Annotated in this window: 43 protein-coding genes and 1 pseudogene; 13 read left to right on the forward strand and 31 right to left on the reverse strand. The window is 41.5% G+C overall.

Going from position 1 to position 57,202, the window contains the following annotated elements; genetic code table 11:
- Positions 1–401: 401 nt before the first annotated feature.
- Entirely contained in the window at positions 402–1,208 is an 807-nt protein-coding gene (locus QZY95_RS03945) for an EFR1 family ferrodoxin (protein ID WP_290919578.1), read from the reverse strand.
- A 228-nt stretch (positions 1,209–1,436) separates the two neighbouring features.
- Between QZY95_RS03945 and QZY95_RS03950 the strand changes: the two genes are divergently transcribed.
- The 4 genes from QZY95_RS03950 to QZY95_RS03965 all read left to right on the forward strand — a co-directional run bounded on the left by QZY95_RS03950 (position 1,437) and on the right by QZY95_RS03965 (position 7,001).
- Positions 1,437–2,975 (forward strand): ATP-binding cassette domain-containing protein, encoded by a 1,539-nt coding sequence (locus tag QZY95_RS03950; protein WP_290919580.1) that lies wholly within the window; start codon positions 1,437–1,439, stop codon positions 2,973–2,975.
- 22 nt (positions 2,976–2,997) lie between these two features.
- The gene (locus tag QZY95_RS03955) at positions 2,998–3,813 is read left to right on the forward strand and encodes a competence/damage-inducible protein A (RefSeq protein ID WP_290919582.1); all 816 of its coding nucleotides are present in this window, start codon (positions 2,998–3,000) and stop codon (positions 3,811–3,813) included.
- A 319-nt stretch (positions 3,814–4,132) separates the two neighbouring features.
- On the forward strand, positions 4,133–6,457 hold the full coding sequence (locus QZY95_RS03960; RefSeq protein WP_290919584.1) for a mechanosensitive ion channel domain-containing protein: 2,325 nt from the start codon (positions 4,133–4,135) through the stop codon (positions 6,455–6,457).
- Between the two features lie 34 nt (positions 6,458–6,491).
- The gene (locus QZY95_RS03965) at positions 6,492–7,001 is read left to right on the forward strand and encodes a YgjV family protein (RefSeq protein WP_290919586.1); all 510 of its coding nucleotides are present in this window, start codon (positions 6,492–6,494) and stop codon (positions 6,999–7,001) included.
- Positions 7,002–7,070: 69 nt separating this feature from the next.
- Here QZY95_RS03965 and QZY95_RS03970 read toward each other — a convergent pair whose 3' ends face one another.
- The 18 genes and pseudogenes from QZY95_RS03970 to QZY95_RS04055 form a co-directional block, all read right to left on the reverse strand.
- Positions 7,071–7,580 (reverse strand): A24 family peptidase, encoded by a 510-nt coding sequence (locus QZY95_RS03970; protein ID WP_290919588.1) that lies wholly within the window; start codon positions 7,578–7,580, stop codon positions 7,071–7,073.
- Between the two features lie 39 nt (positions 7,581–7,619).
- Positions 7,620–7,823, reverse strand: a pseudogene (locus QZY95_RS03975) (prepilin peptidase); the annotation flags it as partial.
- An 82-nt stretch (positions 7,824–7,905) separates the two neighbouring features.
- Entirely contained in the window at positions 7,906–11,628 is a 3,723-nt protein-coding gene (locus QZY95_RS03980) for a CFI-box-CTERM domain-containing protein (protein ID WP_290919592.1), read from the reverse strand.
- A gap of 24 nt (positions 11,629–11,652) precedes the next feature.
- Entirely contained in the window at positions 11,653–12,144 is a 492-nt protein-coding gene (locus QZY95_RS03985) for a prepilin-type N-terminal cleavage/methylation domain-containing protein (RefSeq protein ID WP_290919594.1), read from the reverse strand.
- A gap of 9 nt (positions 12,145–12,153) precedes the next feature.
- Positions 12,154–12,588 carry a type II secretion system protein gene (locus QZY95_RS03990; protein ID WP_290919596.1) on the reverse strand — a complete coding sequence of 145 codons (435 nt, stop codon included), beginning with the start codon at positions 12,586–12,588 and terminating at the stop codon, positions 12,154–12,156.
- A gap of 75 nt (positions 12,589–12,663) precedes the next feature.
- Entirely contained in the window at positions 12,664–13,140 is a 477-nt protein-coding gene (locus QZY95_RS03995) for a type II secretion system protein (protein WP_290919598.1), read from the reverse strand.
- Between the two features lie 13 nt (positions 13,141–13,153).
- A complete protein-coding gene (locus QZY95_RS04000; RefSeq protein WP_290919600.1) occupies positions 13,154–13,600 on the reverse strand; it encodes a type II secretion system protein in 447 nt (148 codons plus the stop codon).
- 26 nt (positions 13,601–13,626) lie between these two features.
- Complete coding sequence (locus QZY95_RS04005; RefSeq protein WP_290919602.1) at positions 13,627–14,847, reverse strand: type II secretion system F family protein; 1,221 nt, start codon at positions 14,845–14,847, stop codon at positions 13,627–13,629.
- 11 nt (positions 14,848–14,858) lie between these two features.
- Complete coding sequence (locus QZY95_RS04010; protein WP_290919604.1) at positions 14,859–16,559, reverse strand: type II/IV secretion system protein; 1,701 nt, start codon at positions 16,557–16,559, stop codon at positions 14,859–14,861.
- Positions 16,560–16,796: 237 nt separating this feature from the next.
- On the reverse strand, positions 16,797–18,434 hold the full coding sequence (locus QZY95_RS04015; protein ID WP_290919606.1) for an AAA family ATPase: 1,638 nt from the start codon (positions 18,432–18,434) through the stop codon (positions 16,797–16,799).
- Between the two features lie 115 nt (positions 18,435–18,549).
- Complete coding sequence (locus tag QZY95_RS04020; protein WP_290919608.1) at positions 18,550–20,214, reverse strand: secretin N-terminal domain-containing protein; 1,665 nt, start codon at positions 20,212–20,214, stop codon at positions 18,550–18,552.
- Entirely contained in the window at positions 20,214–20,756 is a 543-nt protein-coding gene (locus QZY95_RS04025; RefSeq protein ID WP_290919610.1) for a hypothetical protein, read from the reverse strand. Before QZY95_RS04025 ends, QZY95_RS04020 begins: the two co-directional genes overlap by 1 nt.
- Positions 20,753–21,304 (reverse strand): hypothetical protein, encoded by a 552-nt coding sequence (locus tag QZY95_RS04030; RefSeq protein WP_290919612.1) that lies wholly within the window; start codon positions 21,302–21,304, stop codon positions 20,753–20,755. Before QZY95_RS04030 ends, QZY95_RS04025 begins: the two co-directional genes overlap by 4 nt.
- A 3-nt stretch (positions 21,305–21,307) precedes the next feature.
- Positions 21,308–23,083, reverse strand: a complete 1,776-nt coding sequence (locus QZY95_RS04035) for a hypothetical protein (RefSeq protein ID WP_290919614.1) — start codon at positions 23,081–23,083, stop codon at positions 21,308–21,310.
- Between the two features lie 402 nt (positions 23,084–23,485).
- Positions 23,486–24,595 (reverse strand): alkene reductase, encoded by a 1,110-nt coding sequence (locus QZY95_RS04040; protein ID WP_290919616.1) that lies wholly within the window; start codon positions 24,593–24,595, stop codon positions 23,486–23,488.
- 9 nt (positions 24,596–24,604) lie between these two features.
- Positions 24,605–25,267: an NAD(P)H-dependent oxidoreductase gene (locus tag QZY95_RS04045; protein WP_290919618.1), complete on the reverse strand. Its 663-nt coding sequence runs from the start codon at positions 25,265–25,267 to the stop codon at positions 24,605–24,607.
- Between the two features lie 13 nt (positions 25,268–25,280).
- Positions 25,281–25,568 (reverse strand): putative quinol monooxygenase, encoded by a 288-nt coding sequence (locus QZY95_RS04050; protein ID WP_290919620.1) that lies wholly within the window; start codon positions 25,566–25,568, stop codon positions 25,281–25,283.
- 55 nt (positions 25,569–25,623) lie between these two features.
- Positions 25,624–26,244 carry a GntR family transcriptional regulator gene (locus tag QZY95_RS04055; protein WP_290919622.1) on the reverse strand — a complete coding sequence of 207 codons (621 nt, stop codon included), beginning with the start codon at positions 26,242–26,244 and terminating at the stop codon, positions 25,624–25,626.
- A 200-nt stretch (positions 26,245–26,444) separates the two neighbouring features.
- Here QZY95_RS04055 and QZY95_RS04060 point away from each other — a divergent pair, with 200 nt between their 5' ends.
- Together QZY95_RS04060 and QZY95_RS04065 are read left to right on the forward strand one after the other, a co-directional pair.
- Complete coding sequence (locus tag QZY95_RS04060; RefSeq protein WP_290919624.1) at positions 26,445–26,903, forward strand: hypothetical protein; 459 nt, start codon at positions 26,445–26,447, stop codon at positions 26,901–26,903.
- Between the two features lie 34 nt (positions 26,904–26,937).
- On the forward strand, positions 26,938–27,468 hold the full coding sequence (locus QZY95_RS04065; RefSeq protein ID WP_290919626.1) for a MerR family transcriptional regulator: 531 nt from the start codon (positions 26,938–26,940) through the stop codon (positions 27,466–27,468).
- 82 nt (positions 27,469–27,550) lie between these two features.
- Here QZY95_RS04065 and QZY95_RS04070 read toward each other — a convergent pair whose 3' ends face one another.
- Positions 27,551–28,516, reverse strand: coding sequence for a calcium/sodium antiporter (locus QZY95_RS04070; protein WP_290919628.1), 966 nt, complete (start codon positions 28,514–28,516; stop codon positions 27,551–27,553).
- Positions 28,517–28,887: 371 nt separating this feature from the next.
- Between QZY95_RS04070 and QZY95_RS04075 the strand changes: the two genes are divergently transcribed.
- Positions 28,888–29,151 carry a hypothetical protein gene (locus QZY95_RS04075; protein WP_290919630.1) on the forward strand — a complete coding sequence of 88 codons (264 nt, stop codon included), beginning with the start codon at positions 28,888–28,890 and terminating at the stop codon, positions 29,149–29,151.
- 60 nt (positions 29,152–29,211) lie between these two features.
- Here the strand turns inward: QZY95_RS04075 and QZY95_RS04080 are convergent, their stop codons facing one another.
- From QZY95_RS04080 to QZY95_RS04090, 3 genes are read right to left on the reverse strand one after another with little or no spacing between them, the layout of a single operon-like run.
- Positions 29,212–29,709, reverse strand: a complete 498-nt coding sequence (locus tag QZY95_RS04080; protein WP_290919632.1) for a phage holin family protein — start codon at positions 29,707–29,709, stop codon at positions 29,212–29,214.
- 9 nt (positions 29,710–29,718) lie between these two features.
- A complete protein-coding gene (locus QZY95_RS04085; RefSeq protein WP_290919634.1) occupies positions 29,719–30,018 on the reverse strand; it encodes a hypothetical protein in 300 nt (99 codons plus the stop codon).
- Positions 30,019–30,040: 22 nt separating this feature from the next.
- A complete protein-coding gene (locus QZY95_RS04090) occupies positions 30,041–31,102 on the reverse strand; it encodes an AI-2E family transporter (RefSeq protein ID WP_290919636.1) in 1,062 nt (353 codons plus the stop codon).
- Between the two features lie 427 nt (positions 31,103–31,529).
- Here QZY95_RS04090 and QZY95_RS04095 point away from each other — a divergent pair, with 427 nt between their 5' ends.
- Both QZY95_RS04095 and QZY95_RS04100 read left to right on the forward strand, forming a co-directional pair.
- The gene (locus tag QZY95_RS04095) at positions 31,530–31,979 is read left to right on the forward strand and encodes a methylglyoxal synthase (RefSeq protein ID WP_290919638.1); all 450 of its coding nucleotides are present in this window, start codon (positions 31,530–31,532) and stop codon (positions 31,977–31,979) included.
- Positions 31,980–32,521: 542 nt separating this feature from the next.
- Entirely contained in the window at positions 32,522–34,339 is a 1,818-nt protein-coding gene (locus QZY95_RS04100; RefSeq protein WP_290919640.1) for a methyl-accepting chemotaxis protein, read from the forward strand.
- A gap of 119 nt (positions 34,340–34,458) precedes the next feature.
- Here the strand turns inward: QZY95_RS04100 and QZY95_RS04105 are convergent, their stop codons facing one another.
- Complete coding sequence (locus tag QZY95_RS04105) at positions 34,459–36,063, reverse strand: cation:proton antiporter family protein (RefSeq protein WP_290919642.1); 1,605 nt, start codon at positions 36,061–36,063, stop codon at positions 34,459–34,461.
- A gap of 255 nt (positions 36,064–36,318) precedes the next feature.
- On the opposite strand from QZY95_RS04105, the gene QZY95_RS04110 reads away from it, so the two are divergent.
- Complete coding sequence (locus QZY95_RS04110; RefSeq protein WP_290919644.1) at positions 36,319–37,407, forward strand: efflux RND transporter periplasmic adaptor subunit; 1,089 nt, start codon at positions 36,319–36,321, stop codon at positions 37,405–37,407.
- Between the two features lie 11 nt (positions 37,408–37,418).
- Positions 37,419–40,496 carry an efflux RND transporter permease subunit gene (locus QZY95_RS04115; RefSeq protein ID WP_290919646.1) on the forward strand — a complete coding sequence of 1,026 codons (3,078 nt, stop codon included), beginning with the start codon at positions 37,419–37,421 and terminating at the stop codon, positions 40,494–40,496.
- Positions 40,497–40,567: 71 nt separating this feature from the next.
- On the opposite strand, the gene QZY95_RS04120 is transcribed toward QZY95_RS04115, so the two are convergent.
- From QZY95_RS04120 to QZY95_RS04145, 6 genes are all read right to left on the reverse strand, one after another.
- Complete coding sequence (locus QZY95_RS04120) at positions 40,568–41,467, reverse strand: diguanylate cyclase (RefSeq protein WP_290919648.1); 900 nt, start codon at positions 41,465–41,467, stop codon at positions 40,568–40,570.
- Positions 41,460–44,855 carry a response regulator gene (locus tag QZY95_RS04125; RefSeq protein ID WP_290919650.1) on the reverse strand — a complete coding sequence of 1,132 codons (3,396 nt, stop codon included), beginning with the start codon at positions 44,853–44,855 and terminating at the stop codon, positions 41,460–41,462. Before QZY95_RS04125 ends, QZY95_RS04120 begins: the two co-directional genes overlap by 8 nt.
- 205 nt (positions 44,856–45,060) lie before the next feature.
- On the reverse strand, positions 45,061–46,467 hold the full coding sequence (locus QZY95_RS04130) for a DASS family sodium-coupled anion symporter (protein ID WP_290919652.1): 1,407 nt from the start codon (positions 46,465–46,467) through the stop codon (positions 45,061–45,063).
- Positions 46,468–46,740: 273 nt separating this feature from the next.
- Positions 46,741–47,982 carry an outer membrane homotrimeric porin gene (locus QZY95_RS04135; RefSeq protein WP_290919654.1) on the reverse strand — a complete coding sequence of 414 codons (1,242 nt, stop codon included), beginning with the start codon at positions 47,980–47,982 and terminating at the stop codon, positions 46,741–46,743.
- A 335-nt stretch (positions 47,983–48,317) separates the two neighbouring features.
- On the reverse strand, positions 48,318–50,366 hold the full coding sequence (locus QZY95_RS04140) for a SpoIIE family protein phosphatase (RefSeq protein ID WP_290919656.1): 2,049 nt from the start codon (positions 50,364–50,366) through the stop codon (positions 48,318–48,320).
- Positions 50,367–50,596: 230 nt separating this feature from the next.
- On the reverse strand, positions 50,597–51,193 hold the full coding sequence (locus QZY95_RS04145; RefSeq protein ID WP_290919658.1) for a CatB-related O-acetyltransferase: 597 nt from the start codon (positions 51,191–51,193) through the stop codon (positions 50,597–50,599).
- Positions 51,194–51,509: 316 nt separating this feature from the next.
- Here QZY95_RS04145 and nfsB point away from each other — a divergent pair, with 316 nt between their 5' ends.
- Positions 51,510–52,166, forward strand: coding sequence for an oxygen-insensitive NAD(P)H nitroreductase (gene nfsB, locus QZY95_RS04150; RefSeq protein WP_290919660.1), 657 nt, complete (start codon positions 51,510–51,512; stop codon positions 52,164–52,166).
- 28 nt (positions 52,167–52,194) lie between these two features.
- Here the strand turns inward: nfsB and QZY95_RS04155 are convergent, their stop codons facing one another.
- Positions 52,195–53,064 carry a LysR family transcriptional regulator gene (locus QZY95_RS04155; protein WP_290919662.1) on the reverse strand — a complete coding sequence of 290 codons (870 nt, stop codon included), beginning with the start codon at positions 53,062–53,064 and terminating at the stop codon, positions 52,195–52,197.
- Between the two features lie 411 nt (positions 53,065–53,475).
- On the opposite strand from QZY95_RS04155, the gene QZY95_RS04160 reads away from it, so the two are divergent.
- The coding region (locus QZY95_RS04160; protein WP_290919664.1) for a tandem-95 repeat protein at positions 53,476–57,202 on the forward strand (3,727 nt) is incomplete at its 3' end.

The raw sequence follows: 57,202 nt of genomic DNA on the forward strand, positions 1-57,202 counted from the left end.
CAGCATCATATGATCTACGTTTTCGGACACTCACTTTCATCTCCTCTTTCATTCAGGATAATGGCTTAACTATGTGTCCACAAGTTTGTAGCAGGATCATAGCTTTTTCATTTACTATTGTTTAATAGCTAACTCTTACTGTTCCAAGTAGCGAGTTTCGATTCAATAAGAAAAATAATTAGCTAAATATCACATACTAATCTTCCTGAGTAGACAACTTGAAGGGGAGCTTAATCCATCGAGGTATTATGAAAGCTGTGGCGTTTGGGAATGAAGAGAAGGCGGTGCGAGGTTCGCATCGTTTAATGGCACACTTGACTGAAGCTGCTTTTCGTAAAGCTCGATAGTGTACACGATAAAAATAAAATGCCCCTTTCGGGGCATTTTATTTTGTATAAAGGCTAATTAGCAAAGAATGTTACAGGCTCTTTGCGCTCTCCGCACATTTTACTCAATTTGCGGGCAATATCCATCATTGCGCCTTCTTTCATGCTTCTCGCATGTACTGGACAGGCTTTAATGCACGCACAGCAACGAATGCACTTATCAAGATCGGTTGTAGTCGGTAGCGCTTTGCTGATCGCTCCGGTAGGGCAGACTGAAGCACATACGCCACATTCCGTACAGTTTTCTCCAATCTCAATAAAATCAAGCGGTGCACCTTTGCTACGCTCTTTATAAGGGCGGTTGCCCGGCACAGAAATTTCTGGAATTTGTGCATTTGGCTCAAAGGAATCTATAACTTTTTGAACCGCAGTGCCAAAAGCGCTTGCTCTTTCCAGATCTTGTTTATCAGGCCGTGCAACAGCGATAGGGGTTCCGTCGGCAGAAAAAGAATGCTCACCAATGAATGCTGCACAGGCAACAGGAACACCACCTTGCTTTCTCACTATATCTTGCAGCTCAAGCAAGGCATCATCATACTCCCTGTTTCCGTATACTGCGACGCAGATGGCCGGAGTTCCGGCAAGAGACATTTCTTTTAACCAGTTTTCTGCAAGCACTGGCAATCTTCCGCTGTATACAGGCATTGCAACAACAAGGAGTTCATCGTTTGCAGTCTGTAATGGCTTCTGGCGAACTTCAGGTTTCGTCATATCCACTAGTTCAAATTCATTAATGGAAAGTCCGTCGCTAATTGCTTGGACAATAGCGCGTGATGTACCGGTCGGGGAAAAGCAAGCCAGTTTTGCTGATGTAATTTTCATATAACTCCTCCTTGGAGGCGTGGAGTATAAGACTGAAGGCGAGTTGTGTTAACCAAAAAATATAAAAAAGAGTAGGTAACCTGCTTAGTCGGTTATTACTGGCAATATTGAATTGCCAATTTTGTTACGGGAAATTACTAGTAGATTCTTTACGGCAATAAAAAACAGTTCCTGCCTTCCAATCGGGGAGGAAGGTAGGAGTGACAAATATTACTATGCGGATGCGAAATGAGAAAACAACCTCCTTACTCACCAATCCTGACGCTTGAAAATGTAAGCGTTCGAAAAGACCAGACCATGGCTCTTTCTAATGTATCGTTTGAACTGGGTACTGGCCAACATTGGGCAGTTATTGGTGGAAATGGTGCGGGGAAAAGTACGTTTCTTTCCCTTGTCAGGGGAGATATCTGGCCGACTCAAAATATGGGACGCCGGCTCTACATAGACACTAATGGTAAGACTTCTTTATCACCAATCGGGTTTCGTGAATTCACCACTACAGTTTCAGCAGAGTTGATTGATCACTATCTTCTTCTGGATAGAGTGTTGAATGGTAAAACACTTTTGATGACCGGTTTGCACAACACACCATTAATCTATACCCGCCCTACAGAGCAGGAATGGGAAAGAGTCTATGAATTAGCGGGCACAATGGGAGTTACTGAGTTGTTAGACAAGCCGCTTCCTGAATGTTCAAGTGGACAAATCAAACGGCTTTTTTTAGCGCGAGCCATGGCTTGCAACCCCAAAGTTCTCTTTTTAGATGAATATGTCGATGCCCTTGATCGTCCATCAAGACTTGAAGTTATGAGCCGAATTGACCAAATGGCGGATAATGGTGTTCAGATACTATGCGCAACACACAGAGCAACCGAACTTCCCGATTGTATCAACCGAATTTTATTACTTGAGAAGGGAAAAGTTCTCCATACAGGAGTACGAACCATCAAAGGGAAAGATTGCCTTAAAGGCTCATGTGATGAACCTGAAGATGTGGAGCCTCTTGATAACACCGCCCTGAATCCAGATGCCATTACGCAGACAGCTGCAATGGATTTTTCTCTTCTTCCTCCTGCCCGAAAAACAGATGAAAAGGCTCCTGTTATTGCGCTGAAAAATGCTACCGCAGGAATTGTGACTCACACCACCCTCACTATAAACAAAGGGGAGCGATGGATTTTCACCGGAGCGAATGGTGCCGGCAAATCTACACTTCTTCGAATGATTGCAGGAGAGCTTCCAGCAGCACTAGGGGGTGAAGTCCGTTGGTTCGGGCAAGAGCGAATTCCTTCTGGTGGTGAATACAAAAATTTTTGGGATATTAAACAACGCATAGGCATGGTTACTCCTCGCCTTCAAACTCTGCATCGTATGGAAATAGCGGTGCAAGACGTTATGTTATCTGGTTTTTGGCAGCATGTCGGACTATATAAAACTCCGACACAAGCTATGGAAAAAATTGCTTTAGAAACACTTTCTGCGCTGGGAATTGCAAACCTTGCTGAGCGCAATGCAAATACTCTTTCGTATGGGCAATTACGAAAAGTGATTATTGCCCGCGCTCTAGTAAATAGTCCCTCTTTATTGATTCTTGACGAGCCGTTCAGTGGATTAGACGCTCCTTCGCGTAAGGATTTACGAACTATTTTGAACGGGCTGGCCGATCAGGACTTAACGATGATTCTTGCAACGCACCATCCAGAAGAAACTGAGGACTGGGCTACCAACAAGGCTGTTATTGCTGATGGTATTGTTACCGTTGAGTAGAACCAGTTGTGTGATGTGTATTATGAAACGAACTGCAAATGTTGAAATGTTGATTGTCGGTAATGAAATTTTAACTGGCGACATCCAGGACACAAATTCAAATTGGCTATGCAAACTGATGCATGAGAAGGGCGGTAGCGTTAACCGCGTAACAGTTATTCCCGATGTGCTTGATACAATTGCTCAAGAAGTACGCGCTGCCGTTGAACGTGGCGTGGATATTCTTTTTACATCCGGCGGGCTTGGGCCTACATCTGATGACCTTACTTTAGAAGGAGTTGCCATTGCCGCTGGATGTGGAGTAGAAATCCATCCTGATGCCTTGGAAATGTTGAAAAAACAGTTTCAGCATTTTTTTGACAAGGGCATCATTAAACAAACCGAGCTTACCCCAGCTCGCAAGAAAATGGCGTGTATTCCCCAAAATTCAGAACCGTTATTCAATACGGTTGGCATTGCACCGGGAGTACACATGAAAATAGGGCAAACATCCGTCGTCTGTGCTCCCGGAATCCCTTCCGAACACAAAGCTGTTGTGAATCAGGCTCTAGAGCAATTTTTTGGAGACCTTTTCGTGCAGGGAAATGCTCTTTCTCGTCGCATTACTGTTAATGACGGTGGAGAAGCATATGTTGAGCCTGTAATAACTCGTATTTCCCAAAAATACCCTGAAATTTATACAAAGTCCTTGGCTAAAGCCATTGGCAACAGCCCTGAATTGGATGTGATAATGACAATTTCCGGAGTTGGGAATAAAGAAGAAATGCTCAATCAAGCGTATGACGAACTATGTAGTGGTATTTCCGACTTGGGCTTTACGATAACGGCAAAGCCATAGCGTCAAAACATCACTAAGCTAGGATGTATCGTGTTGCTTAATGTTCGTAACATCCTGAAAAATAAAATATACTTCCTCGCATGACATGAAAACATATGCCGCTGCGGCTTTTCTTAAATGGAAAGCTTCAGCGGCATTACTTGTTGTAATAAAATAAATTTTTTAAATTGAGGCAAAGCTCCTTGTTTCGAAAGTAAATGCTATTATTTGTAATGGCGTATTGACGATTCTAACAGGTTAGATATTGTGCAAAAGGCTGTGACAAAATTGGTAGCTGTCACGTTTATCTCGAAGTTTCTAATGCGCAAAGGAATTCCTAATGAAGCGTTTGTTTTTTTTCCTATATTTCTTTTCTCTTTTGCTTGTGCCGCTGACAGTTTCCGCACAGACCGCCGAAGAACAGGCTCGTGACATCAATTCAGAACGACTGAAAGTATTGGCGGTTCTTGAAGATGAAGAGAAGGCGCTTCGAGAAGCTGGGGCAACTCAATTAAGTAAAATACGGGCAGAACTTTTTTCCAGTCACTCCACTTATCAACAAATTATTCTCAGCCAAGGCGTTGCCGGATCAACACCTATGGGGCTTCGTGAGGTGTATGCTCATCTGGCAAGTCTGAACAGCAAGCTGGTAAAAAATGTTGATATCCTCAAAGACCTACGCAGCCAGGTAGAGGCTCGAGTTGAAAGCCTTAACAGTGCAACAGGTGAAGTAAATACCAAGGCTCTCAAAAAAATGTCTCCAGAAATTGTGGGAGATGTTGATGGTTATTTAGGCCGATTGAACAAGCTTCAAGGAGCCTTAAAAAAACAACTTTCTCGAATAAAAAGAGAATTAGCCTCCGCTGAAAAGCTTCAAAAAAGAACCGCGGGGCTGCTTACAAGAATGGAAAAGGACTTGCCTGCCAAATGGAAAAATTACTTCCTTGCAGGGAAAAATCCTCCATTTTCACAAAATTTCTGGCAGCAACGCTTTTCTCCTTCTAACTGGTTCTCTTTACGGCTCCCAATCTGGCAGAGTCACTTGTCTGATGCTGTAGACGGACTAATGGGTAAAATTTTTGTCTTCACCATGATCCTCACGGTGCTTTCTACGCTTGGTTTTCTTGCGGGAAGACGTTTCCATATTGAGCAGGGTGAGAAACCTGAAGTACGAAAGCTCGGCGCTGCGTGGGGTGTCGTCTGTATCGGCATATCCATTTTATTGACCGAGCAGCATTTCTTTCCGCAAACAACAGGAGTAATCTCCATTGTAGGGGCAAGTGTTTATAGCTTTGGTACAATGTGGGTTGGAAATCTTATCCGACGAATCGTAAGCGACTATGCTAAACCATCGAGAACCCCTTTAACATGGCTCTTTGCTGGCGGCGGGCTCATTCTAGTTATCGGTATGCCAGAACAGTTAGTTATCCCGCTTTGGATTCTTTTGATTACAGCAGTTATCGCCGTAATGCGCGGGCGTTTTATCAAAATTACCGGCAGTCTTACACGACATCCTTGGTTCTGGGGATTACTGCTTTCAATTTTTATTGCTGTGCTTGGCTATGGTCGTCTTGCTGTCTTTTCTGGCATGCTTCTGTTTACCGCGTATTACACATACACCATCGGTATGGCAGGCACCTGCCTTGCTGTGTACGGTATTTCTCGTTTACCTGAAACCGGCTTGTACCCATTCATTAGAGCTCTTGTCATGGGTGTGTTGTCCCCGCTTATCTGGACAGCCTCTTTAGGACTTGCCTGTTTATGGCTATATGACTTTTTCGGGGCAGGGGTATTCAAAGCTACAGCCGGATTTACCCTTGGCTGGCAAGGATTTTCACTCCAATTATTTAACGTTGTCATGGTCGTAGCACTATTTTTCCTAACTCGCGCAGCCGTTGCTGTAATTCATACCTACATCAAAAGAACAGGGCAGGGGTGGCCGAGAGCTAAAAGAGGAACCATGCATTCTTTGCAGACCATTACATCGTACTCTTTATGGGCCTTATTCGGTGTACTGGCAATGAGCGTTCTCGGGGTTAACCTGACAAGCCTTACGGTTATCGCTGGTGGTCTTTCCGTTGGTATCGGTTTCGGAATGCAAACGATCTTTAACAACTTTATCAGTGGATTAATTTTACTGTTCGGCCGTTCCATTCAGCAGGAAGACATTATTCAGGTCGGTGAACTTTGGTGTACAGTTAAAAAGATCAACATCAGAACAACAGTGGTCGATACATTTGAAAATGCTACCATAATTATTCCTAACTCAGATCTGATCTCAAACCAGGTAACAAACTGGACAAAAGACAGCCCTACATTACGTCGTGATGTACTTATTGGTGTGGCATACGGGTCTGACACTGAACTGGTAAGAGAATCCTTGATGGAAATTGCCCGAGCGCATCCGCATGTATTAAAGCATCCAGAACCTTGGGTGCTATTTAGTGATTTTGGTGCCAGCAGCCTTGATTTCGTACTACGCGTCTGGATTGATGATATTGACTACTCACTAAAAACAATTTCTGAATTACGTTTCGAAATTGATAAAGAATTCCGTAAACATAATATCGAAATCGCGTTTCCACAAATGGACTTACATATTCGCTCTGCAGAAGGTCTTATCCAGCGGCCAACGTACGAAAGTACGATTAAAGAAACAGCGTAGTTAAAGCCGAAGTACAATATTCACAGGAGCCATATTGTCTTTCTATATTCTTTCTCAAGTCCTCGTGGGTATAGCTATTATGTTCGATATTCTTTCGTTCCAATTTAAGGAACGAAAGCGGATAGTGCAGTGCCTTTTTGTTTCTGGTGTGTTGATTTCAAGCCATTTTTTCTTACTAGGACACTACACAGCAGGTTTTTTAATGCTTGTGGCGACACTGCGTTACTTAACAAGTGTTTTTACAACCTCAAGCAAAGCTATGTGGGTATTCTTAAGTATGGCTGTTCTCGTTACAGTCTTTACATACGAAGGAGCCCTTAGCCTGCTAAGCCTTACCGGTACAATGTTTCATACAGCAGGAGCTTTTTCAAAACACGACAAGCGGCTACGATTACTTATGATTGTGGGTACTCTTTTTTGGATTCCCCATAATTACCTTGCATCTTCTCCGGTTGCAGTAGTCATGGAACTGCTATTCCTTAGCAGCAACCTTGTTGGGTTTTATCGACATTATCTCCGTAAACAAAGCCCTCTTCCCATCTAGCTATCCAGTAAAAAAGGCGTCTTTTCATATTATGAAAGGGCGCCTTTTTTTATATTTCGATAAACAAAGTTAAAGTAAAGCTTGAATTTTTGGAAGGTAGACATATGTGACACATGCTCCCAAAGCTAAAAAAGGGCCAAACGGAATAGGGGTTCGTGTGATATCATCCTTCCCTTTAAGGTAGAATAAGGCAAAGATAAGTGCGGAGATAGAGGCAATTAAAATTAGCCATGACAATCCTTGCCACCCAACAAATCCTCCTAGCATTACCATAAATTTCACGTCACCAAATCCAAGTCCGTCCATATTTTTCGCCAATTTGAACAGAGCTGCCACCGCCCAAAGAATAAAAGGACCAACGATAGCTCCTGAAAGTGAATCGGCAAAACTTGTAGAAAGGAGTCCAACATAGCTTGCTCCCAGCACAATCACAGCTCCTGAATATGTAAACACATTAGGAAGTAAAAAAGTACGAAGATCGATTGCTGAAGCAACAATACATATCCCGCCAATAAGCATAAGTATGATCCATTCTGAAAGCGTAGAAGCGCGCTGTAGAGACAGTAACGCCCAAGACATAGAGATCAACTCGAGCAAAGGATAAAAGATAGGAATTACGACGTTACAGTGCCTGCAACGTCCACGCTGGATAAGGTAACTGAATAAAGGAATATTTTCATAGATTGAAAGCTGATGACTGCACCGAGGGCAATAAGACCGTGCAGGAGAGAATATCGTTTGTGCAGTATCATATCGTCCTGCACAAACGGAGTAAAAACTGCCGAGACATAATCCTATAATTGCTGCAAATACCGCTGTCACTTCGATACCTACCTCACATTTTTCCGTAATGATCCGTATTGTTCAAATGTTTGTTTACTTGCACTACGCTGCCTTGCAGTGCCTACTCTTCCTGCTGTACCCCCGGTAAAAAGCCTTCAGGTGTGCGCTCGTAAAGTCGCAAGGCAAAGTCGTCAAAATATACATTCTCTGTTTTCCCGTCGCCAAAATCCCCAATTCCCATTGAATGAAGACCTAGTAGAAAACCATTCAGCGGGCTTGTAATTGGGGTAGGGGCGTCATTGGAGGGAATAAAAGAACCTGCCAAAGCAAAAATGTAATCATATTCACTGTCAGTCGCCGGAAAAACTATCTTTTTTGAAGAAGATATACCTGCTAGCTGAGCAACTGCTGCACCCGACTCGAGTAGCTGACTTGAGTAATTTTCAAATCGATCATTTTGTTGCCAAATGTTACTGGATGAATTCCCTTTGCGTGATTCCCAAAGTGCTAATAAGAAGGCATCACCGTCATCCGGCCAAAGAAAACTTGCTGAGCCTTGCGCAAATCGCGGATAAGCTGTCCGGCCAATAACTTTCACATCTCCTGTCGCTGTGCTGTTGCCATTAGGGGTCGCAAAGCTGGCACTTGTAACAACGACTTTATTTGCCCCTAACAAGTAAGGTAGGTCTGTTTTTATTGCGTTAAATTCTGTTACTGACGCTTGTAGCGTAGTCCAATCTTGAATCCAGAAACGATAGCTATGTTTAGCAGACAGACGCTCGGCACTTTCTACAGGAGTGACAAGAGATGGCACGGCACTAAAAAGAGTTTGTAGCCATTGAGGGAGTCCCTGAAAAAAATCACTTGGTGTAGCAGGGGATTTAAAAACATACCCTTGATGTTCTGATGAAAAATTTCCATTTGAATCTGTTGCATATGCCCCTGTATTCGGAGTACCCAGAATCCACCAATTGTTTCCAACGGCTGTACGGTTTAAGACGTTATATTTGGGAGAAAGAGCATACCCAACGTAAGGAACCGCAAATGCAGGACGATAATTCACACTCTGTGCTGTTAATAATATATTATTTGAATCACGATAACTGAGAAGAAGGTTATTCGTAGTGTTCCAGTAGATTTCAGGGTTAGAAAATTCGTAGTCTGTACTTTGAATACCGGTAACATTCCCATTAAAAATATATCCATCTTCATATGCTGCTAATGCATCTGTGGCTGTGGGGTATACATGCATGATGTATGTTGGGCCATCTAGTGGATTATCTGTAATACGTTTATAGAGAGCAAAGGCGGCGGTGGAGATACCCGCTAAAGGGTATTTTGATAGAAGTTGAGCTGTACTCAGAGTTATACCTGATGCAGAGAAGTCGCTCCCTGCAAAAGATTGCTCCCAAAAGATAAGATAAGGGACACCACTTACAATCGGAGTGTCGTTCCAAAACTGGGTATCAGAGTCAGAAATTTTATTGTTCCCATGGTTATCCTGAAGATCATCATAGATTCCATCCCAATCAGCATCTCCGCGTAATGAATTGTTATACTCACGCCCACGGTATGTATTTACAAAGCTCACTCCAAACATTGTCGTTAGCGATTCATTCTCCCTTACATGAAAACGAAATCCAAAGAGCCAGGAGCCGTACGTGTAGTCAGGTTCTGGAATAGGAATCCCGTTCAATGTCGTGTGAATCACATCATCATTTTGATCAAATTTAATCTTAACTTGCATGTCGTAAATTTGAAGAGATTCACCGCTTCCCCATGTATCATGCATTTTTAACATGTCTTTCACTGACTGGTTTTCAGAATCAAGTCCTGTAAGACTTTCAACAGATGTGCTTTGACTCCCCAGCCCTTCAAAGGCAACTGTCCCCCCAGTTGCAGCCAAAGCGTTATTGTCTGCTTCATTAGCACTTTTCTGATTTTCAATACTTTTTTCTTTTCCGGTAATCGTATTCCATCGTGAAGCAGACTCTTCCGGATTATCAAACGTTTCAGTAAAAGTTTTTCTAACCAGTCTGCTAACAACCATGAGAGGCTGGCTTTGAGTAATCGTACGCGTCATGGGTTCGTTCAACGCACCAATAGAACCTGTTGAAGTTATAATCGCATGATGTTGAAGAATGACGTCCGTTTTGAATGCTGTGATAGGAAAAGAAGCCAAAAACTGTGTCTGTCCGGGCACTTCTGACAGCCCCTCAAGAGTTCCAGAGGCATAATTGGCTTTTGCGTACATTGCATATTGCTCTTGCTTGCCGTTGTTAACAAGCACAACGCCATTTGAAGGCGGAAACAAAGAAACAGCAGAGCCAATTGAAAGATTTCCTCCGACTGAAAGTCTTGCAGCTTTTTTAGTAGCGCGTCCTGCGAACAGAATATCCTCGCCTCGCTGTACCGTAACTTCATTTGTTAAGGTGAAAATAAGCCCGTCACTACTTTGCGAAACTCCTGAAAATGGAACTATTATGCGAGAGCTTGCAAGGTAAAGATATCCTGGAGCATTTGTTCCTAAGTTGGGTGGAATTTCTCCCAACATGTTGCCGTAAAAAGAAAGCTTGGAAAATTTCCCCCCTGAAGAGGGGGCTTCAAACCAATAGGTCGCTATATCAAGGTGAATTGTTTGATCGGTGGGAGAAACACCGTCTTTTTTATCCGGCAACACAAACGTCTTGTTGTGAAGGTTACGCACAGCATTAGAAGGCTCACCATTATCATTTGCCAGCTCTTCCAGGTATACTTTCCCTGCATAACGAATTCCAGACTCCGCAAGATAGTAGGCTTTAGGCGAAAGAGAATAACTCACAGTGCCCAACACACTGGAGCCATACATATTGAGCATTGCAGTACTTAATAACGACATGAAAAGCATTGCTGCTATTATCCCCAACAAAACGCCACCTGATTCTCGTCTTTGTGTTTTAAGCACACCGTTTTTGGCAAGATTTTTTCCAAGAATGCAAAGTAGGGGGATACATAATAATCCGTACGGAAAAAACAAAGCGATGCATGCAAATCCGGCAAGAGGAAGTAGCACGATCCGACTTACGACTAAAAGAACTCTATTTTCACGAATTATTTTTGCTACAGCCGGAGAGTATTCGTAATAACATTCTATAACTTTCCTTCCACCACTCCATGTTGCTAAATACCTATCTCTGAATTGACGCAGAAGAAGAACCACTGGGCTATTGGGGCTTCCATATGTTGCAGTTGCAATAAAACAATTAGGTGAGGAGCCGAACCCTTTGTAGAGCCCATTAGAATCAAATTGTTCTGGGGCGTAAAAAACATTTCTGGGGATAAAGGTGGTTGCAAACTCGAGAGGAGTACCTGCGACATCCATTTTTAACTGAATGCGTATGAGCATTAGTTTATGAAGCCCCGACGCAGGAGGGGAGTCCTGCCAGCCTTCAGTATCAGTGCTATGATACTGGACAACAAAATCGGTAATATTTTTTTGAATAGGGTAGGTTCCTGCCGGAATTCGAAGATTATTGGAACCACTGTGCACTGTCTGAAGAATTCCAATTCCTGTTCGGGGATTTTTAACAAGAGATATTTGTTCTGAAATACTTTCATCGCTTCGCAAATACGTCACTTTGAAAGCATTTTTTCCGGTTTTAGAGATATTGGTAAGGTTACGTAGCATTTTCCCAAGACGCGCCATAGTGGCCTGACCACTTTGCGTGTTACCACTAATTTCTTTTGTAAAAAGATACCCTTTGGTCGCAGAAATAAAACCTGCCCCGCCAACTGTGGACAATATCCCCACAAGAGCAAGAGTGGTAACAAGTTCCAGCAACGTAAAACCATAGGGCTTATGCATGGTGTCCTCGAACAGACGGATTGATTAAGAACTTGGTACGGTAAATAAACTCGAAACGCTGGCGCCCTTCGTTGTTCCTGGAGAAAACAACGTTATCTCTAAAATTGAAGATTCATTAAGAGACGCACTGGAACAATTCTGACTCGTTGTTCCTGTTTCAACAAACTGACTTACACCGTCGCTACGCTCTATAGCTTTTAAAAAACGAATTCGTGCTGAATAAAGTCCATACCCCGAGGCCTCTGGATGAGAGACTTTGTCAGCCAAACGGCATAATGCTTGTGATTCACCAATAATTAGTCTGTTGTAATCAATAGTAATATTTTCCATGACCTGTTGCAGATTATATATTTCCTGAGTCTGCATAGCCGGCTCAACACTACCGATCATAATTTTAATACCAAAATTAGCCAGCATTGCTCCCATAATTGCGAGAATCAAAAGAGAAACAACGACCTCTAGTAGTGTGAACCCTTGATGAGGAAGAGAAGGATGAGGAATGTTACATGTTTTCATTCATAAAACCTATTGCTCTTCTTTTTTGAGAGGGACGGTAAGCGTTTTTGTTTCTGCACTTGTAATAATAGTACCATCTGGCTCGGTGTAATTACCGGTAATATAGATTTCTGTACCAAGTGCATCTAACGTAACAGAAAAACCATCTCCAAGGTCGAGAACACCGGAGATGCCGTCAAAATCACTACCGACCTCACGAAACAGCCGGTTAAGAACCACTGAACCGGCATTGATTTCGTTCATTTCATCGCCGTCTATCATGCAATCAGTGTAAGCATTTTTAACAAGAGAAACGCCTTCAGCTGTTGCTTGAAGCGCAGCTTTTCGCGCTCCTGAGTCTGTCGTTTTATTTAGATTAGGAATAGCGTAAGCGACAAGAATGCCGATAAGCAGTAGGACAACAATCAACTCAAACATCGTGTAGCCATTTCTTATAATCTTCACTGGCACCACCATTGAGTCCATTGCTTAGCAGTTAAAAAATGGGCAGGAGGAAATCCTCCCGCCCTGTTCTTCTAATCATTCGACGAAGCCTGTAGCTGGAATTACGGTAATCGTCTGTGTCTGTTTTTCCTTTCGAAGAGTAATGGTAAATCTTCTTGAAAGGGGAGTCACAGTGTTGTTTTCCATAAGACCGGGTACACCCCAGTTGTCGAATGCCAATGCAAAGGAGTTTCTTCCCGATGCAAACCGAATATCGTCAGCCATTCTCACTCGTGTGTCTCCATTAGGAAGTGTGACAATGTTTTTTGTGCTGACTGATTCGTAGTACATGGCATAACTATTTCCTGAACATTGGAGTATGTATGTATTTCCATACGCTAAGGCGCGAGCCTGTGTGTAGCGAATATACGAACGTAATGAATCTGCCTCTGTAATCAGCTCTGAAGAGCGTGATGAGATAGAATAAAACGCCGCACTGGAAAGAATTGCAATTATCCCAAAAACAGCAACTAATTCCAGAAGGGTAAACCCTTTTTCGCTATTACAACACATATACAGTTAACAACTATTGTCGGTTGTCATCCTGCTTTGTCGGAACGGTAAATGTTTTTGGCTCAGCGCTTGTAATAATGGTTCCGTCAGGTTCGGTGTAGTTACCGGTAATAATAATATCTGCACCATCAGCTGCAAAAGTTACTGAGAATTCATCACCAAGGTCAACGGTGTTTGATTTGGTATCATATTCGCCACCAAGATCGTCAGCCATGCGGTTAAGCAAAGTTTGACCAGCGGTTGCAGAATCGAGAGTCACGTCGTCCATCATGCAGTTTGCATAAGCGTTTTTAACAAGAGAAACGCCTTCTGCGGTTGCCTGCAAGGCTGCTTTTTTAGCTGCGGAATCGGTGGTGTCATACAATTTAGGAACTGCGTAAGCCGCTAAGATACCGATGAGCAGAAGAACGGCAATCAGTTCAACCATTGTGAAGCCATTTTCTAATTTTCTCTTAATCATAACTTTCTCCTAACAAGGTTTGTTTATCAACTCAGTGTTGCGCTCATATCCCACATTGGTAAGAATATGGCTAAAGCGAAGAAACCAATTAGACCGGCCATGCATAGGATGAGAAACGGACCTAGTAGCTGTGTCATTCGAGCAATTGCGTACTTTACTTCATAGTCATAGTGCATGGATGTTTTTGATAACATTTCACTCAATTGACCGGACTCCTCACCGATGACGATCATGTTCACCACCATCGGTGTGAAATATTTTGAATTACGGAGTGGGGCAGATATTCCTGAACCTTGTTGAAGGTTTGACTTCAAGCTTTCAAGTTCATGGGCTATCGCCTCATTTCCGATTGTTCCTGTTAAAATTTCCACACTGGTTAAAACATTAACCCCACTCTCCTGCAGTATAGCAAAAATTGAGGTAAAGCGGGACATCGCAGACTTTTGTATAACGTTCCCCACGGCAGGAATCTTCAAAATGAAAACATCTCTCCAATAACGCCCGTGCGGAGTACGCAACCAAAAGAACAAGCCTCCTACAATCGCAACAAATACGGGCAGGATAAGTGGCCACCATTTTTGTAAAAAAGCATGAAGTGTAATACATGCTTGTGTTTGCCACGGAAGATCTCCACCACTTTTTGAAAACATAGTTGCAAACTGAGGTATTACAATCGTCAGCAAAGCAAAGAAAACACCAACAAGTGATAATAATACGATTGCGGGATAGGTCATTGCCGACTGTATATCCTTTCGAACCTTATGCTCATGCGTAATAATGTCGATAAGCCTGTCCATAACCTCAGGAAGCCTGCCGCTGGATTCACCAGCCTGAATCATTGAACAGTACAATTTGTCAAAGATCTTCGGGTGCCTTTTAAAGGCTGTACTCAACGGATAGCCTGATGCAACATCATTTTCCATCCGTTCTACTGTCTGACGTAATTTCACATTTTCTGTCTGCTCACGAAGGATAGACAGTGTCTTTAAAATAGGCACACCGACACGAAACATTGTACAGAACTGTTTTGTGAACAGAATGATTTCTCTCGGCTTCACTGACGTCATTGCCATTAAAAATCGGTTAATCACGGTTATAACGTCTAAGTCAGCAGCACGAATAGAACCTGTAAGTAGAATTCCACGTTGTTCAAGAATGCGTTCGGCTTCTTCCGCTGATGAAGCTTCTATTGTTTGCTTTGTAAGTTCTCCTGAGGGGGAAACTGTTTCGTAAGAAAATTTACGCATAAGCTTCCTCCTTATCCTAAAACAATCGACATGGCTTCAGAAAGGGTCGTCAGCCCTTGGGCTGCTTTCTCAAATGCATCTACACGCATGAGTCGATGATCAAGGTTTTCAACAGCATGATTAGCTATTTCTTGTGAAGTCGCTTCCTTTAGTATGAGATGTCGTATTGAATCATCGATTTCAAGAACTTCAAAAACTGCGACACGGCCAGAATAGCCGGAATTGTGGCAATGACTGCATCCCACAGCTGACTTAAAAGTAGCTCCTTCAGGTATAGGCAGTTTCCAAAATTCCATTTCTTTGTCTGTCGGTGTATGTGGCTGAGCGCAATGTGTGCATAGCCGCCTGATAAGACGCTGCCCAATACAAACCTGAAGAACTGAAGCGGCAAGAAATGGCTCAACACCCATATCAACAAAACGTGTTGGCACGCCTGATGCGTCGTTTGTATGAACAGTAGAGAGAACAAGGTGACCAGTAAGCGCAGCCTGGGTGGCAATAGACGCTGTTTCTCCATCACGAATCTCACCAACAAGGACTGTATCAGGGTCCTGACGTAAGATTGAACGTAAGCCGCTGGCGAACGTCATGCCGGCTTTGGTATTCAGCTGTACCTGCCGAATCCCGTTAATGCGGTATTCAACAGGGTCTTCAAGTGTAATAATATTGACGTCAGGCTTATTGGTTTTACGTAAGATGGAGTAAAGGCTTGTTGATTTACCACTACCTGTTGGACCGGAAGAAATAATCAGCCCATATGGTAACTTGATAACACGTTCAATCTTATCTTGATCTTCGGCACATAAACCCAACTGATCCAGACTGATGCTTCCTGCACTGTGGTCTAACAGACGAAGAACAAGATTTTCGCCATAAATTGTAGGTAGGGCAGAGGCACGGACGTTGATATCACGATTTTCCATATGAATAGTAAATCGACCATCCTGAGGAACAAGGCTCGAGGATATATCCATTCCACTCATGATCTTAATGCGGGATATAATGTGTCCAAAAATATTTCGGGGCGGAGCGGGAAGTTCACGCAACTTACCATCAACCCTGATACGAAGTTGGATATACTCTTTTTCCGGACTGATATGGATATCACTGGCTTTCTCGCGAACGGCACGGTAGAGGATAGAGTTTACAACACGAATAATAGGTGCTTCATCAACGACTTCGCTATCAGAAATATTGATGGCGATATTGTCTTTATCCTCTGCTTCTTCAGCATCTATATCACCAACATTTTCGAATGTTTCTATTTTCTCTTCCCATTCTCCACCAAAAATAGCGTTATGCAATGCTTGCAACTCGTGTCGAGTACACATAACAGGGGCAACCTCGAGCCCTGTCGTTATCTCAAGTGTATCAATAAGGTCACAATCCCATGGATCAAGCGTTGCAACTGTTAACAGCCTATTTTTGCGGTTAAGAGGGATGACGCCGTTCTCTTTACTTTCCTGAGCATCAACCAGTCGTGCGATGTCCGTATCGTAGCTATGTTTTGCCGGGGAGTAGCGTGGAATTCTAAGCTGCTCGCTCACAAGATTAACTATATCTTCTTCACTGACTAAACCTTCGCGAACAAGATAATCGCCAAGCTTCATTTTATGCTTTGACTGAGCCGCAAGTGCTTCAGACAAAATCTCTTTTGTGATAAGTCCATTTTGAACCAAGAGCTCGCCAAGCTGAATTCTTTGCCGTTCCATAATGTTCCTTTATGCTGTCCTTACTAATCAGTGAGATACGAAACAATATCTATGCAAAAAGTAAACTGATTGAAATAAGGAAAGCTATACGTAAAGTGTGCGTCGTATAAAAAGGAAGACGAAGTATTTTCTTCACAAAGAATGGCTTAATAAAGCGGTGAAAAACATTTTGCTACAAAAATAAAGAGACATACACAACACTGTGCATGCCTCTCTATTAAGTACTGGTTATGGAGCTTATATTTTCCCGCAATAAAGTGTGTCTATCAGTGGGGATTCTACGATTGTAATTTCGTTCTGCATTGAATGCGGTAGCATTTGGAGTATTTTCTCTGCCTCTTCACGGTTTGAAAAAATTGTACGTAAGATTATTGGAAAATAAAGTCCCGATTCTGCATTCCAAACAGGAAGAATACGGAATGTGGCATAAAACTTATTTATGTTGGTTACGTTAAGAATTGCTTGAGAAAGATCTCGTTCTCTACCTATCTCAAGCCAATACTTCGGATTTTCATTACTTACAGGGTGCATGTTTAAGGCTGGAAGCAGTACTGGGGTGCTAGAAGAAATCACACTGGAATGTGAGATTTGAGGGTTCATACGCAACACTTCATGCAGAAGGTGCGTTGAATACTCTCCATACACATCCGTCAAAAGCTTATTTAAAGTATACCCTTCAGCTAATTGAACAGCACCAAGCACATTGGGAGGCACTGCCCGTTGCTGCGTACCAGATGAAATTTCATCTGAAACAATGGGTTGTGATGTTAAAGCTGATGAAGGAGTCTCACTAGTAAGAGACGCTAAAAAACTTGAAGAGTTTTCTAAAAATTCACTGAATTTTCTTTCTATCAGTTCTGTCGTGCGATTAACTGCTGCGGTTGTGCCTTTAGGTTCATAACTAATATGATCTTGTATTTCCTCAGTTAAAAGCAGTGAGCGAAGCGGTGCTAAAAAGTTCGTTCTCGGCACTGCAACAATGTAAACTGCACATGCCAGAAGGACAGCAGCTGTTGTGAGCTGTAGATACTGCAACCACTCTCTACCTGAAGAGCCGAATGAGTTCTCTTTTAAAACACTCTTTACAAGACGAGTTGTAGCATTTGTCGTTTGAGCCGTTGTCAATCGCAGTATTACATGGTGACAGAGAGTTACAATCCGTCGAGGATATCCCTTGGTTACTCTAAAAATGGTAGAAAGAGCTCGTTTTGAAAAGTGGGGGTACTCCGGTCCCGTTGCTGCTCTGCGTAAACGAAATTGAATAAACTCTGCTGTTTCTTCTTTCGTTAACGGAGTAATCACAAGTAGCTTGTTAATACGATCTTTCAAATTGGGAACACAATTGAGCGTTTCAGTCAGCTCTTTTTGCCCAAAGATAATGATTTGTAATAACTTCTCTTTATTAGTCTCGTAATTTAGCAACTCACGAAGAACTTCGAGCATTTCTTCAGAAAGCTTCTGTCCTTCATCGATCACAAGGACAAGCAATTCATTTCTGTCTACTGTTCGTTTAAAGAGTACTGACTTAAGAATCTCTTTCAAATCACGCGGGTCACGATCAGGATGAGGGTGGCGGCTTGTAAAAAGAAAATGCAGTTCCTGAAGAAAAGATTTTGCAGAAGAAAAACCCGGATCAAGAATAAGCATTGCCTTAACCGACTCATCCGGAGCTAAACCTTGCAGCAACTTTCTGCAAATAGTTGTTTTACCGGTACCAATATCTCCAATCAAAACATGAAGCCCACGCTTTAAACGGATACCTATCTCAAGCCACTGCAATGCTTGCGCGTGCTGCTTTGAAGGGAAGAATAGTTCTGGATCCGGCGAGTTTGAAAATGGCTCGATATCCAGTTTTAGTGACTTGTAATAGTTCATAATGTACCTAATGAAAGTTGACTTTCTGCTAATTACGAATGTTTTACTACATAATACACTATTGCATGAGTATAATTTTACAAGTCGCCTTAATTTTACGCACTATTTTAGACTATTAGTATAGAAGGCTCCCAGATTTTGTAAACCGCTTCCTGCTTTCTCTGAGCTCTTTTTTACGTTCTTCTTTTTTGCGTGTCTCTTCGAGCTGGTCAGCAAGTTTCTTTTCACCTCGTTCCTGAAGAATTTGTTTTTCAATGTCTTCAAGAGTGACTTGCTTTTCGTTCGGCTTCCATTGAGGAAGAATCGTAGGCTGAATAAAGATAAGATACTCTTCCATTTTATCCGTATCATCCTGACCGGCGAACATTCTGCCTATACCGGGTATATCTTGAACATACGGTATCCCTTCCCGGGATTTGGAAGATCGAGTTTTCGAAAGACCTGTGATAACAACCGTCTCACCATTCCGGACAATCAAGGTGGTCTCAGTATGTTTTTTAATAATATATGGGTTACCGGCTACATTTCGACTAGTATCCACTTCGTCTTTTTTAATCAGAATTTTTAGCCGCAATGTCTCATGATCAATTATGTGCGGAGTAATTTCCAGACGTAGCACTGCGTCCTGAAATTCAACGTTTGTCCCTGTATTTTCTGAAAAACTCTCATACGGAACACGTTCACCACTCTCTGTAAACGCAAGTTGATTATCCAGTGTGACGATTAATGGGCTAGATAGAATATTAATTTTATTATCTTCTTCTAAGGCTTTGAGCTGCAATTCAAGATAGTTTCCCGCTATTTCTCCACCAATAAGTGCCAAAGAAGTATTCGGTGCTTTACTAAAAAAGCTTGTCATGTCTGTAATAAGACCTTTTCCGCCAATCCCGGTCCCTAAGTCTGGTTTGTCAGCTGTACCACCGCCAATAGACGTAAAGTTTTTATCAGAATAAAAACCACCCCATTGAGTACCCAATTCTCGAGCAGTCTCTTTTGTTGCTTCCACGATATGCGCCATCATACGCACTTGCTTACGGGGCTTATCGAGAACCTCAACCATTTTTCTAATTTTTTTAAGATCACTGGCAATTGCAGTCACAAGAATACTGTTTGTGTAAGGGTGCGCTTCAACAGACCCTCGGGTTGTTCCATTATCTTCTTTTGTGAGCAGTGGTCGAAGATTTTCCATAAGGGCTTTTGCATCAGCATATCGAACTCGAACAATACCGGTTTGCAGCTGCTCAACGCGAAGTTTAATAATCCCTTCGTGCCTGCGTTTGTTCTTAAGCGTCTCAATAACGACATTTTTTTGAATGTCAGTAGCAGTAACAATACGCAGAATATTACCTTCCCACTCATAACTCAGCCCGTTATTGGCTAATAAACTTTTTACAACCAAATCCCAGCGCTGATTCTGTACAGAAACAGTACTACTTCCCTGTACTGTTGGACTGACCATAATTGGCTGATTAATTACACGTCCAAGAGTGGCAAGAATTACAGGTAATGGAGTGTCGTACATACGCAAAGAAATTAGAGTGCGAGGGAGCTCACGCTCTTTCTTAGGCGGGTCAATGTCAAACACCGCCTCTTGTTCGGCAAAAGTAACATCCTGTAAATCGCCAGGAGTTGATGGTGGAGTAGGAGAGTGCCCTTTAGTCTCTTCTGCGAGCCTCTGCCACTTTTCCATAAAGCGATCTACTTCTGTCTCTTCTTTAATCGGCGCACAGCCCCCCAAAAAGGAGAGCATAAGACACAAACTGACAAGAGTGCGTAGCATTAATTCGTTCCTTGTCTCTGAGGCGGAGCATTTTTCTGATCTAGCGGTTCCTGTTCGATCGGAATAACTATCAATCTAGGATCATCATCAGGGGAATCCAAATCCCGCAAGGTTACTTTATCTGTTTCTGTTTTTATAACTTTCAAATTTGTTTCTTCAAGAATTTCACCTTCAGCGTATTCGCGCTTGTTGATGATAGAGAAAATCTTATTACCAACCTTAACATACCCAGAATATATATATGCAGAATTACTTTCTATTTGCTGTTGTTCTGATGCAAAAAGCCCATCTTCTCGAATAAATTTTCTTTCTAAAAAGGGGTCATTTTTCCACGGAGAAAGAGCAATCGTCATTTGTTTATGTAGCGGCTCTGAGATACGACCTTCTTCAAGTTTTTTATTTATCGATTCAACGACAGAAGTTGCTACAGCATTTTTTGCCACTTGTTCATCGGTTGAAGGGCCAGACATAAATTCGATAATTACTATAATACCAGCAACTACAGTTAAATACAGTAATATTTTCTCTCGTGAGTATTTCATTGCTCTTTCCTTTTTTCATGAAGGGCAAAGCGCAACTGTAAAGAACAATAAACACCATCTGGATCAGCGATTGCGGCCATTTCTTCTATTGATACAAGTGTGGTCATCGCTGAAAGATTAATAATAAATTTCTGTAAATCTACATAACTTCCTCGAACATCGCACCCGACTTTGAAAGCATCACCCGACTTTGAAAATGAATCGGGGTAGGGAGTAATGTTAAAAGGCTCAACACCGGCAATAATCGCTTTCTTACCAATTATAGTAAGCAGTTCAGAAATATCAGCCGAAGGCCTTTGGCTAAATGTAATTTCCGGAGTTCCCTGAGGGAAAAGCATCGCTGTTTCCAATAAAATAGCCTTGTAAACAGGAGAGTAAAGCCGTTGCTCATCAAGAGTGGCTTCATATTCTACAAGTTCTTTTTTTAATGAAGCATGTTGTCCGGCCAGAGGGATTATACCAAGTAAAATCAACACAACACAGCTTACAGCACACGAAATAAAAATCGTTTTTCGAAGAGTAATTATCGTATCGCAAAATCTTTTCATAGCTTACTTCTCCTGCTTTGTTGTCTGTTCAACGGGAGAAATTGTGCAATGAAGCATAAAGTGAAGCACTGTTCCTAAATGTGGAATTTGTTTTTCCTCGCGCAATGTCACTGTCGGGACAGAAAAAAATTGATTCTGTCCCAATTTTGAAATGTACATGGCAAGAGAAGTATTAAACTCATGAGGTTCACCAATGACAATACCATCCAGTACGGCAGAATCAGCAGCAACCCTCTTGTTTTTTGACGTATAGGGAGTAGCACCCGCAATAAACTGTACTTCTAACAGTTTAACCTTTGAACTTTGTATAGTGTTTAATTCTGCCAATAATGCGGGAGCGATGATATTTTTCCCAATATCTTTCGCTTGTTTTCTACGCCGTTCTAACTCTGCCATTTTAGTCAACAATGTCTGTTGAGTGATAAGCGGCTTCATTTCTTCAATTTTTTCTTTTACCGATGTAATCGTGCCGGCAAGTTCACGATTAGAGGTAAATTGCCAAATGCAGCTGATAAATAAAAATAAAACTCCTGCAGCAAGAGCTCCAGTGGATACAAGATGTATCAAACGTTTTGTATTCAGCTTTCTCCGTACAGAAAAACTGTGCAGCAGGTTAATTCCATCGTTTCTTTCAATAAATAGTGTCGCATACAATAACGCGAACACAGCATCTGGGCGATTCTTGGCGTCAAGGTGTGTAAAAGGCAGGTTCACCGGTGCAGGGGTAGGTAGCGTAGCAGTCTCAATTCCTGTTTGACGGCTTATGAAATCTTTAAACTCTGTACTCCAACAGTAGTCACCAGCCAGATAAATTTTTTTAGGGGTAGATATGGATTTACTGCCAATATGCGAAATTGTTCGTTCAATCTGGCGTGCAAGCCTCAATGCAACAGGTTCTATAAGAGCAAAGATATCTTGAGAGTTATGTGGATAGGGCGAATACGAGACAGGGGAAAATTCTTCTTCACTATCTTCTTCATAGGGAGTGCCCTTTAATGGCTCAAGAAAACTGGAAATGCCTGTTCGTATGGTGCGAGTAAAAGCGAACTCATTATTTCCGAAGATAGAAATACTTGAAAACTCGTCATCAACATATAATGTGAGCAAGCTTTCTTCCACTTCAGGTAGGGCATTTACTGTAGCGTTCACCGCACATTGCTTTGCGATCATCCCCTTCAGAGAAAGACCGGCGCTTTTAAACAACTCTTTCATCCGATCAATTTCAGCATACGGTGCAACAGTCGCTTCAACTTGAAGCAGCGCCTTCTTCTTATTTAGTGATGGCTTCACCCTATAATCAATAAAGTGCGTCTTCTCATCAAGATCTCGTATTTGCGACTTTAGGAGCCAATACACTGCCTTATCCAATTGTGGTCCACGAGCAGCAGAGACTTCTATGAGAGTTTGGTGAAGCGAATCTAAAGGGAGCTGAACCCAAAGTTCAACACACTTACATCCGGCAGCACAGAACATGATTTTTTCACGTAAAAACTCAGCAAGTTTTTCGTCGTCATTACGGATTGAAGGAACAAGCGGAATAATAAAATGCTCGCACGAAGGATGGAGAGCTCTTTGTTCAACAGCAAGAATACACAAAGCTGTCTTGCGTATTTCAATAATCAACTTCGCGTACTTGAATGCCAATTGATAAAGATCAGCAGTAGAGGAGAGAGTACTTTCCATCAAAGGGGGAGTGTCTGGTTGAACACTCTTCTTTTGTTCTTTACTGCGAACAATATCTAGAAGCTGCTCAGTAGACGAAGGGCCTTGTTTGCTCATTCTGGATCCCTCCCCCCTAAAAAAAGTCCACAGTTAAAACGGCACATCTTTTACAATACGTTATAGTATGTTTATTTGATAATAACGCTTCAATTATAATCACATAATTTAGTGATGGTTAGATATTATGTGAGAAAGGAGCATTAAGATATTTTCATCCGATGTATCGGGTGAGAAGAAAATTATTTTCTTCCCATACTTGCAGTCTGCACCTAAAAAAAAATCCCTGTCATTTTGACAGGGATTTTTGGTGAAAGCATAGTGACATTCCACCACATAGTTTTATCCGATCACCTGATGAAAGGTGTCACTATACTCATCGTTATCCACAGATATACCATTCCAGCTTGCCGTTATGTAAAAGAGAGTGGTGAAAAAGCTCTTTAACCCAGCAGCAGTGGTTTAGTGGCTAAGAAAAGGGTAATCAGTATAGCCTTCGGCACCACCCCCACCAAATAGTGTGTGTGTATTTGTAATTTCATTCAAAGGAGTGCTGCGCCTTATCCTTTCAAGGTAATCTGGATTCGCAAGAATTTTGCGGCCAAAACCAATAAGATCAACAAGCCCGTTCTGGAGAAGATACTCACCTTCATCTGGTGTTTTATTCCCTGTGGCAATGATCATTCCGGCGTAAGCCGAGCGTAGCTCCTTGCGAAAATCTTCAGGAATTTCTGGTGCATCATCCCAATCAGCTTCACATAAATGAAGGTAGACGACGCCAAGTTCATTAAGTTTTTTGGCAGCAAACATAATAGTTTTCAAAATCTCTGGGTCATCCATATCTTTGAAACGGATAAATGGAGATAACCTTACGCCTACTTTTTCTTTTCCAACTTCTTTAATTACGGCTTCTGTAATTTCTTGTAGTAAACGAACTCTGTTTTCAATCGAGCCGCCGTATTGGTCTTTTCGCTTATTTGCGTTGCTGCGAAGAAATTGATCTATCAAATATCCGTTAGCAGCGTGAATTTCTACACCATCAAAGCCAGCAGCAAGTGCATTCTTCGCGCCCTGTGCAAAAGCTACAATAGTCGCATCAATATCGGCTTGTAGCATTTCCCTCGGCTCTTCTACTGGAATAAATGTAGCATCACCATTTGGTGCTCCGTCAAAAGTATACACTTGAGTATCTTTGGCTAGACAAGCACTTGGTGCGACCGGCTGCATACCATTAATTACTGAAGAGCTAACCCTGCCCACATGCCAAAGTTGAAGAAATGCTTTCCCACCATGATCATGGACTTTCTTTGTGACAAGCTTCCAGCCATCAATTTGTGGTTGAGTGAAAACGCCCGGGGTACGCGCATATCCCTGTCCCTGAAGTGAGACTTGCGTCGCTTCAGAAATGATCAGGCCAACAGAAGCACGTTGGGCATAATAGTCTGCCATGAGTTTATTTGGAATATTACCAGGCTCAGAACTGCGGGAACGTGTCATGGGAGCCATAACAATACGGTTTTCTAATGTAAGCTCACCAAGTTTTGTTTCGGACAATAGTTTTTCATAGCTCATAATAGCCTCCTATGAAATCCAAGTCGTAATGGAAGTTATAGGCTGTCGAGTTTTTCCTCGAGGATCAGCTTTTCTGTACCCAAGTGCGCATGCATGTCCGATGGTATACTTATCGAGATCAACATTGCACTCACCCGCAAGCATTGCATCGAATTGTTCACGATCAAATCCTTCGATAGGGCAGCTGTCGATTCCGATCATGGCAGCGGCAGTCATCATATTTGCGAGAGGGATGTACGTCTGATGGGCAGCCCAATCGGTCATGGCGCGCTCAGATTCGAATAGCTTAAAATCAGATTCCTGAAATTTTCTAAAGAAATTACTTTTCATTTCAACAACATCTTCTGGAAGCTTCTGAACAGAGCGCATGAAGTCTTGAATATATTCACTGTCATGGCGCATAAAAAAAGGTTTCTTAACAAGAGTAAAAATTACATGGCTTGCAGTTTTAAACTGGCGTTGTGCACCCCAGCTAAAAGGAATAAATTTTTCTAGTAACTCTTTGTTCTGAAGAATAAGGAAATGCCACGGTTCAAAACCAAATGAACTTGGAGAAAGCCTTCCGGTTTCTAAGATAAATTCAAAGTCATCCTGTGCAATATTTCTTGTTGAATCGAATTCTTTGCATGCATGACGGAACAAAAAAGCATCTAATATTTCATTTTTTTTCATGATATTCTCCAGCTTAATTTAGAGCATCGATTAAATGTACATCGAGATTAGCAAGTGTTTTTTCCGATACTGAAAGAAAATTCTGAAAATGCACAGACTCTTTGTGTTCTTCCAGCTTCTCTGCATTCTGCCATACTTCATAAATAAAAAAGCGGTCGCTTCTTTCTGTATCACAATGGACTGTATATGTAATGCAGCCTGCCTCTTTTATTGATTCAACCGCCAACGATAAAAGCTGCTCTCTAAGTTCTTCTTCAAATCCTTTGGCAGCGGTAATGTCTGCAATAATTCTTATTTCCATCAACGTGCTTCCTTCGATTATATATTATCGATAATTTATCTCAAAAAACGTCCTTTTAAACAAAGAAATAGTGAGCTTCTAAAGCCTTAATAGCCTGCTCAACGTTGTTATTTTTTAACGCCGTAATAATGGGTTCATGTAAGGGAAGGGCATCATCTAAAGAAATATCAAGTCCGTTTAACGTTTGCTTCATGTACAACGGGAGATGCAGAGATTCCCAAACTTCAAGCATTTTTCCATTCTTACTGGCTTGAACCAAACAGCGATGAAATGTGTTGTTATGCGTGATATATCCTTGAACATTCTCTTGGGCACAAGCGGACTGCATTCGCTTTAACGCTCGCTCTAAATTTTCAGCTACAACCTGAGGTTCATCCTTACAGTCCTTCAAAGAGGCGATTTCAAGAGCCTCGCGAACCTTATATGTTTCCTGTATTTCAGTTTTAGTAAACTCTTTAACACGAACCCCGACATTGGGGATATGTTCCAAATGTCCACTTGTTATTAGACACTGTATCGCTTCTCGAACCGGTGCCTGACTCACGTCCAGTGCTTTAGCAATAGGGATAATCTTCAGGCGTTCATTAGGTGAAAATTCTCCTGATACGATTTTATCGTAAAGAATATTTCTAACCTGTTCTTTAAGAGATTCTTTATTAATTCGCTTTGCGTTCATACGTCCCCCGTTGACTTTATATATTATCGATAATTATTACTGTCAACAAGCCATATGCTTTTTCAGTTAAAAATAACAATAACCACTTGAGATTTAGTTAAAAAAACATGCCACAGCACAAAATTATTTGACCTGTCTACAGGTGTCGGGTTGATACTCAAATAGTATCAAATCAAAAGACAATCGACAGGAGTATCAACATGCTTAACATCACCCATACAAAAAGCTTTACACTTAATGAACCGATAGAAATGGTTTTCCCACTATTCAGTGCAGAAGGAGAAACAAAATGGGTACCTAATTGGGATTACGAAAATATTATAGAATCAAATGAATTGCATGAAAACTATGTATTCTTAACTACCAATCATGATCATTCGACAACCAAGGCGATCTGGATTGTCAAACGCTACGATCCTGAACAGCATGTGATCCAATTTTACAAAGTAGAACCAGAACAAAAAGTTGGAATCATCTCTGTTAGCTGTAGTGCACTATCTAACTCAATCACTGAAATATCGGTAACCTACGAATATATTGGTATTAGCGATGAAGGGCGAAAGTTTATACATACGTTTACTTCAGAAGAATACGAAAAATTTATAGATGAATGGGAACAGCTTCTTACTGCTTATTTTAATACGACAAAACGAAGCTAACTAACTTTTAATTTTCTCTTAAACGATAATAACCATGCTAACAATATCTCGACTTGGCAAAAAGTTTAACATCTCGCGGTCAACGATTCTCTATTATGAAAGAGCAGGGTTACTGTTGCCTTCAAAACGCTCAGCAAATGGGTACCGATGGTATAATAGTGAACAAGTAGACATTCTTGAGTTGATATTGGCGTATCGCTCACTTGGTCTACCAATAGCAAAAATTGCAGATTTACTACGGCAAAAAGATCAATTGGTTCAAGAACAGATACTGTCAGAGCAATTTTTAGCATTGGAACGCGAGATACAAAAATTACGTTTGCAGCAAAGAGCAATTACAACACTTTTAGGCTCCGTTGAAACACTTCATGGAAAAATTTTTAACAAAGAACAATGGAGTCAAATTATGAAGGCAGCAGGATTAACAGAAAGAGATATGAAAAGATGGCATGCACAGTTCGAAAAAATGGAACCAGAAAGTCATCAGGCTTTTTTGGAGTCATTACATATCTCACCTGATGAAATAGCAAAAATCCGCAGCTGGTCAGATCTGGGTAACAACTAATTCTTATAGGTTATATTTCTTTACCATACGTAAAAAGGCAGCTGCATCTGCAGCTGCCTTTTTACGTACTTGATTTGAATTCTTAAAATGCTGTAGTAAGTAAATAGTAGGTATAACCTACATAGGACAAAAGGAGCAATAAGCCTTCTAGCCGATTAATTCGCCCCTGCCCTCGAAGGCCGTACCCGATAAGAAAAAGAGAAACTGTCAATACTGCCATCACAACAAAATCACGTAAAAAAACTTCAGGAGCGACATCCATTGGATGGATGACGCCTGCAATCCCGACTACAGCAAGCGTGTTAAAAAGGTTTGAACCAAGGACATTACCAAGAGCAATGTCATGTTCACCTTTTCGAACTGCAAGCAATGAAGAGGCCAGTTCTGGCAAAGAAGTACCAATTGCAACAACTGTCAAACCAATAATCAGGTCACTTACTCCAAAGTAGTGAGCTATTTCAACAGAACCCCATACAAGAATTCTAGAACTTACAATAAGCAAAAGTAAACCGGCTATCAGCCAAAACAACGCATTGGAAAGTGATTGCTTTTGCTCATGAAGTTGTTCCTCAATCTCAGCTCCAAGGGCATCATCTTTTTTTTGCATCCCTTGCTTTATGGTCCACCCCATGAGAACAGAAAAAAGTAGAAGTAATAAAAAAGCATCGATTCTTGTAATGTTCCCGCTCCATAATTGCCATCCGGCAAACAAAGTAACACCCGACAGGATAGGGAGTTCTTTACGAAGCACCTGAGAATGAAACGTAATAGGGCTAAGCAGCGCTGTTACGCCTAGAATTAATGCGATGTTGGTAATGTTGGAACCATACGCATTACCAAGAGCAATTCCCGGATTTCCCTGTAGCGCGGCAAGAGCCGAAACAACCATCTCAGGAGCCGAAGTACCGAAACCAACAATGACCATTCCAATTAATAACGGAGGCATACCAAAATGCCGAGCAGTTGCTGCAGCTCCGTCCACAAAACGGTCTGCACTCCATACAAGAAGTACTAAGCCTGCAACTACTGCAAAAAATGGTAACAGCATGTGCATATATCCTAAATAAACGTGTTGTTATTCTTAAAAAATGCTGGGTTGCTACATATGGCACCCAACAAGAATGTTGTTCAATCGAGAAAAACTATGAGATTGGCTGTGTTAAAATATTTTTAAAGAGATTTCTTCTAACAATGCTTGCAGGTCAAGCATAATTAATGTTTGATGTATAAACATTGTCTATTTTAGAGTGTAAAGACAAGGGATTCTGTTGGATAACATTATATACAAAAACATTTCTCAGGTATGGATATGGTAATTAATAATAACTTAAAAACATTACCATACGGTAAATAGATCTCGCCTTATCAGAAAATTCTATACGCCTTACATTTTGAACAGAAAAATAAGGAGACAAGGTCATGGAAGATGTAAAAAAAGTTCTTGCAGAAAAGAAAGCTCAAATTGAACAGCTCCGCGATGAAATTGCCCTTAAAGCTCATTTGGGAAAGGCTGAAGTAAAAACCGAATTAGAACGTCTTGAAAAAGACTGGAACTCCTTTGTCGTTAAATACAAACCCGTAGCAAAAGAGGCCGGGGAAACAGCGAAAAAAACCGGTACAGCACTTGGAGCTGCAGCTGATGAACTTAAGGCTGGATATGAACGTATTCGCAAAATGATGTAATCAATAAAAAGAGCGTGTTGCCTTAGCAGCACGCTCTTTTTATCATTTCATTGCCATTGCTCATTGCTTTTTGTGCTTTCCTTTCTGAGAAGTAGAAGCCAATAAGCCTAAAATTGGCAAAACGCTGCTTATGACTGAGGACGAACCACTTATTACAGCAGCTACATTTCCATAAATCTGTCGTACATCATCTGAGAGTTCTTCAACGTCCGTCTTAACTTTATCCAGATCAGCACTAAGTCCTTTCGCGGCAATTTCACGCACTTCAAGTATCATTTTTTCCTGTTCTGCATTGTTGCTTATTTTTTGCGAAACAATAAGCAGTATGACGGCAAGAAAAGCATCAATAAGGGCAACTTGAAATGCTGCCATTGTCGGCCCAAAGACCTTTGCTAAACCAAGATAGCTGGCAAAAGTGAACATCCCTATTGCAAGCAGAGCAAAAATGGCTGCTACAATTTTACATGCAGTCTGAGCAGCCATCCGTTTTACCTGTAAACGAAGCAGTGCAAGTTCCGACCGGAGCAAAATGTGGAGTTTGTTCATTGTATCAGCCATATTGTATTCCTATTTTGAAATTAACCGGCCAACAATAACGCCTACCACAAATGTAGCTGCTGCCGTCACGGCGTGATTTTTCTTAAGCTCTTTGTTAACCGTCTGGGCCACTTCATTCAATGTGTGACTTAATTGCTCTCTATCCGGTAGATGAGAACGTATGTATTCTTTGGAAAACCGTTTAGGCTCTTGATGCACAGCAGTTACCGACTCCTGCGCCTTTTGATCACGTGCTGCTTTCTTTGCTTCGCAAATTGCCAGCTGTGTTCGTAAATGATCAATCTCGTGTTGCAATTCATCGTGTGTCATTAGTGTGTTTCCTTTTAAGAGGTTATGCTTCGTGTTCTTCATGCTCCTCAGAAGTAACTTCTGATGGGGCAGAACCCAAAAGGACTGCTATCCACCTTGTCTGTGTATAGGCTTCAGCACCGTACTTAATTGTCATGGTTAACGGCACAGATAAGAGCATTCCAACCGGACCGAGTAACCAACCCCAAAAAATTAACGATAAAAAGACAGCAAGAGTCGATAAGCCAACACGTTGCCCCATCAACGCAGGCTCAACCATATTTCCAATAACAATATTCACAGTCAGATAAATAGCGATAACACTAACAACTTCAAATGAGCCAAGTTGTAATCCAGCCAAAAGCACAGCCGGAGCAGCAGCGATTACTGATCCAATATTAGGAATAAAGTTAAGCAAAAATGCAAGAAAACCCCATAGTGGAGCAAAATCAAGCCCAACAATAGTAAGCCCAACAGTAATAAAAAGCCCAGTAGCAAGGCTTGTTAAGGCTTTTAAAGAAATATACTGCTTTGTGCTTTCAAGAATGAAAGAGCACTTTTCGAGCAAAGAACTTTTTTCTGCTTTGTCAATGGATTGTAGCTTGAGTGGAAGGTAATGTGACTCCAGAAGCATGAAAAAAACAGTAAACATGATAAGAGCGACATTGCTTAACACCCGCCCGAGTCCTGTTATGAAAGAGTTTGCAAAACTCAACACGACATTGGGATTTAAAACTTCTGAAATACCTGAATCAAGTAGATCAATATTATGATTCTTCATCCAGATATCCACACTGCTCATAACACCTGAAAGTTGTTCCTGATATTTTGGAATCGCCTGACTGAACTGAGTTGCTGATTTGCCAAGAAAAAGGGCAACCCCAACTTCTAAGAATAACGCGATGATAACCACTGTGACCACAGCTAGAAAATGCGATAGTCCACATTTTCTAAGCCATCCAACTGGAACAGTAACAACAATGGTAATAAACATAGATAAAAGGAAGGGAATAACGATACCTTGAGCATATCGAGTTGCGAATAGAATTATCAAAATACAAGCGATAGTAACAACAGAGTCGCGTAGTCTAGAGTGGTGATCCATGCATCCTCCCTTAAGAAAATATTCCCAGTTTTGGGACAGTAATAAGTTATATGACGATGACGAGAAAAACTATTCCTTGATAATAGGCTCTGAAAAAGTAAAGCTGAGCCTAACAGTGTAATTTAATAGATTAAACAATAGAAAAATAACCTATCCACTTGGCGTATAACTTTATTTTTAAACGATAAAAGCCCAAGTTAATAATACCGGAAAAAGAATCAGTCTCTACCTGACTAATACTCATCTAACGTAGTCGAGTCATTAGCTGTTTTAGCATCAAAATTCGATACAGCTTCTAGTTGCGGGAAAAGAACTATCTTCACATCCCTGTAACAGTGTTTATCTATTGTTTGTTTTAAGAAAAACGAAAATATTGTGTGTAACGCAACAATTTTCATATCATATAACCCGAGAGGATTGAGAACTTATGGAATTGACAAAAAATATTGCCATTGTTGCTCATGATAACTGCAAAAAAACTATGCTCGAATTTGTTGACTGCCACTCAGATATTCTTCTTCAACATCATCTCTACGCTACAGGAACTACTGGCGGGCTTGTTGAGAAGATGTTGAAAGAAAAAGATGTATCCCCCAAAGATACAATTTTTGACGGGGTTAATAAAATGAAGTCGGGGCCTCTTGGAGGAGACCAGCAGTTAGGGGGACTAATCGCAGATGGTAAGATCGATGTACTTATCTTCTTCTGGGATCCAATGGAACCTCAACCTCACGATGTTGATGTAAAAGCACTGCTTAGACTTGCGGTTCTGTATAACATACCAACCGCAAGTAACAGATCTTCAGCAGATTTTCTTATATCATCGCCTTTGTTTTCAACGGAGTACGAAATTCAACCTTGTGCTTACGTAAAATAATGAAATGAATTAAATAGCAAAAAGGCCATCAGAGTGTTCTGATGGCCTTTTTTATTAACAAAAGCGTACTTATTTTTTCATTAACCAAATCTAAACGGGATAGAATCTACCTTGATTGCTACATTTGTTTATAAAAATTAAACTTAATTCACACTTCACCGATGAAACAAGGATGCTTGCGTTTTTAATGAACACGTATCCAAGGGGTAGAATGGTGAGTGTAAATTAGGCGCAATATTTGATAAACATTATCAATTTTTTGCACACTGCTATCAGAGAGGGGGGGGGAACTAAATATAAACTCTGTGCAGCCCGCACAATTCAATCGAAATTGTTCACGATGTCACCACTCAATTTGCACATCATGTTGTATTCTTAATTTGCACAGGTAGCGAGTACATACATCTTTGCCTGCGACAGAACGTTTTTATAAAGATAAAAACGTGTGCACATCTGTAGCAGCACAAAATGCACACTGTACCCGATGCCGCACTTGCAAATTAGATAATGAATTTCTAACGAAACACATAAGTGATATATCTATGCTGCGAAAGTTTAAAATTGCTACACGAATCCAAATCTTATTTGCTCTACTTCTCATTTCCTTAGGTGGATTGCTCGTAGAATACTGGCAAACTGCAAACATGTTAATGGACACAAGTTCCATTGAAGTTAACAAGCGGATGACAGTTCAAGAAGAAGAAAAAATTGCTGCCGCAACGACCATTCTTGCAAGCTCACTGGCTTCCTCTCTAGAAAATGTAACGAAGTTGGAAGAACAGCAGAAAATCATTCAAAAAGCATTTACCCGAATCAGGTTTGAAAAAGATAATTCAGGCTACTTTTATGCTTACAAGGGAACTACTTGTGTTGCCCATGGAGATAACAAATCCCTTATTGGAAAAAATCTTGATCAATTAAAAGGGCCGAATGGAACATATATCATTCGAAAGCTATGGGACATCGCTAAATCAGGAGGGGGAATCACTATTTTTGAATGGAACAAGCCAGGTGAAGGACTTCAGCCTAAAATTGGTTCAGCACAGTATATTGACGGTACAGATATCTGGATTGGAACAGGTATCTATCTTTCCAATATCAAAAAGAATCAAAAAGAATTTAAGACAACACTGATGAGTCTTGCCCGTCCGAGAATCATCTTTGTAGCGACATGCTTCGGCATATTCCTCATCGGCATCATGTTCTTATGCTTGTTTATCATCCAAAGTATTCTGCGCCCACTTTCTATCGTGACAAAAGGGGCAAAAGATATTGCCAACGGACAATTGGACGTACATGTGCCGACAGACGGTGCAGATGAGCTCTCTGAACTCGCAGCTGCAATGAATGTTATGTCAAAAGAACTTGTAACCGGTCACAATGATCTACAAAAAGCTACATCTGAAGCTAGAAATAAAGCACAAACTGCCTCAGAAGCACAAAGTGAAGCAGAGCAAAATAGGCGAAATCTGCAGACGTCATATGATGAAATTATTCGTACAGCTCATATGCTTGAACAGGCAGCTGTAGAAAGTAAAGGTATGATGGAAGTACTCTCTGGTCACATGAACACAGTCGGTGACAAATCCAGTGAGCAAACTAATCAAATGAATGAAGTCGATCACGCGATGGAAAACCTGCATCAGGCCGCTATTCTTATCAAAGAGCTTGCTAATCAGGCCATGTCTCAGGGGAAAAACGAACTAGAGACTGTCCGTGAAGGCTCTCAGATGATTGAAAAATCTCTTTCATCCATCAAAGACGTTCATAAAAAGGCTAACATGCTGCAGGAGCAAATGAGCCAACTTGATCGTCAGGCGGAATCGATCAACCAGGTAATGGTTGTTATTTCAGACATTGCAGATCAAACAAACCTACTTGCATTAAATGCCGCAATTGAAGCTGCAAGAGCAGGGGATGCGGGCAGAGGTTTTGCTGTTGTTGCGGATGAAGTAAGGAAGCTTGCTGAAAAAACGATGGAAGCTACAAAGAAAGTAGACATCACCATTTCCGGCATCCAGCAGGCTACGCAAGTTAACGCTCAAGATATGGATGGAATCGCTCAAGACATTACGGAAACAGCAAAGCTTGCCGAGAAGTCAGGTGAACGCTTTAAGGAGATAGCCTCAGGGGCTGAAACGACCTACGATCGTTCTCTCCAGATCTCTGAAGCTGCTGACAGGCAAGCAAATGAGTATGCACAGGTTTCCACTGCACTTGTCAAAATGGAAAATATTGTCTCAGAATCCAGTGAAGAAATTAATGGTGCCACACAAACCATTATAACACTCGAAAAAACGACTGAGACCATTACAAATGTAACTGAAGAATTACGCCACCACGCTAATACTACCCAGTAATTACCGGTTGGTTGAACTAGCTTTATAAGCAGTTCTTTGCGTTAAAAGTGGGTGCAAATCCTAATAAAAATCCCCCTTGCAATCGTTATATTGCAAGGGGGATTCCTTATTTCTGTCTATTAACTATAACCATTGGCATCACAAGACAAGTCATCAAGATATTTTTTAATTTCTAAAGCAAGCCCCACACCAATTTCATCATAAATATTAAAGGCAAAATCAGCACCACCTTCAAGTAACGGGGTTATTTCATCATCATGCTCTGTAATGGCTATAATTTTTGAAGTTGACCCTTTTTGCTTTGCCATCTCCATTGCATAAAGTTTTGCGTCAAGGTTAGGGATTGTAAGAACCCCTAATTCAACCGTCTCAAGGGGGACCATTCTTCTCCAAAAATCACCGTCTGTGATATCAGCATAAATCACTTCACGTCCCAATGCGTTATGCTTGTACACTTTTTCCTGATCAGCATCGACTCCCAGTACCACATTTCCAAGTTGATTACGTAACGCATCATAGGACTGCGTTCCAATCCGTCCCATACCAATAATAACGACCTGCCACGGAATAGCTAAGGAGATATGTTCTTCATCTGGATGTGATGTATCTGTTTCAAAACGTGTAAGCCAGCCTCTGAATTTTTCAAACATTTCTTCTGATTGAACATTTAATGGAGATGAAACAAGGAAAGATAAAGACAAAGAAAGTGCCATTACAACAAGCCACTTCATATCAAGCCAACCGTTAGAAACACCAATGGCACCGACGATCAGTCCAAATTCACTATAGTTTGTTAGATTCATCCCAGTGATGAAAGAGGCACGGGCACTCAAGTTGAACCGTGTCAGCAAGAAAAAGAACAGGATGCTCTTAAGCGGTATTAGCAGGACAAAAAAAGCGGCAACAAATAATGCCGGAAGATCTGGCAAACCAGCTAGACCGATACTTAAAAAAAAGCCGAGCAGCATAAAATCCTTAATACTCAGCAAGGAATCAGCAAGCTCCTGTGATCTAGGGTGCGTAGCAACTAGCATCCCCATAATTAATGCACCTAAATCTGCCTTTAATCCTACAAGTTCAAAAGAACCAGCTCCTACCGCAAGTGCTAATGCCATCCCGAACAGAACCTGCAACTCTCCATGCCCGGTATAATCTAGGATTAGCCGAGCGAAAAAACGGATTACTGGAAGAAGCGCGATAATACCAAATGCCCACAGTGTAGGGGTTTTGCCCGTTGAAAATGTAATAAAGAGAACAGCTAAAATATCTTGAATAATCAAAATACCAATAGCCGTTCGTCCTGTAAGGGCGTTTGTTAATCCGTTTTCCTGCATGATTTTCACAGCAAAAACGGTACTCGAAAAACTTAACGCAAAGCCAAGTAAAAGTGAGGTCTCAATCGTCAAACCTACAAAGAAATGAAAACCCGAATATGCCAGTAAATGTATGCAAAGCCCCATAAATAAGACTGTTATCGTCATATGAATAGTGCCAACAGCCCAAATTTCCGGTCGAAATAACTGTCTAATTTTTAACTTTAAACCAATTGTAAAGAGCAGGAGGGTGACACCAAGCTCGCCTATTTCATGAATATTCTCTGAGGCCGTAAACCCCATAGCTTTCAAAGTAAAACCTGCAACAAGAAAGCCTACCAACGCAGGAAGCCCAATACGATTTGCAAGTAGCCCTAAGAGAAAGGCAATAGAAAGAATTATCGGATCCATATTTTCCTCAACGAGTAGAGCAGATAGAGTAACAAGATAAAAATCCCACTATCTGCATAGAGTTTCTATGTATCTCAAAATAGACAGTGTTAATCATATCATATTTTTGCATCATAGTTGTCTAGAATAATCGCAAAAACTACCCCATATTAAAGAATATATAGTTGTTGCAAGGGTAGCACTTTGTTATTTTTAGATAATTGTATTTTTCTGCCTATACAAAAAATGAGCATCTTAACTACGTGAAGGTGAACCATGCGGATCCGCTCAATCATATTGGGACTAGCAGTACTGATTTTTGCCATCTTGCTTTTAAAAGGATGTGGCTCAGAAGAAGAATCAATTGCACCGCCCAAAAGGGTTATTGTCCACAAAGTGCCTGAAGCTCTTAAAGCACGCGTGTGGTCCACCTCGGGCACCGCTAAAGATGTTCTGGAAACGATTCTTTCCTTCCGAGTCGGTGGGATGATCATTTCATTGCCTGCTGATGTGGGGGAAAAAATGCAAACAGGGGATCTCGTTGCAGAACTAGATCCTACAGACTTCCAACTGGAAATGCGTGAAGCGAAAGCTTCGCTTCAAGATATTTTAGCCGAATTACGAAATGCTAAGCTTGACTACGACAGAAAAAAGAAACTTGTTCAACAAGATGTTATCAGTCAAAGCGAATATGATCTTGCAGCCTCATACCTAGACTCTATGAAAGCAAAGGCTGATGCACAACGTGAGCGCATTGCCATTGCAGAACGAAATCTTTCATACACTCGCCTTTATGTTCCAGAACCGGGAACCATCAGCTCAGTACCTGCTGAAGTGCATACAAACGTCGCTATCGGGGAACCAGTAGCAACTCTGAACTCAAGGGGATTGCTAGAGATGGAAGTGGGGGTTCCTGACAGGTTGATTGCGATGGTGACCTTGGGACAAAAGGTTACTATTCGCTTTGATGTCTTTCGAGGCACCAAGCTAAAGGGAACAGTTAAAGAAGTAGGGGTACGCTCAAATGAAACCTCAACATTCCCAGTAACAGTATCCATTGACACAAAAGATAAACGCATCAGATCCGGGATGGTCGGCGAGGTAACATTTAATTTCAAACAAGCAGTCAGTGGTGAAAATGTTGTTGTTCCATCTGCGGCAATAGCCGGACTTCCCAACGGAAAACAGTATGTTTGGGTTGTAGATACAAAAAACGACACCCTGCAGCGACGTATTGTCAAAACATTATTGACTGAACGCGGTGGAATTATTGTCACGACAGGTCTTAAACCTGGTGAACTGGTAGTAACAAGAGGGGTACATAGTGTTCAGGAAGGCCAGCATGTACGACCTGTGGAACAATAGGACGGATACTCATGAATATTACAGAATGGAGTCTTCGCAATAATGTTACATCAATGGTCATTTTTGTATTAATCGCTGTCTCTGGCCTTATCACTCTAGCTATTATCCCAAGACAGGAAGATCCGGACTTCATTGTTCGAACTGCTGTTGTTACCACAACCTTCCCCGGTGCTTCTCCACAAAAAGTTGAGGAACTCGTCACTGATAAGCTTGAAGAAAAAATTCGTGAAATGGGTGAAATTGACTTTCTCGAATCCCAGTCCTTTACAGGTCTATCAATCATTGAAGTTAATATTTACGAAAGCATCAGAGATGTAGAACCTACGTGGCAAAAACTACGGGATAAAGTGGATGATGCCAAACCTCTTCTTCCACCAGAAGCATCTGTTCCGTTCGTTAACGATGAGTTTGGTGACGTATTTGGTTTTCTTATTGTTCTGACAAGTGACGGTTTCAACTACAGAGAAATGAAGGATGAAGCTGACATAGTAAAAAACAAAATTCTCCGATTCCACGAAGTTTCAAAAGTAGACTTATGGGGCGAACAAGAAGAGCGAATATTTATTGAATTTTCTAACGCCCGCTTCGCAGAATTGGGCTTAAGTCCTTTTGCTTTGGCATCTGTCATCAAGTCACAAAACATTATTAAACCAAGCGGTCAGGTGTATGATGATCCAGAACGCATCAACATTCGCTCAACTGGAGAATTCCAAGGTGTAGAAGATATCAAACGAATGTCTTTACGCTTTCCGGGCGGTAAAGAAAGCGTTGCTCTTTCTGATATAGCAGACGTAAAGCACGGTTTTGCCGACCCTCCGACTATTATGGTGCAGTACAACGGTAAGCCGGCAATTATGCTTGCTGTAAGCATGAAGGTCGGAAACAACATAATTAAACTAGGCAAACAGCTAACTGCGCTTACAAACGACATTAACAAAGAATTACCGGCCGGACTTGATCTGGAAATGGCTATCTATACACCGGACTATGTACAGACTTCAATTTTCGACTTTCTACTAAACCTTGTCCAAGCTTTTTTCTTTGTAATTTTAGTAATGCTTCTTTTTGCGGGTATTAGAGTAGGGCTTATATGCGGAACACTCGTTCCAATGGCAATGCTGACCGCATTAATCTTCATGCCTCTTTTTGATGTAATGCTTGAACGAATATCCATTGCAGCAATGATCATTGCCCTTGGTATATTGGTCGATAACGGTGTTGTTGTCAGTGAAAGTATCTTGGTAAAACTAAGGCAGGGTGTAGAACAAAAAGAAGCGGTGGTCAGTACTGCCAAAGAACTTTCGTTCCCACTGCTTGCCGCCAGTTTAACTACAATTTTTGCTTTTCTCCCCATCCCACTGGCACCAAGCTCTGCGGGTGAATATTGCGTTTCGCTTTTCGTAGTAATCACATTAACACTCGTCGCTTCATGGCTTCTCTCTATGACGATGGTTCCCATGATGTGTTACTACACACTTAAGCCACAACATAATGAAGAAAGCTATGCAGGTACGGCATATAACGTATACCGCAAGGTTCTTCTTTTTGCGCTCAAAAATAGAGCGTTGGCATTGACCACCGTATTCGGCTTGTTCTGTTTAGCCATTTGGGGATTCCGTTCAGTGCCCAACATCTTCTTCCCACCGAATGAACGTGGACAATTTATGATTGATTTCTGGCAACCATACGGTACCGATATCCGTGCAACGAAAAGACGATACGAAAAATTAGAAAAATACCTTATGGATCAACAAGAATTCGTGTCTGTACTAACCTTCGTAGGATCGGGTGGCCCACGGTGGTATTTGCCTTTAGATCTGGAACAACAGAACGAAAATCTTGCAACACTAATAGTTAATATTGATTCTTTTGAACATCTAGACAGCTTCTTAGATAAGACAGAAAAAGAGCTTATTGAGAACTTTCCTGATGCTCGCTTCCGCCTAAAAAAAATGATGCTAGGCCCTCCAGCCGGCGCTTCTATCGAATTGCGCCTTTCTGGAGACAATATCAGCGAACTGTATACACTGCGTGATAAAATAGCCGCCATTCTTAAGAGTAAAGACGGCGTAAGTGTCGTTTGGGATGACTGGGGAGAATGGACAAAAGAATTGGTCATTGAGGTTAACCAAGACAGAGCGCGAAGAGCAGGGTTAAATAGCGAGGACATAGCACTGTCAATGCAAATGCAGATGTCTGAACTTCCTGTTTCTGATTACAGAGACGGTGACACCGTTATTCCAATAGTACTGCGCTCCAATGACAATTATCGGGATAGGGCAGATAAGATTCCGGGAATGAATGTTTACTCTTATACAGAAAAACGAAGTGTCCCGCTGGCACAGGTTGCAAATGGATCATTTATTTGGCAACCACCTAACATACGAAGACGTGATGAAGTTCGCACAATGACTGTAATGGCTGATGTATACGGCCGGTATGCTTCAGATGTGTTAAAAGAAGTTCAACCGGACCTAGACGCTCTTGTTAACTCTAAAGAGTGGCCATTAAACTACACACTAGAAATCGGCGGTGAAGATGAGGAAAGCAGAAAGGCTCAAGCGGCACTTTTTGCGAATATGCCATTAGCTATGGGTTTACTAATTCTTGTCCTAGTCGGACAATTTAACTCAGTCCGCAAGCCGCTCATTATCCTGCTGACACTTCCGCCAATGATGATAGGTGTTGCACCGGGGATGATCCTTACTGGGCAACCATTCGGCTTTATGCCCTTACTAGGACTCATCAGTCTTCTCGGTATTATTGTTAACAACGCCATTATGCTGATAGACAGGGTGGATGTGCTTTCAAATAAAGATATCGATATACAAAATGCACTTGTTCTCTCCGGCCTACAGCGATCACGTCCCATTATTATGACAACGATTACGACTATTGTGGGGCTGGTTCCGTTAATCGTATCCGGTGGGGGAATGTGGCGACCAATGGCAGTACTCATGGTTTCTGGATTAGCAGTTGCCAGTGGGCTAACGCTTATTCTGTGTCCGGTACTATATTCAACACTGTTTAAAATTAACTTCTCTGCATACAAGTGGGATAACGCTATTCTTGAAAAAGCCAAAGAGTAGAAGACAAGAAAACGAGCCTGCATCTTTAAACAGAAATGCAGGCTCGTTTATTATGAAATGTCAGGACTAAACTAACGGCGCTCTGCTCGAATTACCCGCCTGTTTCTTCCAGTTTGTTTAGCTTCATATAAAGCCGCATCGGCTTCTTTCAACAACTCGTCTATCGAATCCGTGTAACGATATCTGGGGCTCATGCCACAACTAAGGGTACACTGAATCTCTTGCTTAGGACTAATCGCAATTTTAGTGTTCGCATATGTGGAAACAATTTTATCTAAAAGATGGATAACCTTCTCATCGGCAGAAGCGGTAAGAATAACTGCAAACTCTTCACCGCCAAGCCTCCCGAAAACTGATGTAGACGGTAACAGATTGGAAATAATCTCTGTTGTTTTTCTAAGGACAGTATCGCCTGCATCATGTCCATGTTCATCATTCACTCGTTTAAAGAAGTCTATATCAAGCATAATCGCGTACAAATTTTCATCATATGTTGAGAACATCTTTTCAGCGAGTTCGAAAAATTTACGACGGTTGTAAATCCCTGTAAGACTATCCCGTGTCGCCAAATATTCTAACTTATGAATAAGATGCTGTAGCTCAAGATGCACTTTAACACGTGCAAGAAGTTCAACAGGTTTAAAAGGCTTAGTAACGTAGTCTACCCCCCCTGTAAGGTACGCAGCTTCAATACTGTCCTCATCTTTTTGAGCAGTAAGAAATATTACCGGTATGTCTTTGGTATTTTCAGTTTCTTTTAATTTTTTACAAACTTCAAAACCATTCATCTCCGGCATAAGGATATCCAGCAGAATAAGATCTATATGCTCAGATTCCACAAGCTCCAAAGCATCCTTGCCAGATGTGGCGGGAATAACATCATAATTGTCTAAAATCGCCAGAACCATTTCTATATTGGACTCTGAATCATCGACGACAAGAATTGTTGACTGCTGAATTCCATCACTCATCACTTTCTCCTAAAAGATTCAGTGCATCATTATATTTAAATTTATCAAGAAGCCCCCGAACTTCTGCTAATTTCTCACTGTCTTCTTTGCTCAATGCGTATGGAGTAAACTTCTCTAGTACCCCCTTAATATTTTTTGGACGCTTACTTTTGATTGCTTCGTAAAGGGAACGCCAAAGATTTTTGCGAATATTACCTTCGAGTAAAGGAAGGTCAGACTGCTTGTCATTTTGCTGAGCAAGCTCCGGACACTCTTTTATATCTTTAAGCACCTTATCAAGTTCATCGCCAAAAGAGTTAAGCAACGAGTTGTCAAAACTGACTTCCAACTCTTTCGTTATCAAATGCAAATCGGTTGCACCTATGCTGGCGCTTAATCCTTTTAAAGTATGAAGTAACCGTTTTGCCTCTTTTTTATTTTCAACCAAGAGCTTGCGTAGTGACTCATTTGCATCTTCATAAGTAGATAAAAAATTCCGAAGAATTTTGTGATAAAGAGCCATATCCCCATTCATATACTTCAAGCCAGCCTCAGCATCTATTGTTGAGAACTTAAACATTACCGGAGGCTGCAAAACTTCTTCTGTAGGAATCTCGGCTCGATCTTTAACTTTTGGTGTGAGGTATTGAAGCAAAGTGGTGAAAAACTCTTCGACATTTATCGGCTTATTCAAATGGCCGTTCATTCCTGCTTCTTTAGAACGCGCTATATCCGCAGCCATTGCGTTTGCTGTAAGCGCTACAATAGGTAACACAGGGGTTATTTCTCGAATCCTACGAGTAGCCGTATACCCATCCATTACAGGCATCTGAATATCCATCAGGACTAATTCGTATTTTTCAGGAGCTTTTTCGACCTTCTCAACGGCCTCCAAACCATTATGAGCCTCATCAATCAAAATACCTGAATGGGCAAGCATGTCTTTAATGATATCGCGGTTTACTTCATTATCTTCAACCAAAAGGAGCCGGCTTCCTTTCCTAGTGGTCAGCTCTTCTTTAAGTGAAATTTTTTCAACTTTTGTATCAATATGGTTTTTAACTTCACTTCCGAAATAAGACATCACCAGATTATATAATTCTGAAGGATTCACTGGCTTATGAAGGAACGTTAAGATTCCTTCCCTTTCCGCTTCACGCTTAAAATATTCTTCATCATATGAAGAAACCATTATGATAGAGCGAGCCTCAGAAGGGAGCATGTGCTTCAACATATGCGAAGTCTCAACGCCATTGGCTCCGGGAAGATTCCAATCCATCAAAACGAGGTCATAGGGAGCGCTATTCTTGACTTTAGCAACCGCTTCTTCACCACTACCGACGACATCAATTTCAAAATTATAGACAGAAAGCAGGTTGGAAAGTGAAGACTGCCAAGAAGGACTGTCATCAACAATAAGTACCCGTTTGTTTGTAAAGAGAATGTGATCGTTATTTCGCGATGACACTTCTTTAAGCGTAACAGTAAAGAAGAAGGAGGCGCCTTTCCCTTTTGTACTCTGAACCCATATATACCCGCCCATCATTTGGACAAGTTGCTTAGAAATAGCTAACCCAAGCCCTGTACCGCCATACTTGCGTGTTGTGCTGGTATCTGCCTGTGAAAATGATTTAAACAGCTTGGAGATCTCTTCTTCGGATAACCCTATGCCGGTGTCTCGAACTTCAAAGCGAAGCAGATGTCTTCGCTCTCGTGAAATATAGACCCCAACCTCACCTTTCTCTGTAAATTTTATGGCATTATTCACAAGGTTAGTAATAACTTGGGCAAGGCGAAGAGGGTCTCCCATGTATGTCATAGGGACGTTCGGTTCATAACTGATTATGAAATCGAGACCTTTTTCAGATGCCTTCATTCCAACGATTGTAGAAACCTTCTCCATAACATCATGAAGATAGAAAGAGGTGTTCTCTAAATCGAGCTTTCCAGCTTCAATCTTTGAAAAGTCCAGAATATCATTAATAATTCCAAGCAAGGAATGTGCTGCGGTCTCAATTTTGGTTATATATCGTTTCTGTTGCGGCGGGGCATCCTGCTGCTGCATAAGGTAGGTGAGCCCTGTAATAGCGTTAATAGGCGTCCTGATCTCATGGCTCATATTCGCGAGAAACTCTGATTTTGCTTCCGTAGCACCTTGTGCCTCCTGTAAGGCTAAGTGCAAGGCGTCTGTTCTCTCTTCAACAATTTTTTCCAGATTTTCATTCAACGCTCTCTGGCTATTTGTAAGAGACTGAATTTTAGTGCTTGCTTCATTAAAAGCATCTTCAAGTTCGCCAATTTCGTCATCTGAGCGTTTTTTCAGTTCAAAGTCATAATCATTTTCCGAAAGCTTACGCGCAGCTTTTTTAAGAGCGTCAATTCGTGAAATAAGATGATTCGATGAAAGGAAAGCAAGCAGTACAACTGTGATTAACGCCAGAACAGCAACCAGCTGTAAATCAACTAAAAGGTGATGGTATGGTATCAGCATATCTTCTTTGTTCAATACTGTTACAACAAACCATTTATTCGCAGGGTCGTACACATAGTAAAACAGCTTATCACCGTATTCTGACTTGTCTTCTCTTTTAACAAAATGGTACGTAAACCAACCTTTTTGAACGCTATCAACACCGTTCGCTTTTACCTTATCAACTAAGTCTTGGATAAAAAAACGCTTTGTCTTTGGATCCTTAAGCGTCAGTGCATTTTTATTAGCCAAGAAAGGGTGGTATAAGATGTATCCATCTAATTCAAAAATAGTAATATAGCTTCCTTTAGCAGGACTAAGCTGATCATTTTCGATTCGGTCTCTAAAGTTAGTCAAACTAACTATTGAATGCGTTTTTTTCTCAAAAGGTACTGCTGCAATGATCCATTTCCAAGGGCGGAAGTATGATAAGTATGCTGAATCACAACTTGTTCCCTTATCGATACGTAATACACCGTTCTTTTGAGCAATAATTTGCTCAACAAAATCTGACGATAACGTATCTTTGTTAGGCGCAGCCATAACAATTTCTTTAATATCACAACAATTTTCTTCATCTATAATAAATGCATATGCAATATCACCTATAAGATTTTCATCAATAACACTTCGAGCCATCCTCTGAGCATCTCCCAACGACATCTTTCTCATCGTATAATCGTTGTAATATGTCTGAGCCAGTTTTGCGCCAGTCTCTACAACGCCTTTGAGATATTGATCTACAGACTCATCTAAAAGTCGATCGAATAAAATACTGGCAAGAACCGTGTTGGACTCAATTTCTTTTTTTAACGTATTTTCAAAAGTACTTTTTACATGCGGCATTGCGAGGTAAATTGAACCAAACAATACTAATACCAACATAATGAAGGTAATAAATATCTTACTTCGCATCGATAACTTTTTAAAAATCTGCATGTTATGCCCTCAATAATACTTTCAGAACAAACTACTTTCTTATCGTTACCTACATTCTTTTACCATACATTATGAATGCAAATAAGGTATACAACTATTTAGATGTTATCACTTTATTTGCATTCTCATCTTTAGGATAAAACAAAGATCATAAAAAAGCAGACCTGTCTTGCGACAAGCCTGCTTCGATTTTTTTATATCCGACTTAAACGTAGAGTGAGGTAAGGATTAACATGACGGCAAGATATAAACCGCCAAAAACGAGCCCAAGGAACCACCATCGAGCCTGACTGATAAAACCGGAGCCATACCAGATTGGTGAAGGACCTGTTGCATAAGGAGTAATGATACCCATAAGCCCAAGGCTACCAGCAAGCATAAGTGCAATGCTCGGAAGCATTTCAACAGGAAGTAATGCAGATGCTGTGACCATAAATAGCGGCATTAAGGCAGTTGTATGTGCTGTTGTACTTGCAAAGAAGTAGTGCAAAACAAAAAACATCAAGACAAGAAGAAGTGCCACCGGCGCTGGCTGCATTCCTTGTAAGTGTCCTGAAGCAAGTGTTCCGATCCATTCCAAAACGCCTGTCTTCCCAAGACCTGAGGCCATTGCAACTAATGTCGCAAACCAAATTAAAACATTCCAAGCACTCTTATTACTTATGACATCATCCCAGGTGATAATGTCACTTAGTACCATGAAAGACAGAACCAATATTGCCGCAACAGTGCTGTTTACGCCTAATTCTTTACCAAAAATCCAAAAAATGAGTGCTAAGATAGCATAACCAAGCATCATAAGCTCTTTGCGAGTAATGGAGCCCAACTTATCAAGTTCTTTAGATGCCCATACAGGAGCTTCAGGCGATGTCTTTTGTGTAGGAGGGTAGATTACATAGGCAAGCCACGGCGTGAGAATAAACAAAGGCAGCATAGCTGGAATCATAACCTTCGCCCAATCACCCCATGCAATTTGAATCCCAGTTGTTTGTGCAATAAGATCAACTGCAAGCAGATTAGGAGCCAAGGCAGTTAAAAACATCGAACTCGTGACGCAGGTTGCCGCAATTGCAACCCATGTAAGGTAGGAACCTATTTTCCTTGGTTCATTATCTGGAGTAGAGTTGAACATCAAAGGGATGTTACTCACGATAGGGTAGATAGTCCCAGCGCTTCGAGCAGTGTTGGATGGCATAAATGGAGCCAGTAGAGCGTCAGAAAAAGCGATTGCATATCCAAGTCCTAATGTACTTTTTCCAAGATGTTTAATCAAAATCAGGCTAATGCGTCGTCCTAGTCCTGTTTTTTTATAGCCAAGCGCAAACATAAACGCTGAAAAGATCAGCCAGATTACACCATTGGAAAACCCTGAAAGTGCCCAATTCCTACTTGCTGAAGGGCTGGAGTCAACTAAACCAAGTGCTGCAACAATCGATACACCTAAAAGTCCTACCAACGCTGCGGGAACTGGTTCAATAATCAAGCCGACTATTACCCCGATAAAAATGCTTAAGAAATACCATCCCTCGGGGGAAAGTCCTGATGGCGTCGGAGAAGCAGCCATAATAACTGCAACAAGTACCGGAGAAAATTTTAAAATATATTTGCCCATTAAGCCCTCCGCACTGTTTCAATGAAAACGAGCTGTGTTCAGTACTGTAGAAGCAAACACAGTTGGTTACGTTGGTGACCGTAGTAATCATTTTAGTATATATTTTGGGCTAACCTTCTCCAGTATATATTGAAAAACAAACCGTTATCGTTAATTCTGCTGGATATATTAAACAGCTACTTTTTAGTAAGTTCTGTTTATTAGATACAAAAAAAGAGCCACTGGCTAAGTGGCTCTTTAAATGTGTCTGTCGTCTTTTTACGATATTATGTGCTAGAAATTGTACTGGAGAAGAGCAGCAGCTTTAAACACGTTGTCTACATCTTTCGCGGCACCACCATCGAAATCTGTTACAGCGTAAGCAAAGTCTACGAGAAGATCGAGGTTGTCGTAAATGCTGTATACAGAGGATACGTCGATTTCTGTTGCACGATCGTCTTCACCCCAGCTGGAGATGCTATCAGAATTTTCGTTTGTACCCTGAACGTATGTGATACGCACAGTGTGGCTGAGTTTTTCAACAAAAGTAATTTCTTCCAACTGAAGACCAATACCCCATTTACCAAGTGCGCTACCGAATACGTTATCTGTATCAGGACCCATAGCACCTGCACCAATAAGGGTAGTCATGGTAAAATCGTCGTCATCAATGCTTGGCATACGGCCTTCACCGTCATCATCATTACCGGAAGCGTACCAACCGATAAGAGAAGGAACGACCATGTCGGTTGCGTAGGAAGCTTTACCTGCGAGAGCAAAGCCGCCATCTTTACCATTCTCTTTACCATATACGGCATCGAATGCGAGAGCTACGTTTTCAACAGGTGCCGCTTCAACAGAAATACCTGTCCAGAAGAGGTTGTCTTCAAAGATCACGCCGTCTGCATCCACATCATCAGTTACGTTTGCATACATAACATATGGAGATAAAGAAGCTTTACCAAGATCTGCAGCGAGAATTGCACCGAAAAGATCCATGGTTGCGTCATCAATGGATGGGTCATTTGCGTCTACATCAGTATCGTAAGGGCGAGCAAAGAATGCTGTGAAGTTCACATTCTCGTACGGGTAGGAAGCAACGATTGCTGCAACGTCGTTATCAAGTACGCCTGAAGCAGTAACTGCACCTGGAAGGCCAAGTCCCTGAATACCAGCGCGTACTTTTACAGCAGTAGATGGAATGGTGAAATCCATGTAAGCACGAAGGGTGCTCACGTTTACACCATCTGCACCAAGAGCACCACCGGAACCGGCGCCTACGTTATCATCTGCGTGTCCCCATGTCTGCTCAATACGGAAGAGAACAGTACCGGAAAGATTTTCAGAAGCGATGATATCGATCTGTGTGTCCATTCGCTGGATGAAGTTGTTGACGTCGTCACCAGACTCATCAACGCTAAGGTAATCGTATCCAGCCCACATGGAACCAGAAGCCTTAAATTCAGCAGCAGAAGCACCTGCAACGGTGCCAAGAATCATGCAAGCAGCAATAGCTAATACAATGAAGCGGTTCATTAAAATTTACCTTCTTAATTCACGTAAAAAAACAACAGACTTGTTTGAATATGAATTTCATTTTCAACATACTGCGTAGAAAAAACTGTGTTTGTTCAAACAGAACTCTCAGGCATTATCTCAGTGGCTAGCTAAAATTTTGCACGGAGCTCTTTATCAACACAGCTTGATGTGAAATTGAAATCCGTTATCAACAAGAAAAGCATCTACGTTTGAATTGTAGGTAGTGTCAAGGAAAGTTTGTAGAAAAAACACCAATCTTGATTACGCAACGATTTAATCGTCTAAAATAATAGGAAAAGGTAGGGGTGAATAAATTTACCTTACAATAACCGCTAGTTCTTACCCTCATATTTTATAACTATACAGGTAAAGTCATCTTCAAGTTCTGTTGTGCGGGTAAATTCAAGAGCAGTTACATACAGCTTTTCGATAAGCTTTTTAGAAGACAGGTTAGCGTTGTTTCGAATGACGGTTTTCATTAACTCTTTTCCAAACATATTACCCTCTGGCGAGCGAGCCTCCCAAATTCCATCAGTTGCAATCACAACAATATCCCCAGCACGTAACCGTTCAATATTCTCCTGATATCGAGAAGCATAGGTAACACCCAGTGCCGTACTTCCAATGCCTTTAAACTCAATAAAGGTAGACTCTGACCTACGATAAACCATCGCAGAATCGTGACCGGCGCGTGTCCATGAAAGAGTGTTCGTGAAAGTATCCAGTGATGCCAAAAAAAGCGTCATAAATTGGCCGGTTCCGTACGTATCACAAACAACAAGCTCGTTTGTTTTTCGTGTAATTTCTGACAAATTGAAATCATTATTGGCACAGGATCTTAGGTATGCTCGTGCTGTTGCCATGAGTAGTGCAGCAGGAATTCCATGTCCAACAACGTCTCCCACTGCCATAACTAAATGAGAGGCGCTACCAGACGCGCACGAAATAAAATCGAAATAGTCGCCACCGGTTTCAGCACAATAGTAACTGGCTCCTGCCAGATCATAGCGTGGAGGACTTGGAATTTCTTTAGGAAGCAAGCTGCGTTGAACTTCGCTTGCCAACTGAAGTGAACTCTTTATTTGCACGTTTTCCTCTAAACTTGGAACCATTTCATTTATGGCTTTTCCCAATTCACCTATTTCGTCCTTACCAACATTAGGTACACGTATTGAAAAGTTTCCGGCACTGACTTCACGCACCGCCTGAACCAATTTGTGGATGCTTTTACTCAAAGAAATAGAAAGTATTACAGCCATGCAGCCCAACAACAATACTGTCGCACTTAACAATAGGTGAGAAGTGTTCATTTGCCGCGTAAATATCTCTCGAATCACATCAGTTTCTTTTGTAGCATCTTGAACAATGTCAATTCGTGGAACACTTATCATAAGCGCTGTTCCACCAATGCCTAGAGGGGCATAGGCTACAATTTTTTCAACACCATCTATGGAGGTGCTCATCAGATTCGGAGTACCAAGCAAAATATTGCTTGTAACCTCAGTTGCAGCCTCTTTATCTAAGTTGATGTCTTTTTCCGGCGACGCAAACCACTTTCCTTCTTTTTCTCCTGGAATTCGCGTAGCAACTGTGACAAGTTCGCCATCCTCTGAATTAATGTAAACAAGATAAGAAGTTACATTTGGAGATAGGCTCGCTAAATGTCCTGGATCACGTAACAACACACCTACCGGCACGGCTATAGTAACTGTGCCAATTCTTACATCATTTTTATAAATATTTTGAGAAGCAGTAAAAATAGAGTTATCATATAACGGATCATGCATGAGTTGTGACCAATGTGCCCCACGAGAAGTACTCGGAGGAGAAAGTTCACCGAATAAACACTGTTGTTTCGTTGCTTCAGCACGCCTAGTCGGAAAAAACATCTGCGAAGAATCCGTCAGGCGAACCTGCTGCCAAAGAATCAGGTCTGGATAGCGATTGGCAAAATCCTGAACAGTCGGAATAAGCAGTCGTAGACTTTCTTTTGTTTTGACAGAAGGAGAAGACATACACATGCCGTTATTCTCCGCACTTGTTTTGTAATACGTTTCGCCTTCAGTGGGAGTAAGTTCTTCAGCTTCAGCCGGTATACGTGGAGTCGGTGGAGTAGATGTTTCAAGTACTTGAGTTGTGTCATTTACAAGTATATCCAACGCAGCATCTATTAATTGCCTTTCACGTTTCAAAAGCCGCGCATGGTCTTCAACAATCCGAAGAAGAGATGTGTTGATGTTTGTGAGAAGGATTTTTTCAGTTCGAGTTTCTACTTTTTCTGCAAGTGTGTTCATAGACTGCATACTGTTGTAACGCAGGAACAAAATAGGGGGGATGGTTGTTAAGAGCAGAATCAACAGAATTTTTATTCGAATAGGCATTGTTGTCCTCTCACATGACTTTTTTCATCCTCACAAAAACCAAAGCAATAAATACTCTCAACCTATCTTTATCATTCTGACAGATTGCATGTAAGGATTAATCTGAACAGAAACTTTTCCTTCACTTGAATGCTTCTAACTTTAGAATAGTTAAAGTATAGCTTTAACTATTCCTTAAAATGACGTGAACTAAGAAAGCCCCGCCAATTGACGGGGCTTTCATTTACTTTCTATTTTGCTGCAAGATTCTCATTACATAGCATCGAAAGATTCTCTCGGATTTTTTCATCATCCCAATCCCACCATGCCATGGCTAGGAGCTCAGCTATTTTCTGAGAGCTAAAGCGTTCTCGAATAACTTTTGCGGGATTTCCTCCCACAATAGTATACGGAGGAACATCTCTTGTCACAACCGCACGGGCAGCGATTATTGCTCCATGTCCAATATGCACTCCCGGCAACACCATAGCTTCACTACCGATCCAAACATCATTACCAACAACCGTATCCCCCTTTGGTAAATACCCGTCAGGAGCTTCCGAAAAAAAGCTCATGTAATGAAAAGGATAGGTACTGTGCCAGTCAGCACGATGCCCCTGATTACCAGCCATCACAAAGACAGCTCCAGACCCTATCGAACAAAATCTTCCGATAATCAATTTGTCGACATCGTCTCTTTCAGGAGAAAGATAGCGAACATTTTCTTCAAAATGCTTACCGTGGTAATAGCCTGAGTAATAACTATGACGACCTACCACAATATTCTTGTTAGTAAGGTGTTGGCATATTTCATACCCCTCATAAGGTGAGGAAAATGGATTCTTCATTTTTAATCTCCATAAAAACAGGATGAAATCCTGAAAAAAGTGCATGTGTATAGACCCGACAATTAAATGAGTATTGGGGTCAAACAGCCCTTTTTATGCGGCGTGGCACAAAGCAGCCGACTTGGATAGGGAGAATGTAAGAAGGGAATAAAACGTACATGTGTTGGCGATACTCCTATAAAAAAGCTGCGTCAAATCGTAAATGTAATAAGGATTAGCGTGCCTAATAGTAGCAATTATGCATTGTAATTTCTCTTATTTCAAAACTTAGGGCAGATTACACTTACGAAAACGATTTTTACATAGGAGACAAACTATGACTACGTACATTGAAAAATTAGAATCCAGATACACTGCAAAGAAATTCACTCCCAATATATCTATTCCTTCAAAAACAATAGAAGACATAAAAAGAATTCTGCAGCTTTCTCCTTCATCCACCAACTCTCAACCTTGGCATTTTGTCATCGCAACAAGCGAAGAGAGTAAGGAGCGTATTGCAGAATCCGCACGAGGCTTCTATGAGTTTAATGCCGGAAAAATCACAGATGCCTCAGCAGTAGTTGTTTTGTGTACCAAAAGTACCGTTGATACGGACTATACAGACACAGTATTGTTGCAAGAGGAAAAAGATGGACGTTTCCCAAACAATGAAGTGAAGGAAATGAACAGAAAAGGGCGTGAATTCTTTATGCTGAAACATCGCGACACACTTAACGATGCTCAGCATTGGATGGAGAAACAAACCTTTATCGCCTTGGGTAACCTGCTTGTCGGAGCAGAACATCTTGGGCTTCAAGCGTGTCCAATGGAAGGGTTCGACTATGAATACCTTACAGAGGCTCTCGCACTTGATAAAAAAGGATTTGTTCCCACGGTGATCGTCTCCCTCGGATATGGTGCTGACGATGATTTTAATGCCAACACACCAAAATCTAGATTGCCACAACAGTCTATTATCACCGAGATCTAGCCATATCCATGAGCGGCAGTAGTAGCTCCTACTGTCGCTCTCCTAACTCGTCTTTAAAGTACTGTGTTATGCCGGAAATCAATTCAGACGATATGTTTTGATTATGGTACAAATAAGTTGAAAACTCTGGCAGAGTTGCCAAGGGATGACCTTCTGGCAAGATCGTTAGATCCTTTGTAACCGCTGAAAGTGGCAATGCAGTTGCACCAAGCCCAGCGTGTACTGCGGCTAAAATGCTTGGAACTCCTGTACCAGTGAATACCAAGTCCCAAGGCTTTCCAAGAGTATCCAATGCTGCAATAGCCATTGCTCTAAAAATGCATGGCTGCGGAAGCGTCACAAGCGGCATGGCCTCTGTGCAGTCCGTAGAAAAATATTTTTCCAACCCATGTCCACTCTTGAATACCCAAACAACCGCATCAGACATCACTTTCTCACCATTTCTTCCTGCCCCTTCTCCAGCTAAAAGTATATCTAGCTTCCCTTCTTCATAGATTGGGGTAAGATGCATGCCCAAACCAGCGTGTAGTTCTAAATGAATATTAGGGTAGGTCTTAGAAAATTTTCTGACTATTTGAGGTAGTAGATCTGGCCCAAAATAATCAACAAATCCCACCCGTAAATTCCCTTTCATATCTGGCTGCTGTATCCACTGAACAGCTTCATTATGCAGGGCAAGAATTCGTCTTGCAAAACTTAATAAAATCTCACCATCAGGGCTTAGTTCTATCCCACGAATAGCCTTAGAAAAAAGTTTCTTATTCGTTCGTTCTTCTAGACGCTGAATTCTCTGGCTCACTGCGGACTGGCTTAATCCAAGGTGATTACCTGCTTGTGTAAAACCGTTTTGATCAACAACAGCCTCAAAGCATTTCAACAATTCTATATCAAGTTCCATACAACTCTCACCTCTTCATGCCTCATACAAAGCAACACTGATTGACATCATCACTAGCCGATTCATTAGTTATAAACAGACTTACCTTAATAAATCTATTTAGTAATGGTTAAAAGAAAAAGAACGACAGTCAGCGCACACTTACAATATCTCGTAAAGTAAACACATTTTGTTTTGTAACCTCATACTGAATCTATACATAAATTAAACAAACAAGGTTGTTCAATCTATTTTGTTATAGTAATAATACACCTAACTACAATTTTTCCATTCAACAGAAATCATAGCTAGTTTTGAGTCTTCATTTTATTTTTTTACTGATCATAAAAGCAATTAGTAGATGAAGAGGGAGTAAACAATTCCATTTGGTATTGTATTCACCTCGTTAAATATTACTAAAGGGGGGCTGTTATGGCAGATAACACAACAACTCAAAATATTACATTATCTGTACCGGAAGCTGGTATAACTCGTGATATAGAAATTACGCCAGGTGATACACTCACGTTCGATTTTAATCCTAAACTTGTTCAGTATGAACTTTCTGAAGACGGTGACTTGATTCTCACCTTTAAAAATGGGGGAGGGTACACGTTTAAAGGTTTTGCAGAGCTTGATGGCGATGTTAACGTTTCTGTTAACGGGCTTGTTGTTTCCATGGCGGATTTCTTAATAAATGTTGCTGATATTGAAACCGCGGCAGGAGGAGAAAAGTCCTTAACAAGTGGTCAACAGGGGTATGAAGAAGGGTTTGGCAGTACTCTTGAGGGGATAGACAACCTTACACTGGAAGGTGATGCGTTAACAACTCCAATCGATAGTAGTGGGTCTGACCTCCCTGACCAGCAAGCCTTTGACGTGACGGCTCCTGAAATTGGGCCGGTAGACCTTACAACGCCCTCGGATTCAGGAACGTTTAGTAATGACAATCTGACGAACATAGCTGCCCCAGTTTTTACTGGAACCTCTGAAGCTGGTTCCGTTATCACCATTTTTGCTAACGGAAGTCCTATTGGTACAACGACAACCGATGATAATGGAAACTGGGAGTTTCAAGCCCCAACTCTCGAAGAAGGGCTCTACGATATTACAGCCACGTCTACAGATGACAGTGGTAATACCTCTGACCCAACGCCACCATTATCAATTGAAATTGATTTAACTACACCTGTAACGCCGGACATAACCTTTACAGATAATCAGGACGATATCCCTGCCTATATCAACGCTGAGGAAGTAACGGGCGACGGCACCCCTACAACGACAGTAAATGTACGCGTACCGGATGGAGCACGTGCGGGGGATACTTTAGTTGTTACCTACAATGATATTAACGGGATTGACCAAACGGTAGCCACTGTTCTTACAACTCAACAAGTTACCAACGGTGTAAATCTTGAAGTTGAAGCGACTGGCGAATTTGAACTTACTGTCAATGCAAGAGCATTTGACCCAGCCGGCAACGAAGGCGGAACCTCTACAGCAACAATACTTGTTGATACAATTCCTCCTGATGCACCTAACATTGATCTTCAAGTCGATTCAAGATTCGACAATGACGACTACACAAATGACGGGCACTTAACCTTTACCGGAGAGGCTGACTCCACGTTATCTTTCACGGTAGTTGACGAGTCAGGAAACAGCATTCCGACACCAACACAAACGACGTTAGTAAATGGTGAATTCACCTTCGATATGGATTCATTACCAGATGGTACGTACACAGTTGTCGCAACGTTAACAGACGCTGCGGGTAACACTTCCGCTCCGCAAACATTTAGCTATACTCTCGACCAAACAAATCCTGATTTGGTGACTATTAACGAAGCACTTCCAGAAATAAGTCAGGATGTTCCATTTGATCCAAGTCTAGGACTTTTTGTTGAGCAGCTAGACGCAGGAGAGCCTAATGTCACTTTCGAAATTATAGGTGGCAACGATGAAGGCTGGTTTACGCTAACGCCAGATGGCGAACTCTCGGTTACGGAAGCTGGCATCAACGCCGGTGTAATGAACTTTGAACAAGAAAACCTGGGAGATGGGCGAACCATCACCATTAAAACCACCGATCAGGCTGGAAACACAAGTGAAAGCGACTACACACTTAATGTCACAAATGTTAACGAACGCCCTGATGCAGCAGATTTTTCATACACATCAACCGTCGATGCCAACATCGGTTTACGAGCCAATTTCTATGCTTTCGATAATCAAACTGATTTACCTCCGGGCATCCGTTGGACGCACAGAAATGCTTTTGACTACGTAGAAGCGCATATAAGTAATTCAGATACTCCTGCTGATGCTGCATTTATCGCAGGACAGCTTGACTTTGGCCTCCAAAGAGGAACTCTTGATACATTCGATGAGCTCAGCAACTTTATAGCTGGCAGCGGTTCTCAACTTGTTGACACCCGACCGGATGACAACTTTGACACATATGCAGACAGAGGTATCATAAAACTTGAAGGAAGTGCCTTCTTTGAAGGAGGAGAGCATCGTATACGTGTATACTCTGATGATGGTTTCCAACTAAAAATTGACGGTGAAGTTGTCGCCAGTTTTTATAATGACAGAGCTCCCGGAACAACGACTGTCAACATTGGAGAACTAACTGAAGGGTACCACGACATTGAGATTATCTACTGGGATCAGGGAGGCAGATACGTCCTGCGCGTAGAAGACTCCGTTCGACCTGATGGTGGCACATGGTCTGACTTTGAAGTAATTGGCAATAATGGTGGATCACCTAACACATTAGTACACAATCCTCTTGTCACAGCAGAAGATAATTCACTCACAATTGATACTGACTTGCTGCTTAGTGAGGCGACTGACCCTGATCAAGGCACTACACTTGCGCTTGTTAATGATTCTCTTGAATTACGTGCTACCGTCAATGGTGTAGACATGACAGGAACGGATATAATCCCACCTGTAACAGAAAATGGTATTACCTACACAAACGAAATTTCCGGCGTAGGTAAAATTGGTACCGACACTGACGGCAACATAGTTTTCACTCCTGCAGAAGATTACAAAGGCGAAGCATCGTTCACCTATCAAGTCATCGATGACGGCAGCCCTCAGCTTACATCCGACCCAGCGACAGTTACACTCAACGTAACTCCTGTGAACGACGCTCCAGAAGCTCTTGATACTGCTTCCTACGACGACGGTATAGAAGATCAGGCGCTTGTCATAACCAGAGCAGAATTATTAAACGATCTGGACATACAAGATGTTGAAGATGGGCAGAATGTTTTATTAGATATTGCTGCAACGAACTCTAACATCAAAAGTATTACTTACGATCAAAATTCTGAAGAATTTACAATCATTCCTAAAGAAAACTTTAACGGTGACGTTACATTACGCCTGTCAATTGAGGATCAAGACGGCGCAACCACGTATCGTGCGATTAATGCGAATTTTGACCCTGTTAACGATATTCCTACAGCCAATCTGACTGCTGATTTTGATACAGGCGTAGAAGATCAGACGCTCTACATCACCCGTGCTGATCTTATTTCAAGCCTGAATATCGATGATGTGGAAGACGGACAGAACGTCATCCTTGACCTGACTACAGCGAATCCGAATATCCAGAGTATCACCTATGATGCTGTGAACGAGCAGTATGTCATTGAACCCGTTGAAAACTTCAATGGCGATGTGCAGTTCAATTTATCCATCACAGACCAAGAAGGTGCGTCTATTCAACGTACCATTGGTGCGACCTTCGATCCGGTCAATGATGTACCGACCGCTGACCTCACCACGACCTTTGATACTGGCGTAGAAGATCAGACACTCTACATCACCCGTGCTGATCTTATTTCAAGCCTGAATATCGATGATGTGGAAGACGGACAGAACGTCATTCTTGATCTCACTACAACGAACCCGAATATCCAGAGCATCACATACGATGCTGTGAACGAACAGTATGTCATTGAGCCCGTTGAAAACTTCAACGGTGATGTGCAGTTTAACTTGTCCATCACTGACCAAGAGGGCGCGTCCATTCAACGTACCATTGGTGCGACTTTCGATCCGGTCAATGATGTGCCGACCGCTGACCTCACCACGAATTTTGATACTGGTGTGGAAGACCAGACGCTCTACATCACCC

Source organism: Halodesulfovibrio sp., assembly GCF_015482765.1.
In the GTDB taxonomy this organism is placed as follows: domain Bacteria; phylum Desulfobacterota; class Desulfovibrionia; order Desulfovibrionales; family Desulfovibrionaceae; genus Halodesulfovibrio.

Bases quoted from the DNA above. Each gene is read 5' to 3' on its own strand.
- QZY95_RS03985 (WP_290919594.1), bottom strand. From the start codon at position 12,144: ATGAAAACATGTAACATTCCTCATCCTTCTCTTCCTCATCAAGGGTTC.
- QZY95_RS03980 (WP_290919592.1), bottom strand. From the start codon at position 11,628: ATGCATAAGCCCTATGGTTTTACGTTGCTGGAACTTGTTACCACTCTT.
- QZY95_RS04010 (WP_290919604.1), bottom strand. From the start codon at position 16,559: ATGGAACGGCAAAGAATTCAGCTTGGCGAGCTCTTGGTTCAAAATGGA.
- QZY95_RS04065 (WP_290919626.1), top strand. From the start codon at position 26,938: ATGCTAACAATATCTCGACTTGGCAAAAAGTTTAACATCTCGCGGTCA.
- QZY95_RS04030 (WP_290919612.1), bottom strand. From the start codon at position 21,304: ATGAAAAGATTTTGCGATACGATAATTACTCTTCGAAAAACGATTTTT.
- QZY95_RS04105 (WP_290919642.1), bottom strand. From the start codon at position 36,063: ATGGATCCGATAATTCTTTCTATTGCCTTTCTCTTAGGGCTACTTGCA.
- QZY95_RS04135 (WP_290919654.1), bottom strand. From the start codon at position 47,982: ATGAACCGCTTCATTGTATTAGCTATTGCTGCTTGCATGATTCTTGGC.
- QZY95_RS03945 (WP_290919578.1), bottom strand. From the start codon at position 1,208: ATGAAAATTACATCAGCAAAACTGGCTTGCTTTTCCCCGACCGGTACA.
- nfsB (WP_290919660.1), top strand. From the start codon at position 51,510: ATGACTACGTACATTGAAAAATTAGAATCCAGATACACTGCAAAGAAA.
- QZY95_RS03995 (WP_290919598.1), bottom strand. From the start codon at position 13,140: ATGTGTTGTAATAGCGAAAAAGGGTTTACCCTTCTGGAATTAGTTGCT.
- QZY95_RS04145 (WP_290919658.1), bottom strand. From the start codon at position 51,193: ATGAAGAATCCATTTTCCTCACCTTATGAGGGGTATGAAATATGCCAA.
- QZY95_RS04120 (WP_290919648.1), bottom strand. From the start codon at position 41,467: ATGAGTGATGGAATTCAGCAGTCAACAATTCTTGTCGTCGATGATTCA.
- QZY95_RS04055 (WP_290919622.1), bottom strand. From the start codon at position 26,244: ATGAACGCAAAGCGAATTAATAAAGAATCTCTTAAAGAACAGGTTAGA.
- QZY95_RS04115 (WP_290919646.1), top strand. From the start codon at position 37,419: ATGAATATTACAGAATGGAGTCTTCGCAATAATGTTACATCAATGGTC.
- QZY95_RS04050 (WP_290919620.1), bottom strand. From the start codon at position 25,568: ATGGAAATAAGAATTATTGCAGACATTACCGCTGCCAAAGGATTTGAA.
- QZY95_RS03960 (WP_290919584.1), top strand. From the start codon at position 4,133: ATGAAGCGTTTGTTTTTTTTCCTATATTTCTTTTCTCTTTTGCTTGTG.
- QZY95_RS04140 (WP_290919656.1), bottom strand. From the start codon at position 50,366: ATGCCTATTCGAATAAAAATTCTGTTGATTCTGCTCTTAACAACCATC.
- QZY95_RS04100 (WP_290919640.1), top strand. From the start codon at position 32,522: ATGCTGCGAAAGTTTAAAATTGCTACACGAATCCAAATCTTATTTGCT.
- QZY95_RS04080 (WP_290919632.1), bottom strand. From the start codon at position 29,709: ATGGCTGATACAATGAACAAACTCCACATTTTGCTCCGGTCGGAACTT.
- QZY95_RS04000 (WP_290919600.1), bottom strand. From the start codon at position 13,600: ATGATTAAGAGAAAATTAGAAAATGGCTTCACAATGGTTGAACTGATT.
- QZY95_RS04045 (WP_290919618.1), bottom strand. From the start codon at position 25,267: ATGAAAAAAAATGAAATATTAGATGCTTTTTTGTTCCGTCATGCATGC.
- QZY95_RS04130 (WP_290919652.1), bottom strand. From the start codon at position 46,467: ATGGGCAAATATATTTTAAAATTTTCTCCGGTACTTGTTGCAGTTATT.
- QZY95_RS04075 (WP_290919630.1), top strand. From the start codon at position 28,888: ATGGAAGATGTAAAAAAAGTTCTTGCAGAAAAGAAAGCTCAAATTGAA.
- QZY95_RS04090 (WP_290919636.1), bottom strand. From the start codon at position 31,102: ATGGATCACCACTCTAGACTACGCGACTCTGTTGTTACTATCGCTTGT.
- QZY95_RS04015 (WP_290919606.1), bottom strand. From the start codon at position 18,434: ATGAACTATTACAAGTCACTAAAACTGGATATCGAGCCATTTTCAAAC.
- QZY95_RS04070 (WP_290919628.1), bottom strand. From the start codon at position 28,516: ATGCTGTTACCATTTTTTGCAGTAGTTGCAGGCTTAGTACTTCTTGTA.
- QZY95_RS03950 (WP_290919580.1), top strand. From the start codon at position 1,437: ATGAGAAAACAACCTCCTTACTCACCAATCCTGACGCTTGAAAATGTA.
- QZY95_RS04110 (WP_290919644.1), top strand. From the start codon at position 36,319: ATGCGGATCCGCTCAATCATATTGGGACTAGCAGTACTGATTTTTGCC.
- QZY95_RS04125 (WP_290919650.1), bottom strand. From the start codon at position 44,855: ATGCAGATTTTTAAAAAGTTATCGATGCGAAGTAAGATATTTATTACC.
- QZY95_RS03955 (WP_290919582.1), top strand. From the start codon at position 2,998: ATGAAACGAACTGCAAATGTTGAAATGTTGATTGTCGGTAATGAAATT.
- QZY95_RS04155 (WP_290919662.1), bottom strand. From the start codon at position 53,064: ATGGAACTTGATATAGAATTGTTGAAATGCTTTGAGGCTGTTGTTGAT.
- QZY95_RS04005 (WP_290919602.1), bottom strand. From the start codon at position 14,847: ATGCGTAAATTTTCTTACGAAACAGTTTCCCCCTCAGGAGAACTTACA.
- QZY95_RS04095 (WP_290919638.1), top strand. From the start codon at position 31,530: ATGGAATTGACAAAAAATATTGCCATTGTTGCTCATGATAACTGCAAA.
- QZY95_RS04085 (WP_290919634.1), bottom strand. From the start codon at position 30,018: ATGACACACGATGAATTGCAACACGAGATTGATCATTTACGAACACAG.
- QZY95_RS04060 (WP_290919624.1), top strand. From the start codon at position 26,445: ATGCTTAACATCACCCATACAAAAAGCTTTACACTTAATGAACCGATA.
- QZY95_RS04040 (WP_290919616.1), bottom strand. From the start codon at position 24,595: ATGAGCTATGAAAAACTATTGTCCGAAACAAAACTTGGTGAGCTTACA.
- QZY95_RS04020 (WP_290919608.1), bottom strand. From the start codon at position 20,214: ATGCTACGCACTCTTGTCAGTTTGTGTCTTATGCTCTCCTTTTTGGGG.
- QZY95_RS04035 (WP_290919614.1), bottom strand. From the start codon at position 23,083: ATGAGCAAACAAGGCCCTTCGTCTACTGAGCAGCTTCTAGATATTGTT.
- QZY95_RS03970 (WP_290919588.1), bottom strand. From the start codon at position 7,580: ATGTCTTGGGCGTTACTGTCTCTACAGCGCGCTTCTACGCTTTCAGAA.
- QZY95_RS04025 (WP_290919610.1), bottom strand. From the start codon at position 20,756: ATGAAATACTCACGAGAGAAAATATTACTGTATTTAACTGTAGTTGCT.